The organism is Pelagimonas varians (genome assembly GCF_003208435.1).
GTDB classification, from domain to species: domain Bacteria; phylum Pseudomonadota; class Alphaproteobacteria; order Rhodobacterales; family Rhodobacteraceae; genus Pelagimonas; species Pelagimonas varians.
This window is the reverse complement of the sequence record NZ_QKMF01000010.1, coordinates 57,396-115,066: the sequence shown is the minus strand read 5'-3', so window position 1 is coordinate 115,066 and position 57,671 is coordinate 57,396. Positions and strand designations below refer to the sequence as shown.

Annotated in this window: 49 protein-coding genes (1 of these 49 only partly in view); 31 read left to right on the top strand and 18 right to left on the bottom strand. The window is 56.0% G+C overall.

Annotation, left to right across the window (positions count from 1 at the left end):
• The 4 genes in view from C8N36_RS14205 to C8N36_RS14190 are tightly spaced (at most 4 nt apart) and all read left to right on the top strand, a layout consistent with a single transcriptional unit that may run on beyond the window.
• Positions 1–951: the 3' portion of an ABC transporter permease gene (locus C8N36_RS14205; protein WP_097805309.1), read on the top strand. 27 nt of this gene lie to the left of the window's left edge; the window shows 951 of its 978 coding nt (coding positions 28–978); its start codon lies beyond the left edge, outside the window; its stop codon occupies positions 949–951.
• Positions 948–1,949, top strand: a complete 1,002-nt coding sequence (locus tag C8N36_RS14200) for an ABC transporter permease (RefSeq protein ID WP_097805310.1) — start codon at positions 948–950, stop codon at positions 1,947–1,949. Before C8N36_RS14205 ends, C8N36_RS14200 begins: the two co-directional genes overlap by 4 nt.
• A 4-nt stretch (positions 1,950–1,953) precedes the next feature.
• On the top strand, positions 1,954–2,268 hold the full coding sequence (gene rhaM, locus C8N36_RS14195; protein WP_097805311.1) for an L-rhamnose mutarotase: 315 nt from the start codon (positions 1,954–1,956) through the stop codon (positions 2,266–2,268).
• Complete coding sequence (locus tag C8N36_RS14190) at positions 2,265–3,635, top strand: FGGY-family carbohydrate kinase (RefSeq protein WP_097805312.1); 1,371 nt, start codon at positions 2,265–2,267, stop codon at positions 3,633–3,635. The genes rhaM and C8N36_RS14190 overlap by 4 nt, the downstream gene beginning before the upstream one ends.
• Positions 3,636–3,706: 71 nt before the next feature.
• On the opposite strand, the gene C8N36_RS14185 is transcribed toward C8N36_RS14190, so the two are convergent.
• Positions 3,707–5,389 (bottom strand): BCCT family transporter, encoded by a 1,683-nt coding sequence (locus tag C8N36_RS14185; RefSeq protein ID WP_097805313.1) that lies wholly within the window; start codon positions 5,387–5,389, stop codon positions 3,707–3,709.
• 180 nt (positions 5,390–5,569) lie between these two features.
• Here C8N36_RS14185 and C8N36_RS14180 point away from each other — a divergent pair, with 180 nt between their 5' ends.
• Positions 5,570–6,490 carry a LysR family transcriptional regulator gene (locus tag C8N36_RS14180; RefSeq protein WP_097805314.1) on the top strand — a complete coding sequence of 307 codons (921 nt, stop codon included), beginning with the start codon at positions 5,570–5,572 and terminating at the stop codon, positions 6,488–6,490.
• Between the two features lie 84 nt (positions 6,491–6,574).
• Here the strand turns inward: C8N36_RS14180 and C8N36_RS14175 are convergent, their stop codons facing one another.
• Positions 6,575–7,624: an aldo/keto reductase gene (locus C8N36_RS14175; RefSeq protein ID WP_097805315.1), complete on the bottom strand. Its 1,050-nt coding sequence runs from the start codon at positions 7,622–7,624 to the stop codon at positions 6,575–6,577.
• An 11-nt stretch (positions 7,625–7,635) separates the two neighbouring features.
• Positions 7,636–8,334, bottom strand: coding sequence for a GntR family transcriptional regulator (locus C8N36_RS14170; RefSeq protein ID WP_245910830.1), 699 nt, complete (start codon positions 8,332–8,334; stop codon positions 7,636–7,638).
• Between the two features lie 100 nt (positions 8,335–8,434).
• Between C8N36_RS14170 and C8N36_RS14165 the strand changes: the two genes are divergently transcribed.
• The 6 genes from C8N36_RS14165 (at position 8,435) to C8N36_RS14140 (ending at position 14,938) form a co-directional block, all read left to right on the top strand.
• Positions 8,435–9,958, top strand: a complete 1,524-nt coding sequence (locus tag C8N36_RS14165; protein WP_097805406.1) for a UxaA family hydrolase — start codon at positions 8,435–8,437, stop codon at positions 9,956–9,958.
• A 14-nt stretch (positions 9,959–9,972) separates the two neighbouring features.
• The gene (locus C8N36_RS14160; protein ID WP_097805407.1) at positions 9,973–10,719 is read left to right on the top strand and encodes an SDR family oxidoreductase; all 747 of its coding nucleotides are present in this window, start codon (positions 9,973–9,975) and stop codon (positions 10,717–10,719) included.
• Positions 10,720–10,750: 31 nt separating this feature from the next.
• Complete coding sequence (locus C8N36_RS14155) at positions 10,751–12,277, top strand: sugar ABC transporter ATP-binding protein (RefSeq protein ID WP_097805316.1); 1,527 nt, start codon at positions 10,751–10,753, stop codon at positions 12,275–12,277.
• Complete coding sequence (locus C8N36_RS14150; RefSeq protein ID WP_097805317.1) at positions 12,274–13,281, top strand: ABC transporter permease; 1,008 nt, start codon at positions 12,274–12,276, stop codon at positions 13,279–13,281. The genes C8N36_RS14155 and C8N36_RS14150 overlap by 4 nt, the downstream gene beginning before the upstream one ends.
• Positions 13,282–13,345: 64 nt before the next feature.
• Positions 13,346–14,293 (top strand): ABC transporter substrate-binding protein, encoded by a 948-nt coding sequence (locus C8N36_RS14145; protein ID WP_097805318.1) that lies wholly within the window; start codon positions 13,346–13,348, stop codon positions 14,291–14,293.
• A gap of 234 nt (positions 14,294–14,527) precedes the next feature.
• Positions 14,528–14,938 (top strand): hypothetical protein, encoded by a 411-nt coding sequence (locus tag C8N36_RS14140; RefSeq protein ID WP_141468107.1) that lies wholly within the window; start codon positions 14,528–14,530, stop codon positions 14,936–14,938.
• Between the two features lie 78 nt (positions 14,939–15,016).
• Here C8N36_RS14140 and C8N36_RS14135 read toward each other — a convergent pair whose 3' ends face one another.
• The 6 genes from C8N36_RS14135 to gph all read right to left on the bottom strand — a co-directional run bounded on the left by C8N36_RS14135 (position 15,017) and on the right by gph (position 20,001).
• On the bottom strand, positions 15,017–15,763 hold the full coding sequence (locus tag C8N36_RS14135) for a 4'-phosphopantetheinyl transferase family protein (RefSeq protein WP_097805320.1): 747 nt from the start codon (positions 15,761–15,763) through the stop codon (positions 15,017–15,019).
• A 48-nt stretch (positions 15,764–15,811) separates the two neighbouring features.
• Positions 15,812–16,627, bottom strand: a complete 816-nt coding sequence (phnE, locus tag C8N36_RS14130) for a phosphonate ABC transporter, permease protein PhnE (RefSeq protein ID WP_097805321.1) — start codon at positions 16,625–16,627, stop codon at positions 15,812–15,814.
• The gene (gene phnE, locus C8N36_RS14125) at positions 16,627–17,436 is read right to left on the bottom strand and encodes a phosphonate ABC transporter, permease protein PhnE (RefSeq protein WP_097805322.1); all 810 of its coding nucleotides are present in this window, start codon (positions 17,434–17,436) and stop codon (positions 16,627–16,629) included. Before phnE (C8N36_RS14125) ends, phnE (C8N36_RS14130) begins: the two co-directional genes overlap by 1 nt.
• Complete coding sequence (phnC, locus tag C8N36_RS14120; RefSeq protein ID WP_097805323.1) at positions 17,433–18,218, bottom strand: phosphonate ABC transporter ATP-binding protein; 786 nt, start codon at positions 18,216–18,218, stop codon at positions 17,433–17,435. Before phnC ends, phnE (C8N36_RS14125) begins: the two co-directional genes overlap by 4 nt.
• 79 nt (positions 18,219–18,297) lie before the next feature.
• Positions 18,298–19,272, bottom strand: coding sequence for a phosphate/phosphite/phosphonate ABC transporter substrate-binding protein (gene phnD, locus C8N36_RS14115; RefSeq protein WP_097805324.1), 975 nt, complete (start codon positions 19,270–19,272; stop codon positions 18,298–18,300).
• A gap of 72 nt (positions 19,273–19,344) precedes the next feature.
• On the bottom strand, positions 19,345–20,001 hold the full coding sequence (gph, locus tag C8N36_RS14110; RefSeq protein WP_097805325.1) for a phosphoglycolate phosphatase: 657 nt from the start codon (positions 19,999–20,001) through the stop codon (positions 19,345–19,347).
• A gap of 136 nt (positions 20,002–20,137) precedes the next feature.
• Between gph and C8N36_RS14105 the strand changes: the two genes are divergently transcribed.
• The 4 genes from C8N36_RS14105 (at position 20,138) to C8N36_RS14090 (ending at position 26,680) form a co-directional block, all read left to right on the top strand.
• Positions 20,138–20,869 (top strand): GntR family transcriptional regulator, encoded by a 732-nt coding sequence (locus tag C8N36_RS14105; protein ID WP_097805326.1) that lies wholly within the window; start codon positions 20,138–20,140, stop codon positions 20,867–20,869.
• Positions 20,866–22,065, top strand: a complete 1,200-nt coding sequence (gene uxuA, locus C8N36_RS14100; RefSeq protein ID WP_097805327.1) for a mannonate dehydratase — start codon at positions 20,866–20,868, stop codon at positions 22,063–22,065. Before C8N36_RS14105 ends, uxuA begins: the two co-directional genes overlap by 4 nt.
• A 171-nt stretch (positions 22,066–22,236) precedes the next feature.
• Entirely contained in the window at positions 22,237–23,586 is a 1,350-nt protein-coding gene (locus C8N36_RS14095) for an efflux RND transporter periplasmic adaptor subunit (protein ID WP_097805328.1), read from the top strand.
• Position 23,587: 1 nt separating this feature from the next.
• Positions 23,588–26,680, top strand: coding sequence for an efflux RND transporter permease subunit (locus C8N36_RS14090; RefSeq protein ID WP_170125878.1), 3,093 nt, complete (start codon positions 23,588–23,590; stop codon positions 26,678–26,680).
• Positions 26,681–26,682: 2 nt separating this feature from the next.
• Here C8N36_RS14090 and C8N36_RS14085 read toward each other — a convergent pair whose 3' ends face one another.
• Entirely contained in the window at positions 26,683–27,492 is an 810-nt protein-coding gene (locus C8N36_RS14085; RefSeq protein ID WP_097805330.1) for a carbohydrate ABC transporter permease, read from the bottom strand.
• On the bottom strand, positions 27,489–28,355 hold the full coding sequence (locus C8N36_RS14080; protein WP_097805331.1) for a carbohydrate ABC transporter permease: 867 nt from the start codon (positions 28,353–28,355) through the stop codon (positions 27,489–27,491). The genes C8N36_RS14085 and C8N36_RS14080 overlap by 4 nt, the downstream gene beginning before the upstream one ends.
• Before the next feature lie 339 nt (positions 28,356–28,694).
• Between C8N36_RS14080 and glpD the strand changes: the two genes are divergently transcribed.
• The 12 genes from glpD to C8N36_RS14015 all read left to right on the top strand — a co-directional run bounded on the left by glpD (position 28,695) and on the right by C8N36_RS14015 (position 44,229).
• Positions 28,695–30,308, top strand: coding sequence for a glycerol-3-phosphate dehydrogenase (gene glpD / locus C8N36_RS14070; protein WP_097805333.1), 1,614 nt, complete (start codon positions 28,695–28,697; stop codon positions 30,306–30,308).
• Between the two features lie 22 nt (positions 30,309–30,330).
• On the top strand, positions 30,331–31,419 hold the full coding sequence (locus C8N36_RS14065) for an ABC transporter ATP-binding protein (RefSeq protein ID WP_097805334.1): 1,089 nt from the start codon (positions 30,331–30,333) through the stop codon (positions 31,417–31,419).
• 11 nt (positions 31,420–31,430) lie between these two features.
• Positions 31,431–32,510 carry an ABC transporter ATP-binding protein gene (locus C8N36_RS14060; protein WP_097805335.1) on the top strand — a complete coding sequence of 360 codons (1,080 nt, stop codon included), beginning with the start codon at positions 31,431–31,433 and terminating at the stop codon, positions 32,508–32,510.
• 1 nt (position 32,511) lies between these two features.
• On the top strand, positions 32,512–33,384 hold the full coding sequence (locus tag C8N36_RS14055; RefSeq protein ID WP_097805336.1) for a carbohydrate ABC transporter permease: 873 nt from the start codon (positions 32,512–32,514) through the stop codon (positions 33,382–33,384).
• Positions 33,384–34,223: a carbohydrate ABC transporter permease gene (locus C8N36_RS14050; RefSeq protein ID WP_097805337.1), complete on the top strand. Its 840-nt coding sequence runs from the start codon at positions 33,384–33,386 to the stop codon at positions 34,221–34,223. Before C8N36_RS14055 ends, C8N36_RS14050 begins: the two co-directional genes overlap by 1 nt.
• Positions 34,224–34,238: 15 nt before the next feature.
• Positions 34,239–34,511, top strand: a complete 273-nt coding sequence (locus C8N36_RS14045) for a DUF2160 domain-containing protein (RefSeq protein ID WP_097805338.1) — start codon at positions 34,239–34,241, stop codon at positions 34,509–34,511.
• Positions 34,512–34,582: 71 nt separating this feature from the next.
• Entirely contained in the window at positions 34,583–36,304 is a 1,722-nt protein-coding gene (locus C8N36_RS14040) for an ABC transporter substrate-binding protein (protein ID WP_097805339.1), read from the top strand.
• Between the two features lie 156 nt (positions 36,305–36,460).
• The gene (locus C8N36_RS14035) at positions 36,461–37,603 is read left to right on the top strand and encodes an iron-containing alcohol dehydrogenase (RefSeq protein WP_097805340.1); all 1,143 of its coding nucleotides are present in this window, start codon (positions 36,461–36,463) and stop codon (positions 37,601–37,603) included.
• Positions 37,604–37,772: 169 nt separating this feature from the next.
• Positions 37,773–38,480: an ABC transporter ATP-binding protein gene (locus tag C8N36_RS14030; protein ID WP_097805341.1), complete on the top strand. Its 708-nt coding sequence runs from the start codon at positions 37,773–37,775 to the stop codon at positions 38,478–38,480.
• Complete coding sequence (locus C8N36_RS14025; RefSeq protein WP_245910826.1) at positions 38,477–40,840, top strand: ABC transporter permease; 2,364 nt, start codon at positions 38,477–38,479, stop codon at positions 40,838–40,840. Before C8N36_RS14030 ends, C8N36_RS14025 begins: the two co-directional genes overlap by 4 nt.
• 5 nt (positions 40,841–40,845) lie before the next feature.
• A complete protein-coding gene (locus C8N36_RS14020; protein ID WP_097805342.1) occupies positions 40,846–42,078 on the top strand; it encodes an efflux RND transporter periplasmic adaptor subunit in 1,233 nt (410 codons plus the stop codon).
• Positions 42,079–42,300: 222 nt separating this feature from the next.
• Positions 42,301–44,229 (top strand): PAS domain-containing protein, encoded by a 1,929-nt coding sequence (locus tag C8N36_RS14015; protein WP_141468110.1) that lies wholly within the window; start codon positions 42,301–42,303, stop codon positions 44,227–44,229.
• A 12-nt stretch (positions 44,230–44,241) separates the two neighbouring features.
• On the opposite strand, the gene C8N36_RS14010 is transcribed toward C8N36_RS14015, so the two are convergent.
• From C8N36_RS14010 to iolD, 6 genes are all read right to left on the bottom strand, one after another.
• The gene (locus C8N36_RS14010) at positions 44,242–46,533 is read right to left on the bottom strand and encodes an arginine/lysine/ornithine decarboxylase (protein WP_097805344.1); all 2,292 of its coding nucleotides are present in this window, start codon (positions 46,531–46,533) and stop codon (positions 44,242–44,244) included.
• Positions 46,534–46,715: 182 nt separating this feature from the next.
• Positions 46,716–47,702, bottom strand: coding sequence for an inositol 2-dehydrogenase (gene iolG / locus C8N36_RS14005; protein WP_097805345.1), 987 nt, complete (start codon positions 47,700–47,702; stop codon positions 46,716–46,718).
• A gap of 1 nt (position 47,703) precedes the next feature.
• Positions 47,704–48,534, bottom strand: a complete 831-nt coding sequence (locus C8N36_RS14000; RefSeq protein ID WP_097805346.1) for a class II fructose-bisphosphate aldolase — start codon at positions 48,532–48,534, stop codon at positions 47,704–47,706.
• Positions 48,531–49,373 carry a 5-deoxy-glucuronate isomerase gene (locus C8N36_RS13995; protein WP_097805347.1) on the bottom strand — a complete coding sequence of 281 codons (843 nt, stop codon included), beginning with the start codon at positions 49,371–49,373 and terminating at the stop codon, positions 48,531–48,533. Before C8N36_RS13995 ends, C8N36_RS14000 begins: the two co-directional genes overlap by 4 nt.
• Positions 49,374–49,383: 10 nt before the next feature.
• Complete coding sequence (iolC, locus tag C8N36_RS13990) at positions 49,384–50,361, bottom strand: 5-dehydro-2-deoxygluconokinase (protein ID WP_097805409.1); 978 nt, start codon at positions 50,359–50,361, stop codon at positions 49,384–49,386.
• On the bottom strand, positions 50,361–52,232 hold the full coding sequence (gene iolD, locus C8N36_RS13985; protein WP_097805348.1) for a 3D-(3,5/4)-trihydroxycyclohexane-1,2-dione acylhydrolase (decyclizing): 1,872 nt from the start codon (positions 52,230–52,232) through the stop codon (positions 50,361–50,363). The genes iolC and iolD overlap by 1 nt, the downstream gene beginning before the upstream one ends.
• Positions 52,233–52,353: 121 nt before the next feature.
• On the opposite strand from iolD, the gene C8N36_RS13980 reads away from it, so the two are divergent.
• From C8N36_RS13980 to C8N36_RS13970, 3 genes are read left to right on the top strand one after another with little or no spacing between them, the layout of a single operon-like run.
• Positions 52,354–53,457, top strand: coding sequence for a Gfo/Idh/MocA family protein (locus C8N36_RS13980; protein ID WP_097805349.1), 1,104 nt, complete (start codon positions 52,354–52,356; stop codon positions 53,455–53,457).
• 18 nt (positions 53,458–53,475) lie between these two features.
• Positions 53,476–54,369: a TIM barrel protein gene (locus tag C8N36_RS13975; protein WP_097805350.1), complete on the top strand. Its 894-nt coding sequence runs from the start codon at positions 53,476–53,478 to the stop codon at positions 54,367–54,369.
• Positions 54,370–54,381: 12 nt separating this feature from the next.
• Positions 54,382–55,515, top strand: coding sequence for a Gfo/Idh/MocA family protein (locus tag C8N36_RS13970; RefSeq protein ID WP_097805351.1), 1,134 nt, complete (start codon positions 54,382–54,384; stop codon positions 55,513–55,515).
• Here C8N36_RS13970 and C8N36_RS13965 read toward each other — a convergent pair.
• The gene (locus C8N36_RS13965) at positions 55,508–56,518 is read right to left on the bottom strand and encodes a LacI family DNA-binding transcriptional regulator (RefSeq protein ID WP_097805410.1); all 1,011 of its coding nucleotides are present in this window, start codon (positions 56,516–56,518) and stop codon (positions 55,508–55,510) included. The genes C8N36_RS13970 and C8N36_RS13965 overlap by 8 nt on opposite strands.
• 188 nt (positions 56,519–56,706) lie before the next feature.
• On the opposite strand from C8N36_RS13965, the gene C8N36_RS13960 reads away from it, so the two are divergent.
• Positions 56,707–57,657, top strand: coding sequence for a sugar ABC transporter substrate-binding protein (locus C8N36_RS13960; RefSeq protein ID WP_097805352.1), 951 nt, complete (start codon positions 56,707–56,709; stop codon positions 57,655–57,657).
• Positions 57,658–57,671: the final 14 nt, after the last annotated feature.

Sequence of the window (57,671 nt, the reverse complement as noted above, 5' to 3'; positions counted from 1 at the left end):
ATTTTGTTCGGGGCCATTGCGCTGTTGGTGGCACTTGTGGCCACGCGGTTTCCCGGCTTTGTCGTCCCATCCAATCTGATCGCCGTGTTCACCGACACATCGCCGCTTATGATCCTTGCGATCGGACAAATGGTGGTGATCCTGACACGCTGTATCGATCTGTCCGTTGCCGCCAACCTGGCCTTAACAGGCATGGTTTGCGCTATGATCAACGTCGCGATGCCGGACCTGCCAATATTCGTGCTGATTTGCTTTGCAATGGTTATGGGGGCTGCACTGGGGGCTATCAACGGGCTTTTGGTTTGGAAGTTAAGCATTCCGCCGATTGTCGTCACCCTTGGCACGATGACCATTTTTCGCGGTGTCATCTTTTTGTTGACCGATGGCAAGTGGATCAACGCCCATGAGATGAGTGCCTCGTTCACGGCCTTCCCAAGGGCCAGCTTACTGGGGATGCCCGTATTGGGGTGGATCGCTATTTTGGTTGCGATTGTGATGATTGTGGTCATGGCCCGCACAACGCTGGGCCGCGCGATATATGCGGTGGGCGGCAACCCGCACGCGGCTGTCTATACTGGAATTAACGTTGGCCGGACGCAGTTTTTGGCCTTTACCATATCGGGCATGTTGGCCGGTTTGACCGGCTATCTTTGGATCGCCCGTTATTCGGTGGCCTATGTCGATATCGCTGGCGGTTTTGAACTGGACGTTGTCGCCGCCTGCGTTATCGGCGGGATTTCAATTGCAGGCGGGGCAGGGACTGTTGTGGGGACATTGCTGGGTGCGCTGTTCCTTGGCGTTGTGAAAAACGCCCTGCCGGTCGTCGACATTTCGCCCTTTTGGCAACTGGCGATTTCCGGCGCTGCAATCATCATCGCCGTCGCATTTAATGCCCAATCCGGGCGGTCCAAGGGCCGCATCATCCTCAAATCAGCGGAGCATGCGCAATGAGTATGTCACAAACCACGCCCCGTCATATCCCCGACCGTCTGAGATCGCCGATGCAGGCCCGTTTGATGAGTTGGGAAAGCTTGCTCTTGGCGGTTGCCGTTGGAATTTTTATCCTTAACACGCTGGCGTCCCCCTATTTTCTGGATGCTTGGAACCTGTCGGACGCCACGTTCAATTTCACCGAAAAGGCGATGATTGCCTTTGCCATGGCTTTGCTGATTATTGCGGGTGAAATTGATCTGTCTGTTGCGTCGATCATCGCGCTGGCGTCCACCGCGATGGGGGTTGCGATGGAAATGGGGGCGGGCACGCCGGTTTTGGTTCTGGTCGGGCTTGCCACCGGGATGCTGTGCGGAGCCTTCAACGGCGCGTTGGTGACCAAACTGGGCCTGCCGTCGATTGTTGTGACCATCGGCACCATGAGCCTGTTTCGCGGTCTGAGCTACATCATTCTCGGGGATGGCGCGTTTCGCGGCTATCCGGCTGACTTTGCATGGTTCGGGCAGGGCTATGTCTTTTGGGTGATCTCGGTCGAGTTTGTGATTTTTGCGCTACTAGCGGTTGTCTTTGGCCTCTTGTTGCACAAAACCAGTTTTGGCCGCACGGTTTATGCCGTTGGCAACAACCCGACAGGGGCTTTGTTTTCCGGCATCCGCGTTGATCGGGTCAAGATGATCTTGTTCTTGCTAACCGGTCTGATGTCCGGTCTGGCGGCGGTCTGTCTGACATCGCGCCTTGGGTCCACTCGGCCCTCCATCGCGAGTGGAATGGAGTTGGAAGTGGTGACCATGGTTGTCTTGGGCGGCGTCAATATTCTGGGCGGCTCGGGGTCTATTCCGGGGGTTGTCATTGCCGCCTTTGTTATGGGGTTGGTGACCTTTGGGCTTGGTTTGTTGAATGTGCCGGGTATCGTCATGTCGATCTTTATCGGACTGCTGCTGATCGGGGTCATTGCCCTGCCGCGTTTGTGGTCCATGTGGCGCAAAAAGAGGGTTTGAGGCTATGGAAAAAGTCGCCTTTCGGATGCGGTTGAACCCCGGCCAGATTGTGAAATACCGCAAACGCCATGACGAGATCTGGCCAGAGCTGGTGCAGCGTCTCAAAGCGGCGGGCGTAGAGGATTATTCGATCCATTTCGCCGAAGACACAGGTGACTTGTTTGCGGTGCTCTGGTGCAAGGATGCCCGTGCATTGGAAGACTTGCCCAACCATCCTGTCATGCAGCGTTGGTGGGCCCATATGGCGGATATCATGGAAACGCAGGCAGACAACGCACCGGTGGTGCACCCGCTTGAAACCGTGTTTCATTTGCCATGAGCGATCCGGCAAAAACCCCCAAACATATCGCAGTGATCGATGTCGGAAAGACCAACGCGAAACTGGCGTTGGTTGACGGCGAAACCCTGTCCGAAATTGCCGTTGTGACCCGGCCGAATGCGGTGATCCGCAAGGCCCCGTATCCGCATTTTGATCTGGACGGCCATTGGGCGTTCTTCCTTGAGAATTTGGCGGCATTTCACAGCAGTCACGGGGTGGATGCGATTTCGATCACAACCCACGGGGCTGCGCTTGTTTTGGTGGATGATCGCGGCAATCTGGCGACTCCGATGCTTGATTATGAACATGACGGGCCGGATGGCTGTTCGGAAGAATACGGCGCACTACGGCCGGAGTTTTCCCTAACCGGATCCCCCCGTTTGCCCGGAGGTCTGAACGCAGGGGCACAATTGCACTGGCTGTTCGAACAAGATCCGTCTCTTTTGGATCGCACTGCGCATGTCATAACCTATCCGCAGTATTGGGCCTATCGGCTCACCGGAGAACTGGCCTGTGATGTGACCTCTCTTGGGTGCCATACGGACTTGTGGAACCCTTGGACGGGGTCGCCTTCGGGGCTGGTGGAAACGCTGGGGTTGTCTGACAAACTGGCTCCGGCTTTGCCGTCTTCACAGGTTTTGGGCACCTTGACGCCGGATGTTGTACAGGAGACGGGCTTGCGATCACGGACACCGGTTGTTTGCGGCATTCATGATAGCAACGCCTCATTGGTTCCTTATCTGCAAAGCAAGGAACGCCGGTTTTCTGTTGTCTCCACAGGCACTTGGGTTGTTGTCATGGCGGTGAACGGGGCGAAGGTGGACCTTGACCCGGCGCGCGACACACTGGTCAATGTCAATGCGCTTGGGGCACCCGTTCCATCCGCCCGTTTTATGGGCGGGCGCGAATACGAATTGATCCGCAATGGATCGACGGCTGAACCAACGGCACAAGACCGGCAGGCGGTTTTGCAAAATGGCATCATGTTGTTGCCTGCGGTTGAGCCCAACAGCGGCCCGTTTCCAGGCCGTGTGTCCGGTTGGAGCAGCGCGCCAGAAACGGACGGCCAGCGGATTTATGCGCTGTCTCTCTATCTGGCCTTGATGACGGACAGCTGCCTTGGCTTGATTGGCGCGCAAGGGCCCACACTGGTCGAAGGGTCTTTTGCCCGAAATCTGGATTTTCTTGATATGCTGGCGGTGTTGCGGCCCGAAGGCGCTGGGGCTGCACGTTCAAAAACCGGAACAAGTATCGGGGCCGCCATGTTGGTGTCGGCGTCTATGGTGGCACCGGTCGAGATGCACAGTAAACCTGAGACTGTTCGTCAATTGGAGCGCTATGCAGAAAACTGGCGCGCGTGCCTGTGAAGTATCGCAGCGCCTGATGGCACAAATTTGTAAACCTGTGCCATCAAGATGCGTTCAGCCCCGGCTCAGTTTCATTCAGCTGCGGCGGAAACCACAACGGAATCCGTCGTTGCCTGCACGCCATTGGAACTCCGTTTAGTGTCGTTCCAGATGCCTTTGATCAAAGCGCCACATTGCAAAACCATAACAATGGAAAAAGGAAACGCGCCGATGACCATCGCGGTTTGAATGGCTTTTAGGCCACCACCGGGACCACCGGCAATCAACAAACCAGCCACAACAGCACCCAGTGCGATGCCCCAGAAGTAGATATGCGGGCGCGCTTTTGGTCCTTCGTCTCCGGCTGCGTTGATGGTGTTGACGATCAAGACAGCGGAGTCGGCAGTTGTCACCAGATAGGTCAGCAACAAAATTACAATAAGTGCAGACATGATCCAGCCAAGATTCTGACCCAGCATGTAAACGACCATTGCGAAAATCTTGTCACCATCCGGGCGGGAAAAGATCACGTCTCCCGCCCCACCATTGAGCGTCAGATCAATCGCTGTTCCACCTGCAAAACTGAACCAAACGAAACACATTATTGCGGGGATGATCATCGCACCGAGAACAAATTCCCGGATCGTGCGGCCTTTGGAAATCCGCGCAAGAAACATCCCGACGAACGGCGCGAATGCGACCCACCATGCCCAGTAGAATACGGACCAAGCCCCTTGCCAGTTTTCAAGCTTTGTTGCGACCGATCCCTCAATACCGTCAGTCCGGAAGACTTGAAACATCAGTTTCGGCAGCGCCATGATGTAGTCGATGATGCCGAAGAACAAGGCATTCAATCCAAAGAATGTGGACCCGAAAACCAGAAAGAACCCCAACAGAAAAATGGACAAGACCATGTTGACGTTGGACAGCAACTTGATCCCTTTTCCGACGCCGGACAGCGCCGATGCGGTTGATGCGGTCATGATGATCGCGATCGCAACCAGAACACCATAGGTGTTAGCCGTGCCCGCTTCGTTTGTCATGCCTCCGATGCCGATCCGCGTCATGCCGGCTACGAATTGCTCAACGCCAAATCCAAGCGCCTGTGCAACGCCCAGAATAGTCGCAACAACGGCCACGATATCGATCACATTGCCAAGTGCGCCGGACAGCGCTTTGCCGAAAATCGGCGTCAGGGATGACCGCACAGTCAAAGGCAGCCCGCGGCGGTAGCTGAAATACGCCATCGCCATCCCCGTGATGCCGTAGCAAGCCCACGCGCCAAAGCCCCAGTGCAGGTTTGACCATTTGTAGGCATTGCGCACATTGTCAGCGTTTCCGCCTTCGGCAAATCCGGCGATCACATCGGGGTTGTTTTGAAAGTGATAAACTGGTTCGGCCACAGCCCATGTCAGCATGCCGACACCGATTGCCGCGCCAAACATCATGGAAAACCATGAAAAATCTCCAAACTCGGGTTTGTCGCCCTCAACGCCCAGCTTCAGACGGCCTGAAGCGGGAATAATCGCAAGAACGGTGCAGACGGTGAAAAACAGGGCGACAATGTAAATGTACCAATAGGCCGTATTGGCCAAAATAAAGCTGTTGATTGCATTTAGAATGCGGCCAGCCTGCTCAGGAAAAACAACGGCCCAGATCACCAGGATCGCGACGATTATCTTCGAGTAGATGGCAACACTTTTGCTAAAGCCAGTGTAGAATCCGTTGTCGGATGTCTGGATTGGCAAGTCCATTAGGGGTGGTTTTAAAGACATGGCTTCCTCTTTGTTGGTTCTGGCGGCTCTATTTTTGCGTCACCAACTGGCCGCCTTGCCTCCTGCGGCGCAGCGTTGAATTGGTGATTTTGTTGAGCACCTGCATTTACGTTAGGGGAAGAATCTGGTTTGAAAATTCACAACCTTTCTCTCTAAGGTTTCATCAAAAGGAAACCATGCGTGGCTAGACAAGCGATCCTGAAATCATTGGGAGACGTCGATGTGCGGTTGCTGCGCGTCTTCGTTGTTGTTGCGGCCTGCAACGGGATTGCGGCCTCTGAGCTTGAGCTGAACATCGGAAAATCTACGATCTCCCGTCATATTTCCGACCTGGAGGCCCGGCTTGGGCTGCGCTTGTGTAATCGCGGCCCGTCCGGCTTCAGCTTGACGCCCGAGGGAGAGCAAGTTCTTCTATTGACGGTGCAATTGCTTGCTCGGATTGATGAATTTCGCTCTGGCGTCGATGCTATTCAAAGCACGATGTCCGGCACCATTCGCTTTGGACTTTATGATCAGTCATCGGCCAACCCCAAGGCGCAAATAGACAAGGCTATCGCGAAGTTTGATGAGCTGGCTCCAAATGTAACACTGGAAATATCGTTGGATCCGTTGACGGCACTTGAGGCCAATGTCGTCAACGGATCTCTGGATCTGGCGGTTATGCCAATTTATCAAACGTCGTCGCTGCTTACATACACCGAAATTTACTCTGCCCAAATGAGCCTTTATTGCGGCGCAGGTCATCCGCTGTTCGAACAGAACAGCCAGGGCTGTGATCCAAAGACGACCTTGTCCGAGCATAAATATGCAGGGTATTCTTTCAACTCACCCAATATGCGCGCAACCAATATGCTTGGGCTTGAACGCGCTGCGAGTGTGAAGGACGAAGAAGCGCTGGCGCTTTTGGTGCAATCGGGTCGATATCTTGGTTTTCTTGCAGATCATGTCATCAATGGCATCGGTGGTGCGGGGCGGTTCTGGCCGCTGTTCCTTGATGAGATTTCTTATACTGTTCCGTTTGCCGCAATCACACGCAAGCGGCACCGACCAGACCGGAAGACTGCGGCATTCCTAAACTGTCTGATCGAAGCGCACGCCTGACTGTCTCATCCCGGCATCAAAAACTGTGCCAACTACCCCTGTGCCGGTGCTGCCGGTGCTGCCGGTGAACGTCTATAATCTGGGCTAGGCACCTTGATCAGCAGCCAACGGAGTCGGTGCGTCAGGGCGGATAAGGCCTTCGGATTTGAGATCCGACCAAAGCCCGGCCGGGATAGATGTTTCGAAAATGGCAACGTTCTGGCGCACCTCTTCGGGCGTGGAGGCCCCCGGAATAACAGTTTGCACGGCGGTGTGACCAAGGGGAAATTGCAGCGCAGCCGCGATAAGGGGCGTGTCATGTGCAGCGCAAACGTCGCTCAATTCGCGAACACGTTGCAGGATGTTTTCTGGCGCAGGGGCGTAATCATAGCGCGCGCCGTCGACAGCGCCCGTGGCCAGAATTCCCGAATTGTAAGGGCCGCCCAGAATGATCCCGACATCGCGTTTGACGCAGAGCGGCAAGAAGCTATCAAGCGGGTCTTGTTCCAGAAGCGTATAGCGCCCTGCCAAAAGAAACCCGTCGAAATCGGCCTCACCCAAGAGACGTTCGCAGATCTGCCATGTGTTCACACCTGCGCCGATGGCGGAAATTTTTCCCGCGTCTCGCAGCTCTGACAAGGCGCGATAGCCACCTTGGGAAAACAACTGATGCAGGTTGTTGTCTTCGAATGATTGGCCGTGGGTGCCTGCGTCAATGTCATGTAAAAACAGCATATCAATCTGATCCGTCCCAAGGCGGGCGATGCTATCCTCATAGCTGCGCAGGATCCCGTCATAGGTGAAATCAAAGACGATCCGCTTTTGAGGCACGTCAACAAAGGCTTCGGGCGTAACTTCGCTTGGCGCGCAGTCCTTCAAGACGCGGCCAACCTTTGTGGACAGCGTCCGCGCGTCAGAATCAAATCTGCGCAACGCATCAGACATCCGCAATTCGGACCGGCCCAGCCCGTATTGCGGGGCAGTGTCAAAATAGCGGATGCCGGACGCCCAAGCCGCATCAAGGGTGGCTTGGGCGTCGCGGTCTTCAAGTTTGCGATACAGATTGCCAAGTGGCGCAGCGCCAAAGCCAAGTTGTGTGAGCGCAACGGGGGATTGGGTGCGTTGGTTCAGTAGGTTTTTTGTGGCCAGCTTCATGGGGTCTCAATTCAGGTTGTCCGGAAAAACTCCGGATGTTCGCGTTCAAGGGGCACAATGCGCTGTGTCACTTGACGAATATGACGCGCCATGGTGGTGCGCGCCGTTTCGGCGTCTTTGTTCTCGATCGCCTTAAGAATGGTTTGATGTTCTAGGACAGCCTGCGCAGGACGGCCCGGTTCGGGCAGCATCAATTTACGCGCGCGGCGCAGTTGCAAGGTCATTTCCTCGGCCACATGGTTCACTTTTGGAAACCCTGTAAAGCTCAGGATTAATTTGTGAAATTCGAGATCGGCTTCGAAAAAACCTTGGAAATCATTGTCTTCGACAAGCAAGGTTTGAAGCCGGAGATTGCGGGACAGCCGCATGAATTGATCGTCGGTGCAATCATGGGCAACCCGTGCCACTGCGGCGACTTCTACGGCTTCGCGCAAAAAGTTTTCTTCCAGAAGTTGGGTCATTGTGAACCGTGACACCCGCGTCGCGGATTGGGGAATGATGTCTACCAGCCCGTCTGACGACAGCTTGCTGAGGGCATCTGCGACAGGGGAACGCGATACGCCCAACTGCTCGCAGAGCGCGCCTTTGCGCAGAATCGCTCCGGGTTTGATCGCCATTTCAAGAATGCTGGTGCGGAGCACGGTGTAGACACGCTGCCCGAGCGGTCCGTCCATTTCATTGATGTCGAGCATTTGGTCAGGCATTTCCATTCTGTAATCTCCTACTAACATGTTAGTTGACGTACGCATCAAGTCAAGCTAGAAGCCAGATTATCGAACAGGCCTGCTTCGGGCCAGAGGAATGCGAAAGATGACTGACCTGCCCCGAATGCTAACGCTGAACCCGCAAGACAATGTCGCCATTGCGTTGGATGACATTGATGCAGGCGACTTTGGCTCTGAGGGTGGGGTGGCGCTTTTGGAGTCCGTGAAGCGCGGCCACAAATTTGCGATTGTGCCGATCAAGGCAGGCCAAAACGTGCTGCGCTACGGCCAGATCATTGGTCAGGCAACTCAAGACATTGCCGCTGGCGAACACGTGCATGTGCAAAACCTTGGCATGGGTCAACACGCACAGGATTACGCTTATGCGAGCGAGGCCACGGCCTTGCAGGCCGCGCCCGAGGGCAAAACATTCAACGGTTATCACCGTGCAGATGGTCGTGTAGGGACCCGCAATTACCTTGGTATTCTAACGTCGGTAAACTGTTCCGGCTCTGTCGCGAAATTCATCGCGGAGGCGGCTGAAAAATCCGGTCTGCTAGACGATTTCCCCAACATTGACGGCATTGTGCCCATTACGCATGGAACCGGCTGCGGCATGTCTGGCGAAAACGAAGGCTATGACACTTTGTTCCGAACGCTGTCCGGCTATGCGCAGCATCCCAACTTTGGCGGAATCTTATTGATCGGGCTTGGGTGCGAAGTCATGCAGGTGTCTGCCCTTGTGGGCGGCCGCCCGATCCGGGCCGATGGCGCGCTGCGCTACATGACCATCCAACACGAGGGCGGCACCCGCAAGACCGTTGAAAAGGGGCTAACCGAATTGCGCGGCATTGCGGAACTGGCCAATGCTGCCAGCCGCAAGCCTGCGCCGATTTCCCATCTGACTGTCGGGATGCAGTGCGGTGGCTCTGACGGGTATTCCGGCATTACGGCCAATCCCGCACTTGGTGTGGCGTCAGATCTGTTGGTGCGTCACGGCGGCACAACGATCTTGTCCGAAACATCCGAAATCTATGGTGCGGAACATTTGTTGACGCGCCGTGCGGCAACCGTAGACGTCGGTGAAAAGCTGATCGACCGGGTGCGGTGGTGGGAAGATTACACCGCCCGCAACAAAGGCGAGATGGACAATAACCCCAGCCCCGGCAACAAGCGCGGCGGTCTTACCACGATCCTTGAAAAATCACTTGGTGCGGTTGCCAAAAGCGGCAGTGCGCCGTTGACGGACGTTTATTTGTTCGGTGAGCAGATCGACAAAAAGGGCTTTGTCTTTATGGACAGCCCCGGTTTCGACCCTTGTTCGGTCACCGGACAAATCGCATCTGGTGCGACCCTGATTGTCTTTACGACAGGGCGGGGGTCGGTGTCCGGCTATATGCCAACCCCGTGCATCAAGATCGCCACCAACTCTGAAATGTACGCCCTCATGTCCGACGATATGGACATCAACTGTGGCGATATCGTCAGCGACGGCGTCGCGCTGACCGACAAAGGCGCGGAGATTTTCGAGATGTTTATTCACATCGCTTCGGGCGGGCAAACCAAAAGCGAAGAGCTGGGTTTTGGCGGGGTGGAATTTGTCCCCTGGCAGATCGGCGCGGTGATGTGATCATGGGGAACGAAATGACGCTAAAGAACAAAAAAATTCTGATAACCGCTGCTGGTCAGGGTATCGGCGCTGCAAGTGCAAGGGCTTGCGCAGCTGCCGGAGCGCAGGTTTTTGCCACAGACCTAAACGGAGATCTACTTGCCAATCTGGCGGGCATCGACGGGATCGAAACCCGCGTTCTTGACGTGACCGATGCAGAGGCGATCACATCGCTCGCCGCTGAATTGCCTGATCTTGACGGCTTGTTCAACTGTGCTGGCGTTGTGCATCACGGCTCCATTCTGGATCTTGATGATGCTGCTTGGGATTTTTCCGTCAATCTCAATGTTACATCCATGGTGCGCATGTGCCGTGCATTTGTGCCCGGCCTTTTGCGCCGCTCAAAAAGCCAAGGCACCGCATCCATCTTGAACATGGCGTCCATGGCATCCTCCGAAAAAGGATTTGTCGAACGCACGGCTTATGGCGCGACAAAGGCCGCTGTGATTGGCCTGACCAAGGCCATCGCAGCAGATTTTGTCGCGCAAAACTTGCGGTGTAATGCGCTGTGCCCGGGCACGGTTGATACGCCCGCCTTGCAAGGCCGCATCGCATCGGCACCGGATCCGGTTCAGGCAGAAAAAGACTTTATTGCCCGTCAGCCCATGGGCCGTTTGTCCACAGTGGACGACCTGACCCCGACAATTGTGCACCTGCTGTCGGACAACAGCAGCTTCATGACGGGGCAATCCGTTTTGGTGGACGGCGGCTGCACAATCTAGCGAATTTGGTTGGTTTGGGAGGAACTTCGACATGAGTTACCTAGTGGAGATGAAGGGGATCGAAAAGCGGTTCCCGGGCGTGCATGCGCTTAAGAACGTTCGGTTTGATCTGCGCCCCGGAGAGGTGCACGCCCTGATGGGCGAGAACGGAGCCGGCAAGTCCACATTGATGAAAATCATGTCGGGTATTTATGCCCGTGACGGCGGCGAAATGTTTGTGGATGGCAATCCGGTCACGCCTGATGGCCCGCGCGCCGCCCAAGATCTTGGCATCGGAATCATTCATCAAGAGTTGAGTTTGATGAATGATCTGACGGCGGCCCAAAACGTTCTTATCGGACGTGAGCCGCGCAAAAGACTGGGCCGGCTGGACGAACCGGAACTAAACCGCCAAACCGCCGAAATATTTGCTTCGCTCAATCTGGATATGGACCCGCGCACGCTCGTCAGTACCCAGACCATCGCCCGCCAGCAACTGATCGAGATCGCCAAGGCGCTGTCTTACAATCCGCGTGTTCTGATTATGGACGAACCCACGGCGGCCCTGAATGACGCCGAAATCACGGAACTTTTCAAAGTCATTGAAAAACTGAGGTCTGAGGGTGTGGGAATCGTCTACATCAGCCACCGCATGGACGAAATCAAACGTATCGCCAACCGCGTCACAATCTTGCGCGATGGGGCCTACATTGAGACCGTCGAAGCCGCCGATACACCGCTTTCGAAGATCATCCAGCTGATGGTTGGCCGCGAAGTTACACAAAAAGCCCCGACCATCCCCGACACATCGCAAAGTCCTGTGGCGCTAGAGGTGCGCAACCTGTCGCGGGGCAAAGAGGTCCGCGGTGTCAGCTTTGATGTTCGCAAAGGCGAGATTTTAGGGTTTGCGGGCCTGATGGGCGCAGGCCGGACAGAGGTCGCCCGGATTATCTTTGGTGCCGACCCCCGCGATGAGGGTGAGATTTTGGTGGCCGGTCAGCCGATAGACATCCGCACCCCACACGCTGCTGTCGAGGCCGGGATCGGCTATCTTTCCGAAGACCGCAAACACTTTGGACTGGCCGTCGATATGACGGTGCGCGCCAATGTCGCCATGGCCCATATGGAAGAGTTCACCAATCGCGCGGGTGTACTGAATGAGGCCGCCATGAAAGAGACGGCGATTGGGTACATCAGCCAATTGGGCATCCGGACACCGTCCGACATGCAGGCCGTGCGGCTGTTGTCGGGGGGAAACCAACAAAAGGTTGTCATTGCGAAATGGCTGCTGCGCGATTGCGATGTGCTGATTTTTGACGAACCCACCCGCGGTATTGATATTGGCGCAAAATCCGAAATCTATGCGCTTTTAGAAGACCTTGCGGCACAAGGGCGCGCGATCATCGTGATTTCGTCCGAACTGCCCGAGGTCATGCGCCTGAGCCACCGCATAGCAGTCATGTGCGAAGGACGCCTGACCGGCATTTTGCCTGGCGGCGAAGACACAACACAAGAACAGATCATGGAACTAGCCACCCAGCGCGACAGTGCGTTGCGTGTCGCGGAGGACGTATTATGACCACAACAACTGTAGACGCTCCAAAGTCGACCCTGTCGCGGATCATCGCGGCCGGAACGCACCAACGCGTGTTGGCATTCGCCAGCCTGATCGTGCTTTTGATCGGGTTTTCCATCGCGTCCCCCAACTTTATGCAAACGTCCAATATGCTGGCAATTTTGCAGGCAACATCGGTCAACGGCGTGCTGGCTATTGCGGTCACGCTGGTCATCATCACCGGCGGGATTGATCTTTCGGTTGGTACTATGATGACCTTTTGCGCGGTCATTACCGGCGTTGTGTTGACATACGCGGGAATGCCTTTGGCATTTGGTGTGGTTGCGGCTGTCATCACGGGCGCAGCTTGCGGTGCGTGTTCCGGCACTTTTGTCGCCAAAATGGCTATTCCGCCCTTCATTGCGACACTTGGAATGATGTTGATCCTAAAAGGGCTCAGCCTTGTGATTTCAGGCACCCGTCCGATCTATTTCAACGACACGCCGGGCTTTAGCGAAATCTCTCGCGGCTCGTTGATTGGTGATTTCATTCCGTCCCTGCCCATTCCCAACGGCGTGTTGATCTTGTTCATCGTGGCCGCCGTCACCGCCTATATCCTGAACCGCACTGTTTTGGGGCGGTACTGCTTTGCTCTCGGCTCCAACGAAGAATCCGTCCGCCTGTCAGGTGTGAATACGGACCGCTGGAAAATTGCGATCTACGCCCTTGCCGGATCAATCGTTGGCATCGCGGGCCTGTTGATCGCATCGCGTCTGAACTCTGCCCAACCGGCCTTGGGGCTCGGATATGAGCTGGAAGCGATTGCGGCGGTTGTCATTGGCGGGACGTCCCTTTCAGGCGGGCGTGGTTCGATCCTTGGCTCGTTGATCGGGGCCTTGATTATGGCAGTCCTTACCAACGGTCTGCGCGTCCTGTCGGTGGCCCAAGAATGGCAAACCGTCGTGACCGGCGCGATCATCATTCTGGCGGTCTACGCCGACATGATGCGCCGCAACAAGAAAAGCTAACACCCCAAGAACCAACTGTCCGGGAGGAGATCCGGGCAACACCGACAACTTAGGAGGAACCATCATGTTGTCACGTCGTACCCTCGTAGGCGCATTGAGCGCGTCCATTGCTCTCGCATCTGCGCCCGCAGCATTTGCCCAAGATGAAATCTACATCCCGCTGATTTCGAAGGGATTTCAGCACCAGTTTTGGCAGGCCGTAAAAGCCGGTGCAGATCAGGCTGCCGCAGAATTCGGTGTGCGGATCACGTTTGAAGGTCCGGACAATGAAACCATGGTTGATCGTCAGATCGATATGTTGGCCGCAGCCCTTGCCAACAATCCTGCCGCGATCGGTTTTGCCGCACTTGATAGCCAAGCTGCCATTCCCTTGCTGCGCCAAGCAGCAGACGCAGGCATTCCGATCGTCGCATTCGACAGCGGTGTAGACAGCGATATTCCCGTCGCAACAGCCACAACAGATAACGTTGCTGCTGCGGCGCTTGCGGCTGACAAAATGGCAGAATTCCTTGGCGGTCAGGGTTCGGTTGCTGTGGTTGCGCACGACCAAACAAGCCGCACAGGGATCGACCGCCGTGATGGCTTTTTGAACCGCATGGACTCTGAGTATCCCGACATAAAAGTTGTAAGCGTTCAGTACGGCGCAGGCGATCAGCTGCAATCCACCGAAGTTGCGAAGGCGATTTTGACCGCCAACCCGGGTCTGAACGGCATGTTCGGCACCAATGAAGGTTCTGCCATCGGGATCGTGAACGCTGTGCGTGAAATGGCCAGCGAAGGCGTGACCATCATTGGCTACGATTCCGGCAAAGCGCAAACAGACGCGATCCGCGAAGGTCTGATGGCCGGTGCGATCACGCAAAACCCTGTCGGCATCGGCTATGAAACAGTGAAAGCAGCGATTGCCGCGATGAACGGCGAAGCGCTGTCCACGATCATCGACACGGGCTTTTACTACTACGATCAGTCCAATATCGATAATGCCGAAATTCAGGCTGTTCTGTACGATTGATTGATATTGCGTCGCGCCTCACGCTCCCTTGGGGCGCGACGTTTCCATCCTATTTTTTAAGCATTTAGCAAGGTTGGAACACCTATAGGGCCTGCCGGTCCGCTCACTCTGCCACTTGAGACACGTGAATTTTGACGTAGAGCGGAATTGATGCAAGAACCGTCTTGGGCGCAATGGCATCCATCTTCCAAAACGCTGTTTTGGAAGTTTGGGTCAAAAGCAGGATGGGCACCTATGACAGGACTTGAGGACTTTGGCGCAACGATTGTGGACAATCTACAGAACCGCACATCGGGCCCTCTTGGGTTTCGCTTTATTATGCAGCCCACCATAGCGGTGCTGCTTGCCGTTCGCGATGGCATCGGCGACGGGCGCTCCGGCGCCCGACCGTATATGTTAGAGATCCTGTTCCCTTCCGAAGGACGCTGGCCTGCCTTGAAAGAGGGGCTCAAAGCCACAAATCGGGTCATCATCTTGGCGTTTGTGCTGGACATGGTTTACCAGATTTTTGTCTTGAAGACCTTCCACCCCGGTGCGGCGTTTGTGATCGCGCTCTTTTTGGCATTCATCCCATATACGCTGGCACGGGGTCCGGTTGGACGCCTTGCTACCACGTATTTCGCCTCTAAAAGTGACGGCACTTAGACGGTCAACGCTCTGATGCTGCTTTGTAAAATGACATGGTCACGCGATAGGGCCACACAGGCTGCAAACAAAGAGCAGTTACGCGACCCGAGGATGAACCAGCCAAGTCAAAACCTCTGAGGCACCCAGTTCATAGTGGATGTCAAAACCTTGCCCTGCGCGCAAGTCACGGTGTAGATCTTGCGTTAGGAACAGGGATATCTGGCTGTCGCTTGGCAGGCTTCGCAGCTCGGCCGCAGCAAATCCGAAGGTACGGCCGACGGTTGGGAACAGGGCCTTGAACAAGGTTTCTTTGGCCGCAAAGCACAAGGTTGCCAATCCGCCAGCCGGCTTTCGATCAGAGGCGCTGTTTAGGATCTCGCGCTCGGCTTCGGACAAGGCGCTGCGCAAAATGGCGTCTAGGGTGCGGCCTTTGGCAATCACCTCGATATCAATTCCGGGATCCCCCAGCGCGGCGGGAACCGCGATACTGGCGCAAAATCCGCGGGCATGGCTGATCGATCCGGTCAGACCAGCGGGCCAGACCGGGGCGCGATTTTCGCCGATCTCGATAGGGCAGGGCGCGCGGCCAAGCGCCTTTTGTGCGCAATTGGCCATCATGCGCCCCGCCAGGAATTCGGCCTGACGTTTGGCAATGGCACCCGCGATCCGCGACGGTCGATCGACCCCCAGCGCGGCAAACAGATCGGGGTCAAAGGCGTCCAGATCATAGCGGGCCCGCGCAATGACCCCTGCGCCCACGGGCGTTCGGGCCACGGCCAGATCGGCGGCGGACAAGAAACCGCCGCTGCGTGTCGGCAAATCGAGTTCAGGTGAGCTGTGCATCTTGGGACCTGCATGACGGCGGGCCCCAAGATGGTCAAGCGGTTGAGATCAGATGATTGCGCCGCGCACCTTGGCTGACACCCATTCCGAAATCACCACTGCGGCAAGGATCACCAGCAAGATCAATGCAACCTGCGGCCAAGCCAGAACATTCAACGACGAAGACAACTGCAAGCCGATGCCCCCCGCGCCGACCAACCCCAGAACGGTGCTTTCGCGGATATTGATATCCCAGCGGAACACCGCAATTCCGGCGAACGCAGGCAGGATTTGCGGCACAATGCCATAGGCCATGACCTGCCAGCGCGATGCGCCCGTGGCGGTGATCGCTTCAACTTGCGTTTCGTCGATTTCCTCGATGGCTTCGTACAGCAGCTTGGCGCAAAACCCGATAGATCGGATTGCAATCGCGACAACTCCGGCAAAGACACCCGGTCCGATAATCGCGATCAGCAACAGCGCCCAGATCAGGGAATTGATCGATCGGGTTGAAACGATGATCAGCAGGGCAATCGGGCGGACAAACAACGCCGAAGGTGTGGTGTTGCGCGCTGCCAGAAAGGCCACCGGAACCGCCAGGATCAGCGAAATGATCGTGCCCAGTGTCGCAATGTTCAGAGTGTCCCAAATCGGTTTGCCGAGCTGGGTGATGTATTCCCAACGCGGCGGGGTGGCACGGGTCCAGATGTCACTCGCGATACGCGGGGCGTCCCAAACGAAAAACCACGTGGTCGAGGCGGAAATCTGCTGCCAGCAATAGGCAAAGACTGCGACGCCGGTCAGCCACAACACCCAATGGAACAGGCTTTCGCGTCCGGTCCGGCGCTGCCAGACTTTTTGGCCTTTTAGATCTTGAACTGGCATTATTGGACCCTCGCACGGATGACGCCGGACAGGTATTCCAGTGCCATGACAATCACGATGATGATCAGTAAAATCGCCGCCGCCGTGTCGTATTCATAGCGGTCAAAGGCAGTGTTCAGCGTCGCTCCGATACCGCCCGCACCAACCAGCCCCAAAATGGCGCTTTCGCGGAAATTGATATCGAGCCGGTACATGCTGAGGCCGATCAGACGGGGCATGACCTGCGGTTGCACCCCGTAATTGATCCATTGCGTCCAACGCGCACCAGAGGCTTTGATCGCCTCGGCTTGGACGCGGTCCATGCTTTCAATGTCTTCTGCCAGCAGCTTGGACAAAAAGCCGATGGTGGCAAAGCTGAGCGTCAGGAAACCGGCCAAGGGGCCAAAGCCGAAGATCGCAACAAGCAAGATCGCGACGATGATTTCCTGCAATGCGCGGCTGATGGCGATGATGGCGCGGCAGATCAGATAGACGGGCAGGGGGGCCACATTGCGCGCAGCACCCAGTGCGATCGGGATTGAAATGCCGATGCCGACAACCGATGCCGCAACAGTCATAATGATGCTTTCCAACATGCCTTCCCAGATGTCGCTGGACCGCGATGTGAAATCGGGATTGGCAAAGGCCAGAACGAATTTCTGACCGCGTTCAAGTCCGGCATAGACGCGAGACCAGTTGACCTCGATTGTTAAAAAGGCGGCGATCAAATAGGCGATGAACCCTACCAGCAGCAGCACGCGCAGCCAGCGCCGTTGCACCAGCGGCGGTTTTCGCCAGGGTTTGCCAATCCGTGCGTTTACATCGCTCATGCGCTGGCCTCTTCGTCTTCGACCGCCTCAATAGTCGCTTCCCAATCTTCCTCGCCGTAAATAGTTGTGAGCACCTCGGGCGTCAGCCCATCTGGTGGTCCGTCGAATTCAATGGCACCGAACCTGAGACCGATGACGCGCTGAACAAACATCTGGGCCAATGCCACGTCATGGATGTTGATAATCGCCGCAAGGCCGCGTTCCTGACACAGCTCGCAGATCAGGCGCATAATCTGCCGCGAGGTTTTCGGATCAAGCGAGGCGGTGGGTTCATCCACCAGCAAAAGCGCCGGATTTTGGATCAGCGCGCGGCAAATGCCAACACGCTGCCGTTGTCCGCCAGACAGTTCATCGGCGCGTTTGTCGGCCATATGCGCCAGCCCGACGCGGTCCAGCAGGCGAAAGGCTTCGTCGACGTCCGATTGCGGAAAACGGCGCAGAAAACTGCGCCAGAACCCGACATAGCCCAAACGGCCTGACAGCACGTTTTCCATCACTGTCAGCCGTTCGACCAAGGCGTATTCCTGAAAAATCATCCCCATCCGGCGGCGTTCGCGGCGCAGCGCCCCTGACGACAAGCCCGTCAGTTCGACATCGCCCAAATACACCTTCCCCGACGTGGGTTCGACCAGCCGGTTGATGCAGCGGATTAGGGTGGATTTTCCGGCCCCCGATGGTCCAATCAGTGCCAAAACCTGACCTTCTGGCACCTCCAGTTCCACAGCCTTCAAGGCCTGGTCACCGGTTTTATAAGTCTTCACAAGCTTATCAAGCCGCAGCATGATCGCCCCCCCGCCCCAAAAATTTTCGCTAAATGCTTTTTGTTGGAAAGGGCGGGCAATGTGCCCGCCCGATCAAGGATTACTCGCAGGCGTAGCTAACGCCGTTGGCGGTATCAATCTTGCGGATAACCTCCCAGAATTCCTGATAGGTCATTTCCAGAAACTGACCTTCGTTCGATTTTTCAAACTCGGCCTGCAGCGACGTGCCTTCCCATTCGAAATTGAAGAACGCACCGCGGATTTTTTCCTTCAGCTCGGGGGTCAGGTTGTGCGCCGTGCCAAAGCCCGTGGTCGGGAAGGTTTGGGATTTGTAGATAGTAAGAACCTGATCTTCGGTGATGACATCGCGGCTTAGCATCCGCGCTTTGACCGAATTGGCGATTGAGGCCGCCATGTAGTCTTTGTTGGCGACGCCAAGGATCGAGTTGTCATGCTTGCCTGAATAGACCGGTTCGAAATCACGGTCGGGGAGCATGTCGAAATCACCTTTCAAGATCGCGCTCGGCGCTTTGAAGCCCGAATTCGAGGTCGGAGAGGTAAAGGCAAGCTGCTTGCCCTTGATGTCTTCGACCTTTTCGATGCCGGAGCCGGGAAAGGTGATAATTTCCATTTCATAGCCGAAATTGCCGTCAGCGGAGGCCATGATGGTAAAGGGGTTAAAGCCGGCGCAATTGACGGCCAGCGGGTTTGATCCGGTGTTGAAACCCGCAATATGCAAGCGGCCAGAGCGCATCGCCTCGATCTGGGCGGCATTGCTTTGGACCGGAAAGAAAATAACCGATTTTCCGGTTTCTTTTTCCAGATGGGTCAGAAAATCAGCCCATGCGGTTTTATAAACAGCCGGATCTTCGACCGGTGTATAGGCAAAAACAAGGGTATCGGGATCAACCTGATCTGCCGGATCCGTGGGTGTGTCAGCGACCAAGTCACCGTTGGCATCGCAATATCGCTTATCCAGATCACCGCGCGGGCAGTCTTCGGCGGCGGCTGGACCGGCCATTGTCAGTGCAAATGTAAATGCTGCACCTGACAAAAGTGTACGAACTATTTTCATTAGAAACTCCTCCCAAGGTTTGAACGCTAACGGGAAGACAGATTTTTACAAAGGAGTTTTTTTATCAATTGGTCAGATGGTCAAAAGCCCGTGCTGTTCCCAATCGCTGAAACACTGATTGGAGGGCAGGTCAGGCATAGGGCCGTTTAAATACCCTTCGCAAAACAAGTGAAAGGCAACACCGGCGTTTTTTGCGGTGCGGTAATCCACGGTGCTGTCGCCGACATAAATGACGTCTTGCGGGGACTGGCCAAGCGCCGAGATGCAATGCAGCAAAGGTGCCGGATCCGGTTTCTTGGGCAAGGTGGTCACGGCCCCTTGGATGATGTCGAAGAACTGTTCTAAATCAAGGGCCTTGCAGATATCCAACGCTGGTCTCATTGGCTTGTTTGTGCAAATTCCAAGTGGGATTTGCAAGGTTCGAAAGGAGTTCAGTGCGGCGACAACACCGGCATAGGGCCGGGTGAGTGTCGTCATGTTCTGATCGTAGTCAGTGTGAAATGCAGCAAGCGCTTTTTCGAGAAGCGCAGTGTCATGGCCGCCCGTAGCCGTCAGGCAACGGGTGATCAATGTTTCGACTCCGTTGCCGATAAACGAGGTCACAAGAGGCAAGCCCAACGGCGGCCGTCCGACCGAAGCCAGCCCAACATTGGCCGCAGCGTGCAGGTCAGGGGCGCTGTGAATCAGCGTGCCATCCAGATCGAAAACAATTGCTTTGGGATATATCATCTGACCTGTCTATCCGAGCGGTGCCCATCTGACCACTGTTGCCTTGGACCGTTCAGGATGCAGGGATGATTTGGAGCTTAGCTTTTGAGATTACTCATGTATACATGTCGACTTGAATACGTTATGTGCACTTAGCATGAAGAGTGCAGAAAAATCCCACCCGTCCATGGCGCAAGGTCTTGCCAAAGGCATCGACCGATCCCGCCCCATGGGTGTTCAGATCTATGATATGATCCGGCTTGGCATCATCCAAGAAGATCTGGAACCCGGCGCAGCCATCAATGAAACCGATCTTGCGTCATGGTTCGATGTCAGCAGGACACCGGTTCGCGAGGCCTATCAACGGTTGATCGAAGACGGGCTTATTGAAACCCGCAGCAAAGTCGGCACCGTGGTATCAAAGATTGACGAGGCGCGGGTGCGTGAAGGCATCATCGTACGCCGCGCGCTGGAACGCGAAGTGGTGCGGTTGCTTTGTGATGGCGCGGTGGATTTGCGCCCGCTCGATAGCATTGTGGCGCTGCAACGCGTGGCTTTGGAACACGGCGATCACATCGCGTTTTTCCGTGCAGATGAGGATTTTCACGCCGAAATGGCCAATCTGGCAGAACTGCCATCCGCGTGGCGGTTGGCCCATTCCGTCAAGGCGCATACGGATCGCGCGCGAATTTTGTTGACGGGGCATGTGCCCAACCGGATCAACGCGGCCTTTCAGGAACATCTGTTGATCATCGATGCAATCAAGTCGCGCGATGTCGAATTGGCACAGGCCTTGATCAACACACACATAAACTCGGCCTTTGAAAAGTCGGCTGATCTGGCCAGCGGTGCAACCCGCGCGCCGCAGAAATTGGAGATAAAGCAATGAAAGAAACATGGCGTTGGTTCGGCCCGAATGACATGGTCTCGGTTCAAGAAATAGAGCAGGCAGGGGCCAGCGGCGTTGTGTCGGCCCTGCATCATATCGACAATGGCGCAGTTTGGACCCGCGAAGAGATTGCCAAACGCAAGGCCGAGATTGAAACGCGGCTTGACGGAACGCCGTCGGGGCTGACTTGGGATGTGGTGGAAAGCCTGCCGGTGTCCGAAGACATCAAAACCCAGACCGGCGATTGGCGTGCCCATCTTGAAACCTATAAAACCAGTCTCAAAAATCTGGCGGCGGCTGGCATCGAAGTGGTGTGTTACAACTTCATGCCGGTCTTGGATTGGTCGCGCACCGATCTGGATTGGGAACTGGCCGATGGGGCCACCTGCATGCGCTTTGATCTGATCGACTTCGCCGTCTTTGACCTGTGTATTTTGCAACGGAGCGGGGCCAAGGATGATTTGCCCGCCGCAGTGCAAGCGCAAGCCAAAGCCCGGTTTGCCACGCTGACAGAGACGCAAAAACAAGCGTTGACGCAAAATGTTGTTCAGGGATTGCCGGGCGCAAACCAGCAGCTGACACTGGACGATCTGCGCGGCTATCTGGCCCGATATAATGACATGGGGGCAGAGCAGCTCAAATCGCATCAATACGCCTTTTTGGCCGAAGTGGTGCCGCTGGCCGAAAGCCTTGGGATGCGGCTGTGTTGCCATCCCGATGATCCGCCGTTTCCATTGCTGGGACTGCCGCGCATCATGTCGACAGAGCAAGACTATCTGGAGCTGGTTCAAGCCGTTGACAGCCCGGCCAATGGTATAACGCTGTGTAGCGGATCACTGGGCGCACGGGCCGACAATGATCTGCCGGGGATGATGCGCCGCTTGGGAAAACACGTGCATTTTGTGCATCTGCGCAACGTACACCGCGATTCCAGTGCGGTTCCGACCTCGTTCCATGAGGCGGCGCATTTGACCGGCTCGACCGATATGGTGGCTTTGATCGCTGCGATTGTCGAAGAAGAGGCCCGCCGCAAGGACGCAGGTGAAAAGGTTTGCCAGATTCCGATGCGGCCTGACCATGGTCACAAAATCGCCGATGATTTCAAGCGTCCGGTACAACCCGGTTATCCCTACATCGGGCGGCTGCGGGGCCTGGCCGAAATTCGCGGGGTAGCCGCAGCATTGACATCGGCTTAGCGCGTTTCGACGAAGGTTGGGCCGGAATGCCACAGGCGCTGGGGCGCTCCGGTCTTTCGCAGGGCAGGTCGACTTGGTAGGCATATTTCGACGGAAATTATTTGGGGGCCGTTTAAGCAATAACGCCCCCTATGCCGGCCCTACCTTTTCACAGTCGATTGTGAGTACATTATGAACCTGCGCCCCCTGCTTTTTATCCCGCCTGTTGTGTTGGGTCTTCTGGGCTTCAACTGGATGACCACACGCCCCGAGCCTGAGGTTGCACCTTTGCCGGAAACGGCGGTTGTGGTTCGTGTGCAAAATGTTGCTCCGCGCAAAATTACCAGCACAGCCGTTGGATATGGCCGCGTCGAAGCTGCCAAAAGCTGGTCGGCGATTTCCGAAGTGGAAGGGCGCGTGGTGGTTGAACCGGCGGGCCTTGATGTCGGCAGCATTGTCGAAGAGGGGCAAAGCCTCTTTGCGGTGGATCGCACCGATTACGAATTGTCACGCCGCAAATCGGAGGCAAACATCGAAAGCGCGACGGCGCAACTGGCCGAGCTGGACCGGCAGGAAATCAATTCCAAAGCTTTGTTGGAATATGACACTCGTATTCTGGAAGTGGCCCAAGCCGAATACGACCGCGTGCAATCCCTGTTGGACCGCGGAACTGGAACGCGGGCTGCGGTGGACACGGCGCAAAAAACGCTGTTGGCGCAGGAAACCTCGGTTGCGTCCTTGAACAACACGATTGCGCTTTATCCGGCGCAGCGAGCATCGGCGGCGGCGACTCTGGCCGTGCGTCGGGCTGAATTCCAAGAAGTCGAACGCCTGCTCGAAAAAACCCAGGTGTCCGCGCCGTTTCGGGGGCGGGTTGCATCGATCAGCGCTGAATTGGGGCAGTTTGTCCGCACCGGCGACAGCTTGATCACCCTCGAAGGAACAGATGCCGCCGAAGTTGTGGCGGAAATCCAGCCCGCCGCTTTTGCCAGCTTGGTTTTCGACGGCTTTGATGTGGCGTTTTTGTCGGGGCAGGCAATCGAGACCAGCCAGTTCACCGACATTACGAAGCAATTCGGGGTGACGGCGAAGGTGCAGTTGAACGGGGCGGATTATTCTGCGTCTTGGCCGGCCGAGATTGTGCGCTTGCGCGGGACGATGGACAGTGAAACCGGCGCTATGGGCATTGTTGTGCGTGTCGCAGACCCGCTCAAGATCGCAATGGATCAACAACGCCCGCCGCTGCATGTCGGAACCTTTGTCAGTGTGGTTTTATCCGCCGAGCCGCGACACGAAGTCATCGCTATTCCGCGCCATGCCGTTCATCTGTCAGACAGTGGACAAACCTTTGTATATCTGGCGGATGCGCAAGATCGTCTGGTGATGAAAGATGTCAAAACCGGACAGGTGGTGGATGGGGATGTTTTGGTGACCGAAGGCCTGACCGGAGATGAAAGACTGGTGCTGGGCACACCGCGCCCGCCGGTTCCGGGGTTAAAGCTGACGCCGGTAGATGTCTCTGCCCCGCAGCAAGGCAACTGACATGATCAATTATTTTGTCCGCCACCCTGTGGCTGCCAATCTGCTGATGGTGATCATCTGCATTCTTGGCGTTTTTGTCATCAACAAGATTGAACGCGAAACCTTTCCTGAATTTGCGGCCTCGACCGTCGGGGTTACGGTGGCCTATCCGGGGGCCTCGGCCCGCGATGTGGACGAAGACATTTGCGTTCCACTTGAAAACGCCCTGACCGGCATCACCGGCCTGACCGAACAGACCTGCCTGTCGATGGATGGCCGCGCCTCCGTCACAGCCGAGCTGGAAGAAGGCGGAGACATCATCCAGTTTTTCAATGATGTCTTTTCGGGCGTTTCGGGTGTCAACGATCTACCCGCCGACGAGGAAACACCGCTTGTGGAAATCAAAGCGCGCACCGATATGGTGGCGCTGGTTGCCGTGTCGGGAATAACCGGCAAACAAGGCTTGGGCGAATACAGCGACCAACTGGCGGACCGTTTGCTGGCTTTGGACGGGGTCGCGGAAACAGCCGTGTCCGGCATCACCGACCGCGAATTGCAGGTGGTGTTCGATCAGGCCGCCTTGCACCGCTTTGGTCTGTCCTCCTCTTCCATCATCGACGCCATTCAATCGCGCAGCCTTGCCCAGCCTTTGGGCACCGCCGATCTGGCTGACAAAAGCGTCGTGCTGCGTTACGCCGACACCCGCCGCACCGTGTCCGAACTGCAAGATCTGATTGTTCTGGAAAATGCCGATGGCGGTTTTGTCCGGCTTCGCGATCTCGCAGCCGTGCAAATCCGGGATACCGACGAAAATGTCGAAGCCTTCATCAACGGTGCCCAAGCCGCGATTATTTCTGTGTCCAAGTCCAAGACCGCCGATAGCATTCGGGTCTTTGAACAGGTCAGTGCAGTATTGGAGGCTGAACGTGCCGCCTATCCTGCACCCTTCAGTCTGGATGTGACCAGCAACATGACCGAAGTCGTTCAAGAACGGCTTCAGCTGATTTTGGGAAACATCGCCATCGGTCTGGTGCTGGTGTTTGGCACCATGTGGCTGTTCTTTTCTTTACGTGACGCGCTTTGGATTTCTGCCGCTTTGCCGGTGTCTTTTCTGGGTACTTTATTCATGATGAGCGTGCTGGGCATCACCGTGAATATTATCACCTTGGTGGCGCTTTTGATGGCGGTTGGCTTGATCATGGACGACAGTATTGTCATCGCCGAGAACATCGACAAGTGGCGCCATAGGGTCGGCCCGGTCGAAGCCGCTGCCCGAGGTACTGCCGAAGTCATGCCAGGTGTTGTTTCATCCTTTCTAACCACCGCAAGCGTCTTTGGTCCGTTGATGTTTTTGACCGGCCAAATGGGGCAGGTGCTGAAATACATCCCGTTTGTGTTGCTGATCACCCTCTCGCTGTCGTTGATCGAAGGCTTTTTGATCTTGCCGCATCACCTGAGCCACGCGGGCAAAGGAACGCCAAAGGACGGCGAAGAGCGGCTGGCCGCACGTCTGCTGGACCGCTTCAAAGAAGGGGTGGTTTTGCCAATTGCCACCCGTTTGGTTGCCGTGCGGTATTTGACGGTCGGGTCCGTGATTGCTGTGCTGATCTTGTCGATTGGGCTGATGGCGTCCGGCACGGTCAAACTGATCGGCTTTCCGGCCACCGAAGGCGATACGATCACCGCGCGGTTTTCCCTGACCTCTGGCATTGCGCGCGAACGCACAGTTGCGACGGTGGATCAACTCTTGGCTGGCCTGTATACGGTTGACGCGGACCTGAGCCCGAAGACAGTCGATCAAGCCCCCTTGGTGGAACGGGCTTTGGTGCAATATGCGGTGAACAGCGATGTCTATGACAACGGATCAAACACCGCGACAATCACTGTGGATTTGCTGGAAAGCTCAAAGCGCAATGTCAGCGCGACGGCGGTTCTCAAGGCTTGGCGCGATGCCGCTGGCCCTATTCCCGACTTGATCCAATCGTCGTTTACCCAATCAGAAATGGGGCCGGGCGGCTTTGATCTGGATGTGGAATTGACCAGCTACGATTTGGAGGAGCTGGAGGCTGCCTCAAACGCAATGCTGGCGGCTTTGGTCGCACGGCCGGACGTGGTTGAGGCGTCACAAGATTTCTACGGAGGCCGACAAGAAGTTCAGCTGGCGCTCAATGAATACGGCTATTCGGTTGGGCTGTCCCCGCAGGGGCTTGCCAGCCAGATCCGCAGTGCCTTTGAAGGGGCCGAGACAGACAGTTTCCGCTCGGCCCAGTCCAATACCGCGGTGCGGGTCAAACTGGATGACGCTGTCGCCAACCTGACCCAGCTGGAACAGTTTCCGGTGACTGTCGGGGCTGGCAAACAGGTGGCGCTGGCCTTGGTTGCGGATATTTCTGTGGCGACGGGTTATCCGACTATCACCCGCAAAAACGGCCGTGCATTGGCACGTATTCGCGGGCAAATCGACACTGCAACCATTACATCCGCGCAAATTTCAGCAGTTGTTTCCGACGAAATCGCCCCGACCCTTGCAACGCAGTTTCCCGGCGTCGCCGTCGCAATCAGCGGTGCCACACAAGAGCAAAATGAATCCCAATCTTCGATGGGGTCGCTTTTGATGTTGGGGCTGGTCGGGGTCTATATGGTTCTGGCGTTCCAGTTTCGGTCCTACACCCTTCCGGTTGTTGTGATGCTGTCGATCCCCTTTGCCTTGATCGGCACGATTATGGGGCATTGGGCTTTGGGTATTGATATGTCCATGCCCAGCCTGATCGGCTTTGCCTCGCTTGCGGGGATTGTGGTGAACAATGCGATTTTGTTCCTGACGTTCTTTCAAAGCCATCTGGTGGGCAATGATTATATCGCGGCCTCTTTGAATGCTGTGCGGGCGCGGTTCAGGCCGATCATGCTGTCGACATCGACGACCGTGGCAGGTCTTGTGCCGTTGATTTTGGACACAAGCCCGCAGGTTCAAACCATGGTGCCCATGGTTGTGTCGGTGGCCTTTGGATTGCTGGCCTCGATGCTGTTGGTGCTTTTGGTCTTCCCGTCGATGATGTCGATCTATTTCGACGTGTTCAGTGTCCGGAAATGGGTGGGTCAGTTTGCAAAAGACTAGGGTTAGAGCCGGCCCACCTTGAACCCCCGCGACAAGTGGTTTCGCATTGCAAACAAGAGCACCGCACCGGGCAGCGTGGACGTTGCGGTGACTGCCATGACCAAGCCGATGTCGGTTTGAAACCCGAACAGCGCATTGATCGCCATGCTGATCGGCTTGCCGTTGGTTGTTGTCAATATTCGGGCAAACACGACCTCAACCCAAGAAAACATGAAGCAGAAAAAGGCTGTCACGGCGATGCCCGGAGCGATTTGGGGCAGCAGGATTTTCCAGATGAAATGCAATCTGGAATGCCCGTCCAAAAAGGCGGTTTCGTCCATTTCCTTGGGGATGGCCGAAATGAACCCCTGCAAAATCCAGATCGCGATAGGCAGATTGAACAGGCAATGTGCCAAGGCGATCCCGAAAACCGAATTCACTATGCCAAGGGCCGAAAACAGCTGGAAAACGGGTAAGGTCAGAACGACCGGCGGCGTGATCCTGAATGCGATGAAGGCAAAGAACAGGTGTTTGTCCCCCAAAAACGACAGGCGCGAAAAGGCATAGGCGGCGGGAATGGCGACGGGAACCGTGATGCAAATATTGATCAGCACATAGGCCACTGAATTTAAAAACGCGGACCGCAGGCTCGGGTCCGTCCAGATTCCGGCGTAATTGTTCAGGGTCGGGCGGCCGACCGCGACTCCCGGATGTGGCAGGGTCGCGACAAAGCTGATGAGTGTCATTTGAACCAGCGGCAGACAGGCAAAGAGGAGGAAAGCCCACAAGGCCAAGGTCTTGATGACAAGCAGGTATTTTGCGGATCTTGTCATGTGGCTTCTGTGCCATCCAGCTTGCCCTGCGCTTTGCTGAACATCCACGCGACGGTCAGGACAATCAGGAAATATATCACGGATCGCGCAGCAGATGGGCCATAGTTAAAGGCCTTGATGTCTTCGCCAAGATCAACGGCCAGAAACATCGTTGCTCCATTTGGGCCGCCCGCATTGATCGGAAAGGCTTCGGTGTAAATCATAAAGGAATCCATAAAACGCAGCAGCACCGCCATGAGCAAAACATGGTGCAGCTTTGGCAATTGGATATGTCGAAACACCTGCCATGGTCCGGCCCCGTCAATCGCAGCGGCCTGATAATAGGACTGCGGAATGGTTGCCAAAGCGCTGTAGCACAAAATGACAACAAGGCTGGTCCAATGCCAGACATCCATCACAACAATGACCGCCCAAGTGTGTTGTGCAGACAGTTTCCAATTATCCGGCCAGCCTAAATAGGGCAAGATCCGGCCCAAAAGCCCGGTTTCCGGATTCAGCAGGCTTAGCCAGAGCGACGGGATCATATTCCACGGCACCAGCAAGGGCAGCGCCAAGACAGCCAATGTGATGCCAACCCAGATTTTGCGCTTGGGAATACACAGTGCAATCGCGATCCCCAGCGGAATCTGGACGCAAAGGATCATAGTGGAAAACAGCAACGAGCGGCCAAAACTGGCCCAGAACCGCCCCGATCCGATGATTTCAGCATACCATTCGGTGCCCACCCAAAATCGGGCGTCAAGAATGAAGATTTCGAAAAACGAATAGTTCACGACGGTCAACAGGGGAACAAGCCCGATCAGGCTCAAAATCAATACGGACGGCAGAACAAACAGCCAGCCGGTCTGGGTGCGATCTTTCATTCGGCTGACCGAAACGGGCAGGCGTTGGGCAAGGCTATGCAGCCCGGAATTAAATCCACCATGTCTGGCTCCTTGAAGGCTGTCTTTGCGGTCAACGACCAACAGTCTTGCACTGTTAATGCGGCAATCATCAATCAACAGACCACCCCGATCGTCAAGTCCGAGGCTGATAGCAGTCAAGGAAAAATCCAAAAATCGCCAAAGTTCGAAAATGGAAATCGCGAAAAATCCGCGAAATAGCGCGAAATCGAAAATAAACGAACATTTATTGTTGCCAGATGCGCGAATGTGGTGTTGGTTAAGCCTCGTCGCAAGCTGGGAGGCCGCGATTCGAGCTGAATGCGGGGGGCTTCATTGGACAAGCGTGAAAATCACAATACCGTTGACCTGTTCGTCATCGGGGGCGGCATCAACGGATGCGGCATTGCCCGTGACGCGGTTGGCCGGGGGCTGTCCGTCGAGTTGGCAGAAATGAACGATTTGGCGTCGGCGACGTCATCTGCCTCGACCAAATTGTTTCACGGTGGTTTGCGATATCTGGAATACTGGGAAGTCCGCCTTGTCCGCGAAGCCTTGGTTGAGCGGGAAACCCTGCTGCGGGCGATGCCGCATATTTCCTGGCCGATGCGATTTGTCCTGCCCTACCACAAAGACATGCGTTTCGAGAGCGACACGCCAACCTCCAAACTGCTTAACGTTGTGATGCCTTGGATGAAGGGGCGCAGGCCTGCATGGCTTATCCGCCTTGGCCTGTTCATGTATGACAATTTGGGTGGGCGCAAAATCCTTAAGGGAACAACATCGGTTGATTTGACCGGAAGGCCAGAGGGTGTGCCGCTGCAAGATCGCTTTGAAAAGGCGTATGAATATTCCGATTGCTGGGTCGAAGACAGCCGGTTGGTTGTGTTGAATGCCCGCGATGCCGAAGCCCGCGGGGCGCGGATCAATACCCGAACCAAAGTGGTTTCCGCGCAGCAAATCAACGGCCTTTGGGAGATCATCCTTGAAACCCGTGATGGCGAACGCCGCAGCGTTTCCGCGCGGATGATCGTCAATGCTGGCGGCCCTTGGGTTGAAGACATCATTCGCAACGCAATGCGGATCAATTCCACTGAAGGTGTGCGGTTGGTGCGCGGCAGTCACATCGTGACGCGCAAGTTGTATGACCACGACAAATGTTACTTTTTTCAGGGCGAAGATGGCCGGATCATTTTCACCATCCCCTATGAAACAGATTTCACCTTGATCGGCACCACAGATGCGGATCACACAGACGTCTCTGCAAAACCCGTCTGCACACCGGAAGAACAAGACTATCTGCTCGGGTTTGTGTCCAAGTACCTCAAGCAGGACGTCACAAAAGACGATGTCGTCTGGACGTATTCAGGCGTGCGCCCGCTGTACAGCGATGGCGCGTCCTCTGCGACCGCTGCAACACGCGACTACGTTTTGAACGTGGACCAATCGGCAGGTGCCCCGGTTCTGAACGTGTTTGGCGGCAAAATCACAACCTACCGCAAGCTGGCCGAAAGCGCTCTTGAGAAAATCACACCGGTTCTGACCGGAGTTGGCAAGCCGTGGACGGCAGGTGTCGCGCTTCCGGGCGGGGATTTTCCGGTGGATGGGGTCGCGGCGCTGAAACAGCGTTTGATCGCGCAATACCCGTTTTTGACAGCCCGCTGGAGCGATCGCTTGATCAAGGCTTACGGCACGGATGCGTTTGATCTTATGGGTGATGCGATGACCGAGGCCGACTTGGGCCAAAAATTCGGATCCAATCTGACGCAGCGCGAAGTTGTTTGGCTGATGAATCACGAATTCGCCTGCACAGCCGAAGATATTGTCTGGCGCCGCTCAAAACTGGGTCTGCGTATGACACCGCAAGAAATCGATGTTTTGCAAGAATGGATGGCCGCAAATGCCGTTCAGACCTTGCAACAACAGGCAGTGTAAAAGCTGCAAGGGGGAGAGAGAAATGTCACTTGTTCTTGAGGGGGTGTCGACGGTCGTAAACGGCCAAACGCACATCTACCCAACAGATCTGGAACTGTCGTCTGGAACTATGAATGTTCTGCTTGGGCCAACTTCGTCGGGCAAAACGTCCTTGATGCGGATCATGGCAGGTTTGGACGTTCCGAACACCGGCAAAGTCCTGTGGGGCGGCAAGGATGTGACGGGGATGCGTGTTCAAGATCGCGGCGTGGCCATGGTCTATCAGCAGTTCATCAACTACCCGTCGATGACAGTCTATGACAACATCGCCAGCCCGATGCGGCTGCTGGGGCAATCCGCTGAACAGATTGACACGGCTGTAAAAAAAGCCGCTGACCTGATGAAACTTTCTCCATTTTTGGATCGCAAACCGCTTGAGCTTTCGGGCGGTCAGCAACAGCGCTGTGCCTTGGCGCGGGCGTTGGTGAAAGATGCCGGTCTGGTCCTGCTGGATGAACCACTGGCCAACCTTGATTACAAGCTGCGCGAAGAATTGCGGGCCGAGATCCCCAAGATTTTCGAAGAGGCGGGGTCGATCTTTGTCTACGCCACTACAGAACCCGAAGAGGCGCTTTTGCTGGGCGGCAATACGGCTGCCATGTGGGAAGGTAAAATCACCCAGTTTGGCAAGACACCAACGGTGTACCGCCAGCCGGTGAATGCCACCACGGCGCGGGTATTTTCCGATCCGCCGATGAACTTTTTGACGGTGCAAAAAACGGGTGACCGTTTGATGTTTGGCGACGGTCAGTCGGTCGTGGCATCGGGCGCGTTTTCCGGGCTTAAGGACGGCAGCTATCTGGCGGGGTTCCGCCCCAACCATCTTGAGCTGGAAAAACACAGCGCCGATGCGATGATCTTTACCGGTAATTTGAACGTGACCGAGATCACCGGATCCGAGACGTTTGTCCATTTGGACCACCACGGTGAAAACTGGGTTGGTCTGGTGCACGGGGTAAAAGATCTGGAAATCGGCGCAGCGCTGGATGTCTATCTGGATCCGTCGCACGTCTATATTTTTGAACTCGATGGCACATCAGTTGCACCTGCATCTTATGCAGTCGCGGCCTGAGGGAGACGACAATGGCTAAAATCACCCTCGAAAATCTGGCGCATTCCTATTTGCCGAAACCCAAAAGCGAAGATGACTTTGCTTTGAAAGAGTTGAACCACGATTGGGTCGACGGCGAAGCCTATGCGCTACTTGGGGCCTCGGGCTGCGGAAAATCAACGCTGCTCAACATCATTTCCGGGCTTTTGCATCCCTCGCAGGGGCGCATTCTGTTCAACGGGCGCGATGTCACAAATGCCCCGACAACCGAACGCAATATCGCGCAGGTTTTCCAGTTTCCGGTTGTCTATGACACCATGACTGTGCGCGATAATCTGGCCTTTCCGCTGCGCAATCGCGGCGCGGACCCGACCTATATCAAAGAGCGCGTGCAACAAATCGCGGCGATGATCGGGATGGAAGATACGCTAAACCGCAAGGCCCGTGGCTTGACGGCGGATGCAAAACAGAAAATCTCGCTTGGTCGCGGGATGGTGCGCGAAGATGTAAACGCGTTGCTGTTCGATGAGCCGCTGACGGTGATCGACCCGCATATGAAATGGGAATTGCGCACACAGCTGAAATCCCTGCACCACGAATTTGGTCACACGATGATCTATGTGACCCATGACCAAACCGAGGCGCTGACCTTCGCGGACAAAGTCGTCGTCATGTATGACGGCCGTGTTGTTCAGATGGGCACGCCGCAAGAATTGTTCGAACAGCCGGAACACACGTTTGTCGGCTACTTTATCGGCTCGCCGGGCATGAATGTGCTGGAGGCGCAGGTCGACGGGGACAAGGCAGTTCTTGGCGGCACACAGATTTCGCTGGGCAAAGGATTTGGCCCGCTGACCGGCAAGGTAGAATTGGGGGTCCGCCCCGAATTCACGTCGCTTAGCAGCGGCGATGTCGGACTACCGGTCCGGATCAAACGCGTCGAAGACGTGGGACGCCACAAAATTGTGCGGGCAGATTTCAACGGCACCGATGTCAACGTGCTTGCCCCGGAAGGGACCGAAATTTCGCCTGACCTGAACCGGATTGTCTTCGATCCTGCTGGCGTCAACGTCTATTCCGATAGCTGGCGCGTCGCGCCAAAGGTGGCTTGAAATGAATAAAACCGTCAATCAAAAGGCATGGTTTCTAATCTTGCCGGTGCTTTTTCTGGTCGCCTTTTCGGCTGTTATCCCCTTGATGACAGTTGTGAATTATTCGGTCCAAGACACCTTCGGGAACAACAAGTTCTTCTGGGCAGGTCTGGAATGGTTCAAGGAAATGCTTGAATCAGAACGCATGTGGAATGCTCTGGGTCGGCAGATCACCTTCTCGGCCATCATTTTGGCCATTGAAATTCCGCTGGGCATTTTCGTCGCCTTGAACATGCCCAAAAAGGGATTTTGGGCTTCGGTGTGTCTGGTGTTGATGTCGCTGCCGCTGTTGATTCCTTGGAATGTGGTTGGAACCATTTGGCAGATCTTTGGACGCGTCGACATTGGCCTTTTGGGCTACACTCTGGCCGCCTTGGGGATCGATTATAACTACACTCAGGATTTCTATGCAGCATGGATCACCGTCATTGTGATGGACGTCTGGCACTGGACATCGCTTGTCGCGCTCTTGGCCTATGCCGGTTTGCAGTCCATTCCTGACGCCTACTATCAAGCCGCCAAAATCGATCAGGCCAGCCGCTGGAAAGTCTTCCGCTTTATCGAACTGCCCAAGATCATGGGCGTGTTGATGATCGCGATCTTGCTGCGCTTTATGGACAGTTTCATGATCTACACCGAACCCTTTGTGGTGACGGGTGGCGGTCCGGGCAATTCGACGACGTTCTTGTCGATTGATCTGGTCAAGATGGCGCTAGGACAGTTCGACCTTGGCCCCGCTGCTGCCTTCTCGATCATGTACTATCTTGTGATTTTGCTGGTGTCATACGTGTTCTACACCGTGATGACCAACCTCGACAAAAGGGAGGGCAACTGATGTCTGAACTGACCCAATCGACCACCCGCGGCCTGCCAAAAGTAAACGGTAGCGCTGTTGTAATGGGCCTGTACCTGCTGTTCTTGCTGCTGCCGATTTACTGGCTGGTGATGATGAGTTTGAAAACAAACTCGGAGATCCTCAACAGCTTTACCCTGTGGCCGCGTGATCTGACCTTTGACAACTACCTGACGATCCTGACGGACGCGTCATGGTACACAGGCTATTTGAACTCGATGGCTTATGTGGTCATGAATATGGTCATCTCTTTGTTGGTTGCGCTGCCCGCCGCCTATGCCTTTAGCCGCTATTCGTTTATGGGCGACAAGCATCTGTTCTTTTGGCTGCTGACCAACCGGATGGCCCCGCCTGCGGTGTTCGCGCTGCCGTTCTTTCAGCTCTATAGCTCGGTCGGTTTGTTCGACACGCATATTGCGGTGGCTTTGGCGCATTGCCTGTTCAACGTCCCTTTGGCGGTCTGGATCCTAGAAGGGTTCATGCGCGGCGTGCCCAAGGAAATTGACGAAACGGCTTATATCGACGGCTATTCCTTCCCGCGCTTCTTCATCGGTATTTTCACGCCGCTGGTGGCTTCGGGTATTGGTGTAACCGCGTTCTTTTTGTTCATGTTCTCATGGGTCGAACTGCTGCTCAGCCGGACATTGACCAGCGTCAACGCTAAACCGATTGCGGCCACAATGACCCGCACGGTCGGCGCGGCTGGCATCGACTGGGGGGTTTTGGCCGCGGCCGGGGTTCTGACAATCGTACCGGGCGCTTTGGTTATCTATTTCGTCCGCAACTACATCGCCAAGGGTTTCGCCCTGGGCCGCGTTTAAGAGAGGATTTGAAACATGGAATGGATGGCATGGACCTGGCCGACCGCCGCGTTTTTCGGAATTATCGCGGCTACGCTGATCGTCTTTACGGTGCTTGCAATCAAGTACCCCGAGGCACCGCGCGGCGGCATTTTGGGGATCGAAACCACGCGCGGTGATCGTTTGTTCATCACGCTGCTTGGCTCGGCCTTTATCAATCTGGCTTGGCTAGGCCTTCTCAGCGCTCCGCAATGGGGTGCGCTGGTGGTCTGCTTTTTCTACGCCCTGGCTGTTTTTCGCTGGGTTTAAACGACGGGGCAATGCGGCGCGCAAGAACCGAACTGCCCTTAATAATAGTTCACGTAATGGGAGGAACTCACATGAACTTGCACCTAAAAGGAACGACTGCGATCGGGCTTGCTGTATGCATGCTTGCCGCGCCTGCGTTCGCTGACATGGATGCCGCCAAGGCATTTCTGGACAGCGAAATCGGGGATCTGTCGACGCTGTCGCGCGCCGATCAGGAAGCCGAGCTTCAGTTTTTCGTCGATGCGGCCAAGCCTTACGAAGGTATGTCGATCAATGTTGTGTCTGAAACAATCGGCACACACACCTATGAATCCACTGTTCTGGCTCCGGCCTTTGAGGCCATCACCGGCATCAAAGTCACCCACGACCTGATCGGTGAAGGTGATGTTGTTGAAAAACTGCAAACACAAATGCAGTCGGGCGAAAACATCTATGACGCCTATATCAACGACTCTGATCTGATCGGCACCCACTGGCGCTATCAGCAAGCACGTAACCTGACGGATTGGATGTCGGGCGACGGCGCTGCGGTGACAAACCCGAACCTTGATCTCGAAGACTTCATCGGCCTGTCCTTTACCACGGGTCCAGATGGCAAAGTCTATCAGCTGCCAGACCAGCAGTTCGCGAACCTCTATTGGTTCCGTTATGATTGGTTCAACGACGAACAGAACAAGACAGACTTCAAAGCCAAATACGGCTATGATCTGGGTGTTCCGGTCAACTGGACTGCCTATGAGGATATCGCAGAATTCTTCACCGGCCGTGATCTGTCACGTCTGGGCGTAGAAGGCGAAGTCTTTGGCAACATGGACTACGGTAAAAAAGATCCATCATTGGGCTGGCGCTATACAGATGCGTGGCTGTCCATGGCTGGAGCCGGAGACGTTGGTGAGCCAAACGGCCTGCCAGTTGACGAATGGGGTATCCGCGTTAACGAAAAGTCGCAGCCGGTTGGTTCTTGTGTCGCCCGTGGCGGCGCTACAAACGGCCCGGCGGCAGTTTACGCTGTCACCAAGGCGATCGAATGGCTGGAAAAATACTCCCCGCCTGCCGCGGCTGGTATGACATTCTCTGAAGCAGGCCCAATTCCTGCCCAAGGCAATGTTGCACAGCAGATGTTCTGGTACACTGCGTTCACCGCAGCATCCGTAGAGCCTGATCTGCCCGTGATGAACGAAGATGGCACGCCAAAATGGCGCATGGCACCTTCGCCGCACGGCGCATATTGGACCGAAGGCACCAAGATCGGTTACCAAGACGCCGGTTCGTGGACGCTGATGGAATCCACTCCGGTGGACCGTGCACAGGCGGCGTGGCTCTATGCGCAGTTCGTGACATCCAAAACTGTCGACGTAAAGAAAAGCCATGTTGGTTTGACATTCATTCGTGAATCCACAATCCAGCACGACAGCTTTACCGATCGTGCGCCTAAACTGGGCGGTTTGATCGAATTCTACCGTTCGCCAGCACGGGTTCAGTGGTCGCCAACCGGCACCAACGTACCTGACTATCCAAAGCTGGCGCAGCTGTGGTGGCAGAATATCGGCGACGCAATGTCCGGTGCGAAAACACCTCAAGAAGCTCTCGATGCGCTTTGTGAAGATCAGGAAAAAGTGCTGATCCGTTTGGAGCGCGCTGGTGTTCAAGGCGACATTGGTCCGGTCATGAACGACGAGCAAGACCCAGAGTACTGGCTGTCTCAGCCCGGTTCGCCAAAAGCGAAACTGGACAACGAAGACGAAACTCCGGTCACCATCGCCTATGACGAATTGATCAAGTCCTGGCAGTAAGCCCGCGTTTCCAGGGCCGCTACGGCGGCTCTGGTATCGTAACTTGACATCACACCAAGATCAGCGGCCAGTGTCTTCATTGGCCGCTGATTGCATAAATAATATGTGTTTAATCTTGCTGCGCCCTCATCCACCTCATCGGGAGTATTCGAACAGATGTTTTCCTTTTTCAGCCCCGGTGCCATCCATTTCGGACGTGGCCAAAGCCAACAAGCTGCAAAACTGGCGGCAGATTTTGGAAACACCGTTCTGTTGGTGCATGGATCACAAGCCAGTCGGGCGCAGTGGCTTGTAGATGCTTGCATGTCCGAAGGTTTGACCGTTCAGACGATCGCCTGCCGAACGGAACCCAGCCTGCCTGACATTGAAGCCGCTTTGAAGGCCCTTGAGGGGCGCGCGCCGGATGTGGTTTTGGCCCTCGGCGGGGGATCCGTTATGGATTTCGCCAAGGCATTGTCCGCGTTGATCCCGTCTAGCGGCGCGCCGATCACCTATCTGGAGGGGGTTGGCGGTGGCCGCCCGCTGGACGCGGCCCCTTTGCCGATGATCGCTTTGCCAACCACGGCAGGCACCGGCGCGGAAGTCACCAAAAATGCGGTGATTTCAGTGCCCGAACATGGGGTCAAAGTTAGCCTGCGCGACCCAAGGATGGTGCCCAGGATCGCAATTGTTGACCCGTCTTTGATGCAAGGCGCGCCCAAGCAGGTGACCCTTGCCGCCGGTTTGGATGCGGTGACCCAAGTGATTGAGCCTTACCTGTCAAACAAGGCCAATCCGATGACGGATGCCCTGTGCATGGCGGCAATTCCGGTTGGGTTGCGCGTGCTAAAGGATCTTGTTGAAAACGACGCGCCTGATGCATGGGACAGTATGGCTTGGGTCAGTACCTGTGGCGGGTTGGCCCTTGCCAATTCCGGTTTGGGCGCGGTTCATGGATTTGCCGGAGTGATCGGTGGGATGACGCAGGCACCGCATGGTGAAATCTGCGGTGCCTTGTTGCCTGCCGTGCTGGAATCCCACCTGAAAAACGCCGGTGCGCAAGACGACACCGCTGCCCGCTTGAACTGGGTATTGGCGCATATCGATACATATTTTGGACAGGGCGAACAGGGCGGCGGTCTTGCCTGTCTGCGGGACTGGTCCAAGGTGATGGGGCTGCGCGGGCTTCACGCAATCGGGCTGGCCGAGGCGGATTTTCCAACGGCCGCCAAGGCCGCGTCAACGGCGTCTTCTATGAAGGCGAATCCGTTTTTGTTGTCCCAATCCGAACTGTTGGAGATCCTCGCGGCGGCAGCATAAATCGCCCCTGATTTTCGACAAACCCACCCCGCGTCAGGACCATGCCGCTGGCTTTTCCGCCTTGACCGCACCGCAACCTGCGCAGGGGGACGATGTTGACAACTCTGCGATGTGCCGCCTAACTGTTCAGTAAGTTTGGTGTATACGAGCAGGCGCATCGCGAGGGTGTATGACGCGAAATACCTTTTCAACCAAAGGGTTGACCAAAGTTTATGGCGAAGGACGGTCTGCTGTTCACGCGCTGCGCGGCGTCGATCTGGATATTCCCGAAGGCGAAATCGTCGTGCTGCTTGGGCCGTCGGGCAGCGGTAAATCTACTTTGTTGAATATTATCGGCGGCTTGGATCGTGCAACAGACGGCACGGCGCTTTTCCACGATCAAAACTTGAGTGAGATGAGTGACCGTGAATTGACCCGCTACCGGCGCGATCACGTGGGGTTCGTGTTTCAGTTCTATAATCTTATGCCCAGCCTGACCGCACGCGAAAACGTGGAACTGGTGACCGAAATCGCCCGTGATCCGATGGACTCTGATGAAGCCTTGGCAATGGTTGGGCTGCGTGAGCGGGTTGATCATTTTCCGGCGCAACTGTCGGGCGGTGAACAGCAGCGCGTTGCTATCGCGCGGGCCGTTGCTAAAAACCCGACTGTGCTGTTTTGCGATGAACCCACCGGGGCATTGGACAGCACGACGGGACGGTCGGTGTTGAACGTGCTGAAGGATGTGAACGAAAAGCTGGGGGCAACGGTGTTGATCGTCACCCATGCCGCCAGTCAGGCCGCGATGGCTGATCGGGTGATCCACTTTGCCGATGGCGGTATTCGCAAGGTTGTGTTGAACGAGAAAAAACTGACCCCCGAAGAGATAGAGTGGTGAGCCCGCTCGACCATAAACTGCTGCGCGACCTGTGGCGGATGAAGGGGCAGGCCATGGCCATTGGCATGGTGATCGCGGTTGGCGTCGGTATGCTGGTGATGATGACGGGGCTTGTGACATCCCTCAATGAAACCCGCGCGGCCTATTACGAGCGGTATCGTTTGGCCGATGTTTTTGCCCCTGTGACCCGCGCGCCTGATCGTCTGGCGGGGCGGTTGGCGGCAATCGATGGGGTGCGTTCGGTCGAAGCGCGCGTCATTGGCGGCGCACTTATTGATCTGGATGGCATTGATTTGCCAGTGCAGGCGCAGGCGGTATCCTTGCCGGATTTGCGAAATCCGCGTCTAAACGGGGTATTTTTGACGGATGGCCGGATGATTGACCGTGACCGCACCGATGAAATCTTGTTGTTGCAGTCTTTTGCCATGGCCCACGGGCTGCGCCCCGGTGACCGCATCCAAGCCACCATGAACGGTGCGCGGCGCGGTTTTCGGATTGTCGGTCTCGCCCAAAGTCCCGAGTTTTTGTACACAACAGCCCCCGGGGAATTGATCCCTGACGACGCTCGGTTCGGAGTGATTTGGATGAGCCGCTCGGCTTTGGCGGCGGCTTATGACATGGAGGGCGCGTTTAACGAGGCCTTGTTGTCTTTGACGCGCGGTGCCAACCCTGCTGCGGTCCAGGAGGCGGTGGACCGCATCCTGATCCCCTATGGCGGAACCGGTGCATATCCTTTGGCGGATCAGACTTCGAACCGGTTTGTCAGCGAAGAAATCAGCGGGCTTGAGGCCGCCGCCGCCGGAGTGCCGCCGGTATTTTTGGCTGTGGCGGCTTTTCTTCTTTATATCGTGATCAACCGGATGGTTCAGTCAGAGCGTGAAGAAATCGGGTTGATGAAGGCCTTTGGCTATACCAATACCGAAGTTGGCGGACACTACTTCAAACTGGTAATGGCCATAGCAATCGGCGGCGCGCTGGCCGGATGTTTGATGGGGATCGCAGGTGGCAGGGCGCTGATCCATATCTATATTGCCTACTTCAAATTCCCTTTTTTGGTGTTCCAACTTGATCCGGCATCCTTTGTCACCGGTGTCAGCGTCAGCATACTGTCTGCCTCGGTTGGCGGGATGTTGGTACTGCGCAGTGTCTTTGCGCTGACGCCCGCCACGGCTATGCGGGCCCCTGCACCGGCTGACTATAGCCGCACGGGAAAAATGGGGCGGGCTTTGAACGTCTGGTTGGACCAGCCGTCGCGTATGGTGGTGCGGCGCATCACGCGGCAACCGGGACGGATGGCGGGGGCTATGATCGGGATTGCCTGCGGCATGGCACTTTGCGTGTCGATGATCACGATCTATGCGGGGTTTGACCGCACCATTGACCTGACCTTTAACGTGATTGATCGCAGCGATGTCATGGTCAGTTTTAATCAAGATGTGTCCGAGACCGCGATCTTTAACCTGCGCCGCATGGAAGGTGTGACCTTGGTTGAGCCAGTGCGCCACGTGCCGGCGATTTTGCGCAACGGGCGCAACAGTCATCGCGGTGTGGTTACAGGCCTTGCGCCGGATGCGCGGTTGAACCGCGCGCTGGACAATGATCTGGCTGAAATCCCGCTACAAAAGACCGGAATTGCTTTGTCGACCGCACTGGCGGACATCTTGAAGATCCGGCCCGGAGATATGCTGACCGTTGATGTTCGAACAGGTCGCCAACCGGTATTGCAAATTCCGGTGACGGCGGTGGCGCAAAGCTTGCTGGGCGCACCGGCCTATATGGACTTGGCGGCGCTTAACCGTGTGTTGCGCGAACCCAACCGCGTGTCCGGCGCCTATTTGTCGATTGATCAGGTCCACGCCAGCGCGATCTATACCAAGCTGCAAGACATGCCGACCGTCGCGGGCGTTGGCCTGAAATCCCAAGCCGAGGTCGCCTTTCAAACGCTTATGAACACAGGCGCAGGGGCCATTCGCTATGTGATGGGGGCCATCGCCTTTGTGATCACTTTCGGGATCGTTTATAATGCAGCCCGCATAGCCTATGCAGAGCGGTCCCGTGATTTGGCCAGTCTGCGGGTGATAGGATTTACCAGAGCGGAAACCGCTTTTGTCCTGCTGGGGGAGCTGGCCATTGTGACATTGGTTGCTCTGCCGCTTGGTGGTGTGCTCGGCTACTATCTCTCATTCAGCATTGCCGCCGGATTTTCGAGCGAGCTGTATCAGATCCCGGCGATTTTTGATCCGGCAAGCTATGGGTTCGCGGCGATGGTGGTGATCGGGGCAGCTGTGGGTTCTGGCTGGTTGGTGAAACGCGATATCGACCGGGCTGAGCTGGTCTCGGCGCTAAAAACGAGGGAGTAGCCCAAATGGCGAAAGCAAGGAAACAGTCCCGTTTGATCCTGACATCCGTTGCGGTTGTGCTGGTGGGGGCTGCTTTGGCGGCGGCGTTTTGGCCCAAACCCACCATGGTTGACATGGGGTCGGTGGTGCGCGGGGACATGTGGCTGACCATTGACGAAGAAGGCCGGACGCGGGTGCGCGATGCCTATGTGGTGTCGACGCCGGTCGCGGGCCAATTGCAGCGCGTCACTGTCCACCCCGGTGATCCGGTGCAGCGCGGCGAAACCGTGGTGGCCCATATGCGCCCGACCAATCCGGCGGCCTTGGATGTGCGAACCCGGGAACAGGCCCTTGCTGTTGTCACAGCAGCCCAAGCGGCGCTGCGTGTCGCCCGCGCAGACCTGAACGCAGCGCTTGCCAATCGTGATTTGGCGCAAACAGAACTCGCCCGCACCGAGCAGTTGGTCGAGCGCGGAATCGTGAGTATGGCCGTGCTGGATCGGGCGCAGCAAACGGCCCGCGTGACACAGGCAAATGTGGACACCGCCGAGGCCGCAATCGCAATGCGAGAGGCGGAAATTACCAATGCGCAGGCGCAACTGATCGGATTTGATGACAAAGGGCTTGGCGCTGCTATTGGCAACGGCTCGGATGACATTCCGCTCTATGCCCCTGCGGACGGTAGTATTTTGACGATCATTCAAGAAAGCGAAACCTCATTGCCGGCGGGCACACCGATCATGACCATCGGAAATATTACCGATGATCTTGAGGTCGTTGTTGATTTGCTTTCAACCGATGCGGTTCAGGTCAAGGTTGGCGATAGTGTGCGGATTGCGGATTGGGGCGGACCATCGGATCTGACAGGCACCGTTGTCCGTGTCGATCCCTTTGGCGTAACTCGTTTTTCTGCCCTTGGAGTCGAAGAGCAACGTGTCAACACTGTGATTGCCTTTACCAGTCAGGCCGAGGAATACACCGGACTTGGTCACGGATTTCGGGTCGAGACCCAGATTGTTATCTGGGAGGCCAAAGACACGCTTATCTTACCTGCCAGTGCGCTGTTTCGCAGTCAGGGCGATTGGGCGGTTTTTGTTGTGTCAGACGGGGCTGCGGTCTTGCGTTTGGTTGAGATAGGCCCGAACAATGGCATTGAGGCCCAGGTCCTAAACGGGCTGTCCGAAGGGGATCGGGTGGTTCTATATCCTTCGTCGGGTCTTGTGGACGGAATGCGGGTTGCCGAGCGTATGATCAACTAACGATCCGGGCCGTTAGGATGGGCCGCCGCGAGGGGTCTTGGGTGGGTGTTTTTCTGTCTGTGGACGTGCGCTAGGCAAGCATCGCGCCAATAGTTGGGTTCCCGTGCTTAAGGGACTGGTAAGTCTTGTGAAACTTTGTTGTGGTCAGACAAGGATTTGGTGATTTATGCTGACCTAAACCGGTTCTAGAACCAACTGTTTTCCTTTCCAAAGGTGCGCCAAGTGACCCAAGGTTCTCAATATGCATCACTTGCTGAGAAAATCGGAACCCGTTTTCCCGAGGCATTTTCGGATGGGCTAACGGAATCCGGCATTGGGTTTTGGCTGTGGGATGTCAAAAATGATGTGCTTGAAGTCAGCCCAAGCCTTTTGAATCTGACCGGGTATTCCGCATTGGAGCTTGGCACGCGTGAGCAGTTTTTGAACACTCTGATCCATTCGGATGATTTGGAAAAAGTTCTAAACACGACGCGTCATTATTTTGCACAGGGCGGTCGATATGAAACACTGTGCCGGATGCGCCATAAAACGGGGCATTACGTTTGGATTAACACCAAAGGCCGGGTGATCCGCGAATATGGTACGCCGTCCTATATGATTGGCGTCGTTCATATTATGGACGATCTTACGCGGCTGAAACGGGATATGGAGCGGACGGAAGAATTCGCAGGTCTAGGCAACTGGAGCGTGGACGTCGCGACCCAAAAAGTCACTTGGTCCAAAGGGGTGTTCCGGATCTACGAACGCGACCCGGCCACCTTTGTTCCGACACTGGAATTTGCCAGATCCATGTGGGCCGAAGAAGAGGCACCTATGGTCTTGAGCGCCATTGAAGAGGCGTTAAAAACTTGCGGCCCCTTCGAATACCGTATGACGCTGTCCTTCGGCAAAGGCCGAGAGAAGGTCATCAAGGTCGCCGGAGCGGTCGAAAGCGGGTTTGCAGGCGATCCTGTGGCCTATTTTGGCACCATGCAAGACGTCACCGCCGAAGTCACCCGCGAGGAAAAATTGCGGCAGTCGCAGCGGCTTGAAACGATCGGTAAGTTGGCCGGTGGCGTTGCGCATGATTTCAACAACCTTCTGGCTGTTGTGCTAGGCAACCTTGAGTTGTTGCAAGAAGGATTGGAGAACGAGAGCCAAAACAAATTTGTCGATCAGGCGATCCAAGCCACCCTGCGCGGTGCCGATTTGACTCATAAGATGCTCAGCTTTGCCCGTCAGGCGACGCTGGCCCCGACCTTGCTTGATCTGAATGCAGTCGTTCAGGAGACACGCAATTGGGCTGGGCGCACCTTGCCTGAAAACATCGATATCGAAACCTCTTTGTTGACGGGGCTCTGGCCAATCGAAGCGGATCGCGGATCAACCGAAAATGCATTGCTCAACCTGATCTTGAATGCCCGCGATGCGATGCCGAACGGTGGTCGCCTGACCATCGAAACCGCGAACATTCGGATCGACCAAGACTATGTCACGGAACGCAAAGAGGATATTCCGCCGGGTCGCTATGTCATGCTGGCGGTCAGTGACACTGGACACGGCATTGCAAAAGGCGCGCAGACCGAGATTTTTGAACCATTTTACACCACCAAAGAGCCCGGAACCGGCACGGGGCTGGGATTGTCGATGGTGCAAGGCTTTATGAAGCAATCAGGTGGGGCGATCCAAGTCTACAGCGAGGCGGGGCATGGGACGACGTTCAAGCTCTATTTCCGAGCCAGCTCTGGCGGCACCATTTCCGAGGTCCCCGAGTTACCCGAGGGTGAGTTCGATCCAACAATTGCCGCCACCAAATCGATCTTGCTGGTCGAGGACGAGCCCGAGGTGTTGAAGGTGCTCAATCTTTTGTTGACGCGTCGGGGGTTTAACGTGACCTGCGCCAGATCCGGGGACGAAGCAAAACAGATATTCGAAGCCGCGCCGGACTTTGATCTTGTGATCACCGATATCGTGATGCCCGGCCGGTTGCAGGGGCCGCTTTTGTCAAAAGAATTGCGTGAAATCCGGCCCGATCTGCCAATGATCTTTATGTCGGGCTACGCAAACGAGGCGACGGTGCATGGCAACGGTCTGCGGCCCGAAGACACGCGCTTGATGAAACCGGTCAACCGAAGCGCACTGTTGAGCGCGCTTCGCAAGACGTTGGGGTAGCAGTTCAAGCAGTTATTCGGCCACGCAATCGGCGAAGTAGCTGACGGTGCCATCTTCAGATGTTTCTAGGACCAGCCCGTGGATGTCGGTTTCAAAACCCGGACACTTGCGCGAAAATTCGCGGCTGAACTTCAGATATTCAACAATCTTTTTATTGAACACTTCGCCGGGAACCAACAAGGGAATGCCGGGCGGATACGGCGTGATCAGGCTGGTGGTGATCCGCCCCTCAAGATCGTCAATCGGTACGCGCTGGGTTGTCCGATGGGCAATATGCGCAAAGGCGTCGCTGGGTTTCATCGCCGGCGTGTGATCGCTCAGGTAGATGTCTGTCGACAATATGGCCACGTCATATTTGGCATAGAGCGCATGCACATGTTGGCATAAATCGCGCAGGCCCATGCGTTCATAGCGCGGATGTTTGGCGCAAAAATCCGGCATGGTGCGCCAGACCGGTTGGTTTTTTGCATGATCATCTTTGAACTGCTGCAAAGCGGACAGCAGGGTGTTCCAACGGCCTTTGGTGATGCCGATGGTGAACATAATGAAGAAACTGTATTGCCCGGTTTTCTCCACTACGATCCCGTGTTCGGCAAGGTATTTCGTCACGATCGAGGCCGGAATGCCGGTTTCGTCAAAGCGTCCGTCGATGTTCAAACCGGGGGTGATCAGCGTGGCCTTGATCGGGTCCAGCATGTTGAAACCGGGGGCCATGTCGCCAAAGCTGTGCCACGATTCTTCACCGTCCGACACAAGCGCGCCGTCTGCGTCGGTTTTTCCCAAAATCCAATCGGAGGAGCTTCCGATGCCTTCTTCCTCCAGCTCCTCGGGCCCCCAAACTTGGAACCACCAATCATCCGCGCCAAATTCCTCATCGACTTTGCGCATGGCGCGGCGGAAATCGAGCGCTTCTAGGATGCTTTCTTCGACCAGCGCCCGCCCGCCGGGCAGTTCCATCATTGCGGCCGCGACATCGCAGCTTGCGATGATGCTATATTGCGGGCTGGTCGAGGTGTGCATCAAAAAAGCTTCGTTAAACAGATGCCGGTCCAATTTGGTGTCTTGGCTGTCTTGCACGAGAACATGGCTGGCTTGGCTGATACCGGCCAGTAATTTGTGAATGGATTGCGTGGCATAGGTGACCGAATGCTTCGGTCGCGGGCGGCTTTTGCTCATGGCGTGGTAGCGGCCGTAGAAGGGGTGAAAGGCAGCGTGCGGCAACCAGGCTTCGTCAAAGTGCAGGTTCTCGACGTAACCATCAAGGCTGTCTTTGATGGTTTCGGTGTTATACAGCACCCCGTCATATGTCGATTGGGTGACTGTCATAACGCGAGGTTTGACGGTTTCAGGATCAACGCCTTGCAACAGCGGGTTGGCGGCGATCTTTTCCTTGATCGACGCAGGGGTGAATTCGGCCTTTGGAATGGGGCCGATGATGCCAAAGTGGTTGCGGGTCGGGCGCAAAAACACCGGAACAGCACCGGTCATGATGATGCTGTGCAAAATCGACTTGTGGCAATTGCGGTCCACCACAACCACATCGCCAGGGGCGACGGTATGGTGCCAGACCATCTTGTTCGCAGTAGACGTGCCATTGGTCACAAAGAAACAATGATCTGCATTGAAAATCCGCGCCGCATTGCGTTCGGAGGCCCCAATTGCGCCGTTATGGTCCAGCAGCTGGCCCAATTCTTCGACGGAATTACAGACATCAGCGCGCAGCATGTTTTCACCGTAGAACTGGTGGTACATCTGGCCAATGGGACTTTTGAGAAAAGCGACGCCGCCGGAATGGCCGGGGCAATGCCATGAATAGGACCCGTCTTCGGCGTAGTCCAGCAGCGCTTTGAAAAACGGCGGTTGAATGCCTTCGAGGTAATATTTCGCCTCGCGGATGATGTGGCGGGCGACAAATTCCGGCGTGTCCTCGAACATATGGATAAAGCCGTGCAGCTCTCGCAAAATGTCATTGGGCAGGTGGCGGCTGGTTTTGGTTTCTCCATAAATGTAGATCGGCACATCGGCGTTTTTTCGACGCACTTCTTGAATGAAATGGCGCAGGTTCAAGACTGCCGGATCAAGGTCGGGGCCGGGGGTGAATTCTTCGTCATCGATCGACAGTAAAAAGGCGCTGGCCCGCGATTGTTGCTGGGCAAATTGCGACAAATCTCCATAGCCGGTCACGCCAAGCACTTCAAAACCTTCGGCTTCTACAGCCTGCGCCAAAGCGCGAATTCCCAAACCGGACGTGTTTTCTGACCGGAAATCTTCGTCGATTATGACAATGGGAAAGCGAAACTTCATGGGTAGCTCCAATTAGGACAACCAGTTGAAAGGGCCAGCGGCAAAGGAATGCGCCACAGGGTTGTTAAATCTATGCGAAACCTTTGGGGGATGTCCATTGCCTATGCATCGCGGCGATTTTGCGCAGCCATAAAAAAGGGGGGCAAAAATGCCCCCCCTTTGGTTTTGTTCCTATCCCTGATTTAAACAGCGACGGGTGCGCCTGTGCTCAGGGAGGTTGCCGCTGCATCCGCCAGAATTTGCGCGCGCAACCCATCATGGATTGTTGGCGAAATGGGTGTGCCGGTGGTGACGGCCTCCACAAAATGCGCCATCTCGGCCGAATAGGCCGCCGCATACCGTTCCAGAAAGAACGGCTGCGCGGGGGCTGTGCTAAACCCGGTGGCGCTGGCCAGTTCAACGGTGTTCTCCAGCATGTTGGCCGCACGCAAAAGCCCACCCGCGCCGTGCACTTCGACCCGCTGATCGTAGCCATAGGTGGCGCGGCGCGAATTGGAGATCTGGCAAATCTTACCCGATGCGGTGGTCAAAGTGACGGCGGCTGTGTCCACATCGCCCGCTTCGCCAATGGCGGGATCGACCAAAGCAGATCCAACGGCATAGACGCTGACCGGCTCTTCGCCCAGCAAAAACCGCGCCATGTCGAGGTCGTGGATCATCATATCGCGAAACAACCCACCCGAAGTCTTGATATAGCTGATCGGGGGCGGAGAGGGATCGCGCGACAAGATCGTGACGATCTCGACAGGACCGATGGCTCCGGCCTGTATGCGGCTTTGCAGGTTGGCAAAGTTGGGGTCAAAGCGCCGGTTGAATGCAGTCAGGAATGGCACGCCTGCGTCTTCGACCACTTTGATACACTCGCGGATGCGGTCGGCAGACATATCCACCGGCTTTTCGCAAAAGATGGCTTTGCCCGCCTGTGCTGCCATATGGATCAGGTCAAAATGCGTGTCCGTCGGGGTGCAAATGATGACTGCATCGACATCATCGCTTTGGATCAACGCATCTGCCGTCATTTGCGCCGCGCCGGTTTTTTCGGCAAGGGCGCGGGCAGGGGCCTCAAAGGCATCAGCAACTGCCGTGACTTTGGCAGTGTCCATTCCGCGTATGGCCAGAGCATGGACCTGACCAATCCGGCCACAGCCCAAAATTCCGAGTTTCAGCATATTACGCCCCTTTAAATCCAGCCAGAACCCGGCGGGCTGCCGCCATCACCGGATCATGGGTGTCGCGCAAGATCTGTACGCGATCAAACCGGTCGGGATCACTGTTGATCGCCGCCCGCAATGCATCGCCAAAGGCCATGCGTAATTCGGTGCCAATGTTGAATTTGCACACATTTGATCCGCGAGCGAGGGCGGTGCGCTGCGCCAAAGGCACACCCGATCCGCCATGGATCACCAAAGGCACGCCGGTGACAGCCTCGATCGCCCTGATGCGGGGTTCGTCCAGACCGCCTTGCTTGTCTTGTTGCAAATGGACGTTGCCAACGGAAATCGCCATGCCGTCAACGCCGGTTTCGGCGGCGAATTGGGCCGCCTCTGCTGGGTCTGTACCGGCCGAATTTTCGCCGCCGGAATAGCCGACAAAACCGATTTCGCCTTCGCAAGACACGCCTGCGGCATGGGCCATGTCAACAATCGCGCGGGTTTGGGCGATGTTGTCGGCCAGCGCAAGGCGCGAGCCGTCAAACATGACAGAGGTAAATCCGCTGTCAATCGCTGCGCGGCATTCATCCGCAGTATAGCCGTGGTCCAGATGTGCCACGACAGGAATGCTTGCGTCTTCGGCCAGATGGCGAAACATCTTGCCCAAGACAGGCAGGGGCGTATGCGCGCGGCAACTGGGCCCCGCTTGCAAAATCACCGGACAGTTTTCAGCCTCGGCTGCGGCAACAAAAGCCCGCATGTCTTCCCATCCCAAGGTGACCAATCCGGCCACAGCATGACCGTTTTTCAAGGCCGGTTGCAGGACGTCGTTTAGTGTGGCCAAGCTCATTTAAATTTAGCCACCATATCGAGGATTCCGGGGATCGTTTGCAGCTGTGCTTCGTGGGTTGGTTGGAAATACTGGGTCAGCGAGCGCTGGCTGAGACCTCCCAGAATGGTGAAGTAGTACATCTGATAACCGGGCAGCACAGCGCAGGGGTGGTAGCCCTTGTCGATCATGACCGTTGACCCATCCATAATGTGATAGGCATCACCGGGTTCATTGTCTTCACGCTGAAGCATCTGCACGCCAGAGCCGTAGTTCGGTTTGAACCGGAAGTTATAGGTTTCATCGTGGCGGGTTTCGGCAGGCATGCGGTCGGTGTCATGCTTGTGACTTGGGAAACCGGACCAGCCGCCTTCGCCAACAGTAAACAATTCGCTGACCAGTAGGCGGCCAACCTTATCGTGATATTTGGTGCCAAGGATGTGCTTGATTTTGCGGTGGGTTTTTGTGTCATCCGACCCGTATTGGACCTTGTCCAGCTCGGCTTCGCGCACATCAAAGGGTTCAAGAACCTTGTCGTATTTGGCTCCGGCGATAAAAGTTTCGGTGTCATCGGTCAGACAGGTGATGCGCACATGCGCGCCAACGGGCACATAAACGCCTTCTGGCTCTCCGTCCCAAACGTCAACGGTCCGTGTGCCCAAACGTTCGAATTTTGCGCCATCGACATCAACATCCACAGTGCCCGTTGCGGGCACAATGCAGGTTTCATAGCCGGGAACGGCGTATTCAAACACCTCGCCTTTTTTCAGTTTGACGATGTTGAAATAGTTAAGAGGAACCAAGTCGTGATCGACATCGACAATGGGTTTGTTGTGATTGTCATGAGGTGCGATATGCATAGGGTTTCCTTTAATGATCTGTTGCGCCGGGATGCGTGTTTAGGAAGGCATCAAGCTCGGCTGTTGTTGGCATAGAGGGGGCGCAGCCGGGTTGGCTGACGACGATTGAGGCACAGGCAGAGCCGCGCAAAACGGCCTCGCGCAGGCTGCGGCCTTCGGCGATTCCGGCCAGAAGACCCGCCATAAAGCTGTCTCCGGCCCCATTGGGTTTTACGGCGGTGACGGGGTAAATGCCGGTTCGGATTTCTTCGCCGTTGAAAAAGGTCACGGCCCCTTCGTGGCCCATCTTGTAGATGACCATTTTGCCGCTGGCGGCCAGTTCGCGGGCTTTGTCCATGCCTTTGTCGATGCCGCCCGCCATAAAGCCGAACTCTTCGTCATTTCCGACGATGAGATCGCTTTCGTCACCGGCGCGCGACAAGACTTCTGCCGCAACTTCGGGTGAGGGCCAGCTGTAGGGGCGATAGTCGACGTCAAAGATCACCGGAATACCAGCCGCCCGTGCGTTTTCAAAGGCGCGAAAGGTCGATCCGCGCGACGGTTCTGCGGCAAACACCGTGCCCGCGGTGATCAAGGCGCCGTAGGCGCTGTAATCGACACGGTCCACATCTGCGTCGGTGACTTGGAAATCAACGGCACCGTTGCGATAGATCACCAGTTGGAAATCCTCGATGCAGCTTTCGTAGACTGCCAGCGAAACGCGATACTCGCCGCCCAGTTTGCGCAGATATTGGGTGTCGACGCCGTAGTGCTGCAGTTTGTTGGTGCAAAACCGGCCAACCGCATCATCGGAAATTGACGTGACCAACGCAGACTGCGATCCCAGCTTGCACAGACCGGCGCAGATGTTCGCCGAAGACCCACCAAGGTCGGATTTAAAGCTGGTCGCGTCTTCGGCTTTGGTGCCGGGGGGATCGGCGTACATGTCCATTCCCGCCCGTCCAAAGACCACAAAGTTGTTTTTGGCAATGCCATCCATCAGGTTCATCACACGCCCTTTCGCTGGTTTGCACGGCCCTGTTCCCAATCGTCATGGGCTGCTGTGACGCGGTCGCTGGTGCTGATGTGGGGGGTGCCGCATTCCCACCATGTATGGCCTTCGGTGGTCCAGCCTTCATAGGGGTCGACATCCATGACGATGACATAGGTCTTGTCGCTGGCTTTGGCGCGTTTGAAGGCTTCGGCCAATTCGGCAGGGTTGGCGACCTTTTCGGCGTTGGCCCCCATCGATGCGGCATGGGCGACAAAATCTACCCCAAAGGCGGTGGGGATCGTCGGGCAATCGCTGAGCAGGTTGTTAAAGCTTTCGTTGCCGGAATTGTTTTGTAGCTTGTTGATCACGGCAAAACCGCCGTTATCCAGCAACATAACGATCAGCTTTTTCTGGCTCAGGACCGATGAATAGATGTCTGAATTCAACATCATATAGGATCCATCACCACAAAACGTGATGGTGTCGCGGTCTGGCTCTTGTTCGGCCTGTGCAATCCGCGCACCCCAAGCGCCAGCGATTTCATATCCCATGCAGCTAAAGCCGAATTCGACGTCGACGGTGCCGATATCCAGCGTGCGCCAGTTGGCAGTGACTTCGGCGGGCAGGCCGCCAGCCGCAGCGACAACACGGTCACGGGTATCGCATAGTTCATTCACTGTGCCGATGGCTTGGGCGTAGGAATTGGGGCGATTTCCGGGGGTGACGTTTTCCGCCACATAGGCATCCCATTTGCGGCGTTCTTCTTGTGCAAGCCCTGTCCAGTCGTCGGGGGCTTTGTATTCCCCGATGGCCGCTGCCAAGGCGCTAAGTGACAATTTCGCGTCGCCAACAACCGGCAGGGACATGTGTTTCGCCGCATCATGGCGCGCCGCATTGATCGAGACGAATTTCGCATCCCCGGCAAAGGCAGTCCAGGAACCTGTGGTGAAATCTTGCAGACGGGTGCCGACCGCGACAATCACATCGGCTTTTTCTGCGATGGCATTTGCGGAATTGGAACCGGTGACGCCAACCGGCCCGATGTAAAGGGCGTGGTCATTGCGCATGTTTGCGCGGCCCGCGATGGTTTCTACCACGGGAATTTGCGCAGCTTCGGCGAAATCGGTCAGCTCTTGCACGGCGCGGGAATATTGCACGCCGCCGCCCGCGATGATCATGGGGCGTTTGGCTGAACTCAGCAAGGCAACGGCATCCGCCAGTTCATCCGCATCCGGAGTTTGACGGCGAATGCGATGGGTCTTTTTCTCGAAGAACACGGCGGGGTAATCGTAGGTCCACCCTTGGACATCCTGCGGCAACCCCAAAAACGCCGGTCCGCAATCTGCTGGGTCAAGCATGGTTGCGATAGCGTTCGGCAAGGATTGGATGATTTGGGCCGGATGGGTGATTCGGTCCCAATAGCGCACAACGGGCTTGAAGGCGTCATTCACCCCGAATGTCGGATCGCCATAGTTTTCCATTTGCTGCAAAACCGGATCAGGCAAGCGGGTGACATAGGTGTCGCCGCACAGCAGAAGCATCGGCAGGCGGTTTGCGTGCGCCAAGGCTGCGCTGGTCAACAGATTCGATGTGCCCGGTCCGGCGCTGGCCGTACAGAACATAAACCGCTGGCGCAGCCATTGTTTGGCATAGCCAGCAGCCGCGAATCCCATGCTTTGTTCGTTCTGGCCGCGATACAACGGCAGGGCGTCTTGGGCGGTATAAAGCGCCTCTCCGAGGCAAGTTACGTTGCCGTGGCCGAAGATGCCAAACCCACCGCCGCACAGGCGCATTTCTTGCCCGTCTACGTCGATGAACTGGTTGGAAAGCCAGCGGATGATTGCTTGGGCTGTGGTAAGCCGGATGGTGTCAGATTTTAATGTCATGTCAGCGCGGACCCTTTGGGAATTTTCGGACCAATGCCGAATGCAGCTTGCGAGATTTAGAATCTCACGATACTCATTTTGCAACCGGTTGCAAATTGTAATTCAAAACGGAGCGCCAAACGTGACAGAAATAGGCATCGGAATCTTGGGTGGTGGATATATGGGTAAGGCCCATGCCGTTGCCATGTCTGCCGTTGGTGCAGTGTTCAGTACAAAGCTGCGGCCGCGGCTGGAAATGGTCTGTGCGTCGTCCTCAGCCAGCGCAGAGCGGTATCGCGCCGCATATGGATTCGCCCGTTCGACCGATGATTGGCAGCAACTGGTTCAAGATCCAAAGGTCGAAGCACTGGTGATTGCCTCTCCTCAAGGGACGCACCGTGCGATTGCCGAAGCGGCGTTTGCGCTTGGAAAACCCGTGTTTTGCGAAAAACCGTTGGGGGCGTCGATCGAAGACAGTGCCGCAATGGCCGCCGCAGCCGAGGCCGCAGGAGCGGTAAACATGGTTGGTTTCAACTATATCCGTACGCCCGCCAGCCAGTTTGCCCGCCAGCTGATTGCAGACGGAGCAATTGGCGATATCACCATGTTTCGCGGTGAACATACCGAAGATTTTCTGGCCGACCCCCAAGCGCCAGCGACATGGCGCACCAGCGGCGTGGCCAATGGAACTATGGGCGATTTGGCCCCACATATGATCAACGGGGCCCTTGCCTTGATGGGTCCGGTTGCAAAAGTCATGGCTGAAATCGAAACAGTGCATTCCACCCGTCCGGGCGGGGATGTGACCAATGATGACCATGCGCAAATGATGTGCCGGTTTGAAAACGGCGCGATGGGGCAGATGTTCTTTAGCCGTGTCGCGACGGGCCGAAAAATGGGTTATGCTTATGAAATTACAGGCACAAAAGGCGCAATTCGGTTCGATCAGGAAGACCAGAACGCGCTTTGGCTGTACCAGATGGATGGCCCCGAAGCGACGAGGGGCTTTACCAAAATTCTGACCGGTCCGGCCCACCCCGATTATGAGCCGTTTTGTCAGGGTCCGGGTCACGGCACCGGTTACCAAGACCAAATTATCATCGAAGCGCGCGACTTTTTGCGTGCCATCGAGACAAACACCAGCATCTGGCCCAACTTTCGCGACGGCCACGAAGTGAATCGCATCATCGCTGCTGCGCATGCCTCTTTTGAGGCTGGGCAATGGCAAGACATCAACGCGTTTTAAGCGTCAGGAAGGCTTGAGATGACAATTAGAATTGGCAATGCACCCTGTTCTTGGGGTGTGGAATTTGCGGAAGATCCGCGCAACCCCAGCTGGCAGTCGGTCCTAAAAGACTGCGCAGATGCGGGCTATAAAGGGATCGAGCTGGGGCCGGTTGGCTTTATGCCCGAAGATCCCGCGATTTTGGCGGATGAATTGGCCAAAAATGATCTGGAATTGATCGGCGGCGTTGTGTTTCGCCCCTATCATGACCCCGACGCGTTCGACGATGTGCTAGATGCAACGCACCGCACGGCGCGCGCGCTCAAGGCCCATGGTGCCCAGCACATGGTGTTGATCGATTCGATTTCTCCGCGCCGCGCGCCCACCGCCGGCCGTGCCCCCGAGGCGGAGCAAATGGACAAGGCAGAGTGGACGGCGTACCGCGATCGGATCGCCGAAACGGCCCGAATCGGCACCGAAGAATATGGCCTGACAGTCGGCATTCACGCCCATGCGGGCGGCTTTATGGACTTTGAGCCAGAGCTGGATCGCTTGTTGTCTGAGGTTGACGAATCGATCCTAAAAATCTGTTTCGACACCGGACACCATTCCTATGCCGGATTTGATCCTGTTGCCTTTATGAAGCGCAACATTGATCGCATTTCCTACATGCACTTCAAAGATATCAATCCGACCGTGAAGGCCGAAGTTATTGCCAAACGCACAGGGTTTTATGACGCCTGCGGTCAAGGCATCTTTTGCAACCTTGGTGACGGCGACGTCGATTTTGCGCAGGTCCGCCAGACATTGATTGATGCGGGTTTCACAGGGTGGTGTACGGTTGAGCAAGATTGCGATCCGACGTTGGATCCCGATCCGGTCGGGGATGCGCGCATTAACCGCGAATACCTTGAATCTATTGGCTTTATCTAAGGAAACCCTGTCATGACAAAACTTAAATGGGGTATGATTGGCGGCGGCGAAGGCAGCCAGATCGGCCCGGCCCACCGCTTGGGCGCTTTGGCCGATGGACGGTTTGAATTCGCTGCGGGCGCATTGGACCACCGCGCCGAAGTTGGCCGCGAATACGGCCAGCGTTTGGGCATTGCCGCAGACCGTGCTTATGGTGACTGGCAAGAAATGCTGGAGGGTGAGAAAAACCGCGACGACCGGATTGATCTTGTCACAGTGGCGACTCCGAATTCGACTCATTTCGAGATCACCAAAGCCTTTCTTGAGGCCGGTTTTAACGTGTTGTGCGAAAAGCCGATGACGATGACCGTCGAAGAAGGCGAAGAGATCGTGCGTGTGGCTGAAAAGTCGGGCAAAATTTGCGCCGTCAACTATTGCTATTCGGCCTATCCGATGGTGCGTCAGGCACGGGCGATGGTCCGCGCAGGTGAGCTTGGGAAAGTGCGCCTCGTGGTGACAAACTTTAGCCACGGCCACCACGGTGATGCCACCGATGCAGACAACCCGCGTGTGCGCTGGCGCTATGATCCGGCGATGGCGGGCGTGTCCGGTCAGTTTGCGGATTGCGGTATCCATGCCATGCACATGGCCGGTTTCATCGCGGATGATGAGGTCGAGACCCTGTCAGCCGATTTCGCATCGACCATTCCCAGCCGTGAGCTGGAAGATGATGCAATGGTCAATTTCCGCATGACTGGCGGGACCGTCGGACGTCTTTGGACATCTTCGGTGGCGATTGGCCGTCAGCACGGGTTCGACATTCAGGTATTTGGCGAAACCGGCGGCCTTCGTTGGGCTTCGGAGCAACCGAATCAGTTGATCTACACTCCGGTTGGCGGTCGCACCCAGATCATCGAAAAAGGCGAAGGCGGCCTGCACGAGGATGCGCAGCGTCTGAGTCGCGTGTCGATTGCCCACCCTGAAGGGTTCCCGCTGGCGGTTGCCAATATCTATTGCGATTTGGCCGATGCCATTTCCGGAGAAATCCGTGATGGCTTGCCAAATGCAGCAGACGGGGTGCGGTCGATGGCAGCTGTGCACACAGCGGTTGCGTCGGCGAAGGAAAACGGTGCGTGGATGGATGCGCGCCCGTCGATCTTTAAGTAACGACCTTCGGAGCGGGGCGCAAAGTGCCCCGTTCCACCACCGAACAGGGGAAAATACGTGCCTCTGGGTAGCGATCGGGTTCGTCCAGCATCGCAACCATTAATTCGATCGACGACTTGATAATCTGCCGGATCGGTTGGTGAATCGTGGTCAGGTTGATGTTTTCCCACCCCGACATTTCCATATCGTTCAGGCCAATGATGCCAACGTCCTCTGGCACTTTCAGCCCGCTTTCCCGAAGCGCTGACAACGCGCCAATCGACAAAACGTCATCCCCGCAAAAATAGGCCTCGGCAGGGGTGGATTGCAGCAGGCGCAACATTTCGCGGCGTCCGGCGTCAAAGGAATAATCTCCTGCAAAAGAATAGGTTACGTCGATATTCGGATGCGCTGCCAGTTCAGACATAAAGCCGGTGTAGCGGTCCTGGGTTGATGTCGCGGCCTCGGGTCCGCCCAAAAATGCCACCTGTTTGTACCCGCGTTCTACCAAGGTGCGCGCGGCCATGCGCCCGCATTCAACGTTATCAATGCCAACAACATGCACCTGAGGGGCCGCAGCATATCGACCAAAGCTGTGAACAACTGGAACACCGGCATCCCGAAACGCCTTGGCGAATCCCGGTGGCAGCGTCGAGGAAGCAACGACCACGCCGTCCACAGAGTATTGCCGCAGCATCCGAACCGAACTTTCGGGATCGATTTCTTGGGTCAGGTTCACCAGCAACGGCCGAAGTCCGCGATCCTGAAGTCCGCGGGTGAACAGATCAAACACTTGCAAAAAGATAGGGTTATGAAAGTTGTTCGACACAAGGCCGATCAATTTCGTGCGCCCCGTTGTCAGCGAAGACGCTAAAGCGTTTGGGCTGTAGCCCAGATCACGGGCGGCCTTTTCGACCTTTTGGCGCATCTTGTCCGAAACAGATGCACCGTCGGTAAAGGTGCGCGATACCGCTGATCGCGACACGCCGGCCCGCTTTGCAACCTCTTTCAATGTCACGGCCATTTTTGGCTGACCCTCTTTCACTATATTTTTGTTTGTCTAACCTGAATTGACCAAAAGCGCAGCCAGAATTATGCCATCAGCTTTTGCAACCGGTTGCAAAAAATTCTGACCTGTGTTTTAACTTGAGTCGGAGAGACGAAAAGGACCGGCTCTTGCGCCGAAAATACGTGATTTCTGGGAGGAAAAATATGACGTCTTTGTTTAAGAAACTCATGCTGGCGACGGCAGTTGTTGCAGCGCCATTGATGGTTGCAACCACAGCCGCAGCTGAAGGTGAGAAGTACATTCTTGTCAGCCACGCCCCTGACAGCGACAGCTGGTGGAACACCATCAAAAACGGCATCGCTTTGGCTGGCGATCAAATGGGTGTTGAAGTCGAATATCGCAACCCGCCCACTGGTGACCTTGCCGACATGGCGCGGATCATTGAACAAGCGGCGGCTTCTGGCCCGAATGGTATCATCACCACGCTTGCAGACTTTGACGTTTTGTCCGGCCCGATCCGTTCGGCTGTGGATCAAGGCATCAACGTTATCATCATGAACTCGGGCACACCGGAGCAGGTTCGCGAAGTTGGCGCGCTTATGTTCGTTGGCCAGCCTGAGTATGACGCCGGCCTTGCGGCTGGTCTGCGTGCCAAAGGCGACGGTGTCGAATCCTTTGTCTGTGTAAACCACGTGATTTCGAACACAGTTGTCGGCGAACGCTGCCGCGGCTTTGCAGACGGTCTGGGTGTTGATCTGGGCGGTCAGATGATCGACAGCGGCCAAGACCCCGCCGAAATTAAAAACCGTGTTATGGCCTACCTGAATGCCAATCCTGACACAGACGCGGTTCTGACGCTTGGGCCGACCTCTGCTGATCCGACCATTCTGGCGCTCGAAGAGATGGGCCTTGCAGGCGACATCTATTTCGGCACGTTTGACCTTGGCGACGAGATCGTCAAAGGCATCAAGTCCGGCACAATCCAGTGGGGCATCGACCAACAGCCATTCTTGCAGGCCTACCTGCCAGTTGTTGTTCTGACCAACTATGACCGCTTTGGCGTTCTGCCGGGCAACAACATCAACTCTGGCCCCGGTTTCGTCACCAAAGACGCCTTGGGCAAGGTTGAAGAATTCGCCGGTAAGTACCGCTAAATTCACCACAGGGG

Coding starts and splice junctions, on each gene's coding strand:
- C8N36_RS14200 (WP_097805310.1), top strand. CDS start 948: ATGAGTATGTCACAAACCACGCCCCGTCATATCCCCGACCGTCTGAGA.
- rhaM (WP_097805311.1), top strand. CDS start 1,954: ATGGAAAAAGTCGCCTTTCGGATGCGGTTGAACCCCGGCCAGATTGTG.
- C8N36_RS14190 (WP_097805312.1), top strand. CDS start 2,265: ATGAGCGATCCGGCAAAAACCCCCAAACATATCGCAGTGATCGATGTC.
- C8N36_RS14185 (WP_097805313.1), bottom strand. CDS start 5,389: ATGTCTTTAAAACCACCCCTAATGGACTTGCCAATCCAGACATCCGAC.
- C8N36_RS14175 (WP_097805315.1), bottom strand. CDS start 7,624: ATGAAGCTGGCCACAAAAAACCTACTGAACCAACGCACCCAATCCCCC.
- C8N36_RS14170 (WP_245910830.1), bottom strand. CDS start 8,334: ATGGAAATGCCTGACCAAATGCTCGACATCAATGAAATGGACGGACCG.
- C8N36_RS14165 (WP_097805406.1), top strand. CDS start 8,435: ATGACTGACCTGCCCCGAATGCTAACGCTGAACCCGCAAGACAATGTC.
- C8N36_RS14160 (WP_097805407.1), top strand. CDS start 9,973: ATGACGCTAAAGAACAAAAAAATTCTGATAACCGCTGCTGGTCAGGGT.
- C8N36_RS14155 (WP_097805316.1), top strand. CDS start 10,751: ATGAGTTACCTAGTGGAGATGAAGGGGATCGAAAAGCGGTTCCCGGGC.
- C8N36_RS14150 (WP_097805317.1), top strand. CDS start 12,274: ATGACCACAACAACTGTAGACGCTCCAAAGTCGACCCTGTCGCGGATC.
- C8N36_RS14145 (WP_097805318.1), top strand. CDS start 13,346: ATGTTGTCACGTCGTACCCTCGTAGGCGCATTGAGCGCGTCCATTGCT.
- C8N36_RS14140 (WP_141468107.1), top strand. CDS start 14,528: ATGACAGGACTTGAGGACTTTGGCGCAACGATTGTGGACAATCTACAG.
- C8N36_RS14135 (WP_097805320.1), bottom strand. CDS start 15,763: ATGCACAGCTCACCTGAACTCGATTTGCCGACACGCAGCGGCGGTTTC.
- phnE (WP_097805321.1), bottom strand. CDS start 16,627: ATGCCAGTTCAAGATCTAAAAGGCCAAAAAGTCTGGCAGCGCCGGACC.
- phnE (WP_097805322.1), bottom strand. CDS start 17,436: ATGAGCGATGTAAACGCACGGATTGGCAAACCCTGGCGAAAACCGCCG.
- phnC (WP_097805323.1), bottom strand. CDS start 18,218: ATGCTGCGGCTTGATAAGCTTGTGAAGACTTATAAAACCGGTGACCAG.
- phnD (WP_097805324.1), bottom strand. CDS start 19,272: ATGAAAATAGTTCGTACACTTTTGTCAGGTGCAGCATTTACATTTGCA.
- gph (WP_097805325.1), bottom strand. CDS start 20,001: ATGATATATCCCAAAGCAATTGTTTTCGATCTGGATGGCACGCTGATT.
- C8N36_RS14105 (WP_097805326.1), top strand. CDS start 20,138: ATGAAGAGTGCAGAAAAATCCCACCCGTCCATGGCGCAAGGTCTTGCC.
- uxuA (WP_097805327.1), top strand. CDS start 20,866: ATGAAAGAAACATGGCGTTGGTTCGGCCCGAATGACATGGTCTCGGTT.
- C8N36_RS14095 (WP_097805328.1), top strand. CDS start 22,237: ATGAACCTGCGCCCCCTGCTTTTTATCCCGCCTGTTGTGTTGGGTCTT.
- C8N36_RS14090 (WP_170125878.1), top strand. CDS start 23,588: ATGATCAATTATTTTGTCCGCCACCCTGTGGCTGCCAATCTGCTGATG.
- C8N36_RS14085 (WP_097805330.1), bottom strand. CDS start 27,492: ATGACAAGATCCGCAAAATACCTGCTTGTCATCAAGACCTTGGCCTTG.
- C8N36_RS14080 (WP_097805331.1), bottom strand. CDS start 28,355: ATGAAAGATCGCACCCAGACCGGCTGGCTGTTTGTTCTGCCGTCCGTA.
- glpD (WP_097805333.1), top strand. CDS start 28,695: ATGCGGGGGGCTTCATTGGACAAGCGTGAAAATCACAATACCGTTGAC.
- C8N36_RS14065 (WP_097805334.1), top strand. CDS start 30,331: ATGTCACTTGTTCTTGAGGGGGTGTCGACGGTCGTAAACGGCCAAACG.
- C8N36_RS14060 (WP_097805335.1), top strand. CDS start 31,431: ATGGCTAAAATCACCCTCGAAAATCTGGCGCATTCCTATTTGCCGAAA.
- C8N36_RS14055 (WP_097805336.1), top strand. CDS start 32,512: ATGAATAAAACCGTCAATCAAAAGGCATGGTTTCTAATCTTGCCGGTG.
- C8N36_RS14050 (WP_097805337.1), top strand. CDS start 33,384: ATGTCTGAACTGACCCAATCGACCACCCGCGGCCTGCCAAAAGTAAAC.
- C8N36_RS14045 (WP_097805338.1), top strand. CDS start 34,239: ATGGAATGGATGGCATGGACCTGGCCGACCGCCGCGTTTTTCGGAATT.
- C8N36_RS14040 (WP_097805339.1), top strand. CDS start 34,583: ATGAACTTGCACCTAAAAGGAACGACTGCGATCGGGCTTGCTGTATGC.
- C8N36_RS14035 (WP_097805340.1), top strand. CDS start 36,461: ATGTTTTCCTTTTTCAGCCCCGGTGCCATCCATTTCGGACGTGGCCAA.
- C8N36_RS14030 (WP_097805341.1), top strand. CDS start 37,773: ATGACGCGAAATACCTTTTCAACCAAAGGGTTGACCAAAGTTTATGGC.
- C8N36_RS14020 (WP_097805342.1), top strand. CDS start 40,846: ATGGCGAAAGCAAGGAAACAGTCCCGTTTGATCCTGACATCCGTTGCG.
- C8N36_RS14010 (WP_097805344.1), bottom strand. CDS start 46,533: ATGAAGTTTCGCTTTCCCATTGTCATAATCGACGAAGATTTCCGGTCA.
- iolG (WP_097805345.1), bottom strand. CDS start 47,702: ATGCTGAAACTCGGAATTTTGGGCTGTGGCCGGATTGGTCAGGTCCAT.
- C8N36_RS14000 (WP_097805346.1), bottom strand. CDS start 48,534: ATGAGCTTGGCCACACTAAACGACGTCCTGCAACCGGCCTTGAAAAAC.
- C8N36_RS13995 (WP_097805347.1), bottom strand. CDS start 49,373: ATGCATATCGCACCTCATGACAATCACAACAAACCCATTGTCGATGTC.
- iolC (WP_097805409.1), bottom strand. CDS start 50,361: ATGAACCTGATGGATGGCATTGCCAAAAACAACTTTGTGGTCTTTGGA.
- iolD (WP_097805348.1), bottom strand. CDS start 52,232: ATGACATTAAAATCTGACACCATCCGGCTTACCACAGCCCAAGCAATC.
- C8N36_RS13975 (WP_097805350.1), top strand. CDS start 53,476: ATGACAATTAGAATTGGCAATGCACCCTGTTCTTGGGGTGTGGAATTT.
- C8N36_RS13970 (WP_097805351.1), top strand. CDS start 54,382: ATGACAAAACTTAAATGGGGTATGATTGGCGGCGGCGAAGGCAGCCAG.
- C8N36_RS13965 (WP_097805410.1), bottom strand. CDS start 56,518: ATGGCCGTGACATTGAAAGAGGTTGCAAAGCGGGCCGGCGTGTCGCGA.
- C8N36_RS13960 (WP_097805352.1), top strand. CDS start 56,707: ATGACGTCTTTGTTTAAGAAACTCATGCTGGCGACGGCAGTTGTTGCA.